Source organism: Bradyrhizobium sp. BRP56 (genome assembly GCF_020194035.1).
GTDB classification, from domain to species: Bacteria; Pseudomonadota; Alphaproteobacteria; order Rhizobiales; family Xanthobacteraceae; genus Bradyrhizobium; species Bradyrhizobium australafricanum.
In genome coordinates, this window is the sequence record NZ_JADYVV010000077.1 from 1 (window position 1) to 45,118 (window position 45,118).

At 58.7% G+C, this 45,118-nt stretch carries 33 protein-coding genes and 4 pseudogenes; 21 read left to right on the forward strand and 16 right to left on the reverse strand.

The features are described from left to right. From I6F38_RS36475 to nodD1, 5 genes are all read right to left on the reverse strand, one after another. Positions 1-769, reverse strand: a 769-nt coding sequence (locus I6F38_RS36475; protein ID WP_225163809.1) for a transposase, incomplete at its 3' end; no start/stop codon positions are given. Positions 770-839: 70 nt separating this feature from the next. Then, the gene (gene tnpB / locus I6F38_RS36480) at positions 840-1,187 is read right to left on the reverse strand and encodes an IS66 family insertion sequence element accessory protein TnpB (protein WP_028344503.1); all 348 of its coding nucleotides are present in this window, start codon (positions 1,185-1,187) and stop codon (positions 840-842) included. Further along, positions 1,184-1,579, reverse strand: a complete 396-nt coding sequence (locus I6F38_RS36485) for a transposase (protein ID WP_016845824.1) — start codon at positions 1,577-1,579, stop codon at positions 1,184-1,186. Before I6F38_RS36485 ends, tnpB begins: the two co-directional genes overlap by 4 nt. Positions 1,580-1,841: 262 nt before the next feature. Beyond that, positions 1,842-2,837, reverse strand: a complete 996-nt coding sequence (gene nodD2, locus I6F38_RS36490; RefSeq protein WP_225163810.1) for a transcriptional regulator NodD2 — start codon at positions 2,835-2,837, stop codon at positions 1,842-1,844. A gap of 640 nt (positions 2,838-3,477) precedes the next feature. Continuing rightward, on the reverse strand, positions 3,478-4,422 hold the full coding sequence (gene nodD1, locus I6F38_RS36495; RefSeq protein WP_016848464.1) for a transcriptional regulator NodD1: 945 nt from the start codon (positions 4,420-4,422) through the stop codon (positions 3,478-3,480). A gap of 850 nt (positions 4,423-5,272) precedes the next feature. On the opposite strand from nodD1, the gene I6F38_RS36500 reads away from it, so the two are divergent. From I6F38_RS36500 to I6F38_RS36560, 13 genes and pseudogenes are all read left to right on the forward strand, one after another. Continuing rightward, entirely contained in the window at positions 5,273-5,905 is a 633-nt protein-coding gene (locus I6F38_RS36500) for a NodA family N-acyltransferase (protein WP_026192374.1), read from the forward strand. After that, positions 5,902-6,561, forward strand: coding sequence for a chitooligosaccharide deacetylase NodB (gene nodB, locus I6F38_RS36505; protein ID WP_016848466.1), 660 nt, complete (start codon positions 5,902-5,904; stop codon positions 6,559-6,561). The genes I6F38_RS36500 and nodB overlap by 4 nt, the downstream gene beginning before the upstream one ends. 17 nt (positions 6,562-6,578) lie before the next feature. Next, complete coding sequence (nodC, locus tag I6F38_RS36510; protein ID WP_225163811.1) at positions 6,579-7,952, forward strand: chitooligosaccharide synthase NodC; 1,374 nt, start codon at positions 6,579-6,581, stop codon at positions 7,950-7,952. 1 nt (position 7,953) lies between these two features. Continuing rightward, positions 7,954-8,594: pseudogene (gene nodS, locus I6F38_RS36515) on the forward strand (nodulation methyltransferase NodS). Positions 8,595-8,608: 14 nt separating this feature from the next. Next, positions 8,609-10,318 carry a nodulation protein NodU gene (gene nodU, locus I6F38_RS36520; RefSeq protein WP_225163812.1) on the forward strand — a complete coding sequence of 570 codons (1,710 nt, stop codon included), beginning with the start codon at positions 8,609-8,611 and terminating at the stop codon, positions 10,316-10,318. A gap of 1 nt (position 10,319) precedes the next feature. Then, positions 10,320-11,240, forward strand: coding sequence for a nodulation factor ABC transporter ATP-binding protein NodI (nodI, locus tag I6F38_RS36525; protein WP_225163813.1), 921 nt, complete (start codon positions 10,320-10,322; stop codon positions 11,238-11,240). A 3-nt stretch (positions 11,241-11,243) separates the two neighbouring features. Beyond that, positions 11,244-12,035 (forward strand): ABC transporter permease, encoded by a 792-nt coding sequence (locus I6F38_RS36530; RefSeq protein ID WP_016842047.1) that lies wholly within the window; start codon positions 11,244-11,246, stop codon positions 12,033-12,035. A gap of 276 nt (positions 12,036-12,311) precedes the next feature. Next, positions 12,312-14,339, forward strand: coding sequence for a carbamoyltransferase (locus I6F38_RS36535; RefSeq protein WP_225163814.1), 2,028 nt, complete (start codon positions 12,312-12,314; stop codon positions 14,337-14,339). Between the two features lie 170 nt (positions 14,340-14,509). Then, positions 14,510-15,622 carry a nodulation protein NodZ gene (locus I6F38_RS36540; RefSeq protein WP_276573532.1) on the forward strand — a complete coding sequence of 371 codons (1,113 nt, stop codon included), beginning with the start codon at positions 14,510-14,512 and terminating at the stop codon, positions 15,620-15,622. Beyond that, positions 15,619-15,825, forward strand: a complete 207-nt coding sequence (locus I6F38_RS36545; protein WP_225163816.1) for a hypothetical protein — start codon at positions 15,619-15,621, stop codon at positions 15,823-15,825. The genes I6F38_RS36540 and I6F38_RS36545 overlap by 4 nt, the downstream gene beginning before the upstream one ends. Positions 15,826-16,439: 614 nt before the next feature. Then, entirely contained in the window at positions 16,440-17,276 is an 837-nt protein-coding gene (locus I6F38_RS36550; protein WP_225163817.1) for an SDR family oxidoreductase, read from the forward strand. Between the two features lie 185 nt (positions 17,277-17,461). After that, positions 17,462-19,285 (forward strand): nif-specific transcriptional activator NifA, encoded by a 1,824-nt coding sequence (gene nifA / locus I6F38_RS36555; protein ID WP_225163818.1) that lies wholly within the window; start codon positions 17,462-17,464, stop codon positions 19,283-19,285. A gap of 450 nt (positions 19,286-19,735) precedes the next feature. Continuing rightward, positions 19,736-19,909 carry a TetR family transcriptional regulator gene (locus I6F38_RS36560; RefSeq protein ID WP_225163819.1) on the forward strand — a complete coding sequence of 58 codons (174 nt, stop codon included), beginning with the start codon at positions 19,736-19,738 and terminating at the stop codon, positions 19,907-19,909. A gap of 278 nt (positions 19,910-20,187) precedes the next feature. Here I6F38_RS36560 and I6F38_RS36565 read toward each other — a convergent pair whose 3' ends face one another. Beyond that, the gene (locus tag I6F38_RS36565) at positions 20,188-20,559 is read right to left on the reverse strand and encodes a helix-turn-helix transcriptional regulator (RefSeq protein WP_225163820.1); all 372 of its coding nucleotides are present in this window, start codon (positions 20,557-20,559) and stop codon (positions 20,188-20,190) included. A 2,338-nt stretch (positions 20,560-22,897) separates the two neighbouring features. On the opposite strand from I6F38_RS36565, the pseudogene I6F38_RS36570 reads away from it, so the two are divergent. Then, positions 22,898-23,033, forward strand: a pseudogene (locus tag I6F38_RS36570) (IS6 family transposase); the annotation flags it as partial. A gap of 423 nt (positions 23,034-23,456) precedes the next feature. Here I6F38_RS36570 and I6F38_RS36575 read toward each other — a convergent pair. Continuing rightward, positions 23,457-25,367, reverse strand: coding sequence for an NEL-type E3 ubiquitin ligase domain-containing protein (locus tag I6F38_RS36575; RefSeq protein ID WP_018270203.1), 1,911 nt, complete (start codon positions 25,365-25,367; stop codon positions 23,457-23,459). Positions 25,368-25,653: 286 nt separating this feature from the next. Continuing rightward, positions 25,654-27,099 carry an IS4 family transposase gene (locus I6F38_RS36580; protein ID WP_038373858.1) on the reverse strand — a complete coding sequence of 482 codons (1,446 nt, stop codon included), beginning with the start codon at positions 27,097-27,099 and terminating at the stop codon, positions 25,654-25,656. 1,054 nt (positions 27,100-28,153) lie between these two features. Between I6F38_RS36580 and I6F38_RS36585 the strand changes: the two genes are divergently transcribed. Next, on the forward strand, positions 28,154-28,315 hold the full coding sequence (locus I6F38_RS36585) for a hypothetical protein (protein ID WP_016842032.1): 162 nt from the start codon (positions 28,154-28,156) through the stop codon (positions 28,313-28,315). Between the two features lie 149 nt (positions 28,316-28,464). Next, entirely contained in the window at positions 28,465-28,710 is a 246-nt protein-coding gene (locus I6F38_RS36590; RefSeq protein WP_225163821.1) for a hypothetical protein, read from the forward strand. A gap of 48 nt (positions 28,711-28,758) precedes the next feature. Here the strand turns inward: I6F38_RS36590 and I6F38_RS44110 are convergent, their stop codons facing one another. From I6F38_RS44110 to I6F38_RS36600, 3 genes and pseudogenes are all read right to left on the reverse strand, one after another. Then, complete coding sequence (locus I6F38_RS44110; protein WP_256438835.1) at positions 28,759-28,887, reverse strand: hypothetical protein; 129 nt, start codon at positions 28,885-28,887, stop codon at positions 28,759-28,761. Positions 28,888-29,152: 265 nt separating this feature from the next. Further along, positions 29,153-29,257: pseudogene (locus tag I6F38_RS36595) on the reverse strand (IS481 family transposase); the annotation flags it as partial. Further along, positions 29,242-29,631 carry a hypothetical protein gene (locus I6F38_RS36600; protein WP_225163822.1) on the reverse strand — a complete coding sequence of 130 codons (390 nt, stop codon included), beginning with the start codon at positions 29,629-29,631 and terminating at the stop codon, positions 29,242-29,244. The gene I6F38_RS36600 and the pseudogene I6F38_RS36595, both read right to left, overlap by 16 nt. A 254-nt stretch (positions 29,632-29,885) precedes the next feature. Here I6F38_RS36600 and I6F38_RS36605 point away from each other — a divergent pair, with 254 nt between their 5' ends. The 3 genes from I6F38_RS36605 to I6F38_RS36615 all read left to right on the forward strand — a co-directional run bounded on the left by I6F38_RS36605 (position 29,886) and on the right by I6F38_RS36615 (position 31,922). Then, positions 29,886-30,164 (forward strand): type II toxin-antitoxin system ParD family antitoxin, encoded by a 279-nt coding sequence (locus I6F38_RS36605; RefSeq protein WP_075968511.1) that lies wholly within the window; start codon positions 29,886-29,888, stop codon positions 30,162-30,164. Continuing rightward, positions 30,154-30,330 (forward strand): type II toxin-antitoxin system RelE/ParE family toxin, encoded by a 177-nt coding sequence (locus tag I6F38_RS36610; protein WP_016842027.1) that lies wholly within the window; start codon positions 30,154-30,156, stop codon positions 30,328-30,330. The genes I6F38_RS36605 and I6F38_RS36610 overlap by 11 nt, the downstream gene beginning before the upstream one ends. 749 nt (positions 30,331-31,079) lie before the next feature. Next, the gene (locus tag I6F38_RS36615) at positions 31,080-31,922 is read left to right on the forward strand and encodes an electron transfer flavoprotein subunit beta/FixA family protein (RefSeq protein WP_026192380.1); all 843 of its coding nucleotides are present in this window, start codon (positions 31,080-31,082) and stop codon (positions 31,920-31,922) included. Between the two features lie 245 nt (positions 31,923-32,167). On the opposite strand, the gene I6F38_RS36620 is transcribed toward I6F38_RS36615, so the two are convergent. Continuing rightward, positions 32,168-33,484 carry a DUF3422 domain-containing protein gene (locus I6F38_RS36620; protein ID WP_225163823.1) on the reverse strand — a complete coding sequence of 439 codons (1,317 nt, stop codon included), beginning with the start codon at positions 33,482-33,484 and terminating at the stop codon, positions 32,168-32,170. Positions 33,485-35,242: 1,758 nt separating this feature from the next. Continuing rightward, on the reverse strand, positions 35,243-36,595 hold the full coding sequence (locus I6F38_RS36625) for an MFS transporter (protein WP_225163824.1): 1,353 nt from the start codon (positions 36,593-36,595) through the stop codon (positions 35,243-35,245). Between the two features lie 1,138 nt (positions 36,596-37,733). Here I6F38_RS36625 and I6F38_RS36630 point away from each other — a divergent pair. Beyond that, on the forward strand, positions 37,734-38,861 hold the full coding sequence (locus I6F38_RS36630) for a GFA family protein (RefSeq protein ID WP_225163825.1): 1,128 nt from the start codon (positions 37,734-37,736) through the stop codon (positions 38,859-38,861). A gap of 23 nt (positions 38,862-38,884) precedes the next feature. Continuing rightward, positions 38,885-39,562 (forward strand): 2OG-Fe(II) oxygenase, encoded by a 678-nt coding sequence (locus I6F38_RS36635; protein WP_016842020.1) that lies wholly within the window; start codon positions 38,885-38,887, stop codon positions 39,560-39,562. Positions 39,563-39,799: 237 nt separating this feature from the next. Here I6F38_RS36635 and I6F38_RS36640 read toward each other — a convergent pair whose 3' ends face one another. From I6F38_RS36640 to I6F38_RS36650, 3 genes and pseudogenes are all read right to left on the reverse strand, one after another. Continuing rightward, positions 39,800-41,101 carry a peptide ligase PGM1-related protein gene (locus I6F38_RS36640; RefSeq protein ID WP_225163826.1) on the reverse strand — a complete coding sequence of 434 codons (1,302 nt, stop codon included), beginning with the start codon at positions 41,099-41,101 and terminating at the stop codon, positions 39,800-39,802. Between the two features lie 184 nt (positions 41,102-41,285). Next, positions 41,286-42,821, reverse strand: coding sequence for a long-chain fatty acid--CoA ligase (locus I6F38_RS36645; RefSeq protein WP_225163827.1), 1,536 nt, complete (start codon positions 42,819-42,821; stop codon positions 41,286-41,288). A gap of 1,387 nt (positions 42,822-44,208) precedes the next feature. Further along, positions 44,209-44,991 (reverse strand): annotated as a pseudogene (locus I6F38_RS36650) (M20/M25/M40 family metallo-hydrolase); the annotation flags it as partial. Positions 44,992-45,118: the final 127 nt, after the last annotated feature.

Consider the following 45,118-nt stretch of genomic DNA (forward strand, 5'->3'; position numbering starts at 1 on the left):
TATCGTCCGCGTGGATGCGTTCCGCGCTCATGATATGGATCCGGATCGCCTCAATAATGGGATCGAGCGCCACCACGCAGGCGCCGACCCGATCCGCCAGGGTCGAGACATCTATCTCGATCCCTTCGCGGGCATAGGTCTTGCTCTGCCGGTTCAACGGCTGATGCAGCAGGAACTTGTTGACCAGCACCATCGCCAGCAGGTTCGGCCCGGCAAAGCCTCGCGGGATCGGATGGGAGGGCGCCGGCGCCTCTGTGATCGCCTCGCAATCTCGGCAGGAGAACTTTTCGCGGACATGCTCGATAATCTTCCAGCGCCGCGGCTCGCATTCCAGGGTCTTCGAGACCACCTCGCCGAGCTTATGCAGCCGCTCGCTGCCGCACTTACCACATGCGCAAGGCGCGGGTTCGACGACGCGCTCGACCGGCAGATTGTCCGGCAACGGGCGTCGCGGCGGCCGTGGATTTTGCGCGCGCTTCTCCTTGGCGGCCCCTGGCGCGGCGAGTTCGGCCTTGGTTTCCTGTTCGGCCTGCGTCTCTTCGAGATCCTCGATGGCAAGCTCGAGCTGTTCGACCAGCAGCTTGCCGCGTTCGGAGGATTGCCCGAACTGTTCGCGCCGTGCCTTGGCCAGCATCAGCTTCAGCCGCTCGATTTCCAGTCGACCGACGGTCACTTCGCTCTTCGCCAGCGCCAGTTGTTCGCGCTGCGCAAGGATCATTGCGTGCGCAGCGGCAAGGTCGGCGGGAAGCGGATCGGAAGGCGTTGTCACGAGGGCAACTCAATCATATTCGCCGCCAAAATTCGCGACCGATCTCCCTCGTGAGTCAATAAGCCACAGCTTAACCGGAAGCCTGCGGTCGCCAGGTTGCCTGCGGCATCCGCCAGTCAATTCCGGACAGGAGATAGGATAGTTGCGCAACGCTGATCGTCACAACGCCGTCCGCCAGCGATGGCCACAAAAAGCGGCCGCGCTCCAACCGCTTCGTGAACAGACATGCGCCCTGGCCATCATGCCAAATGATCTTGATCAGGTCGCCGCGGCGGCCCCTAAAAACGTAAAGATCACCAGCGTGCGGATCCCGCTTCAAGCTCTCCTGAACCAGACGCGCAAGGCTCGGGAAGCCTCGGCGCATATCGGTATGGCCGGTCGCAAGCCACACCCGCACATTACCCGGTATGGCGATCATCGGCGCTCAAGCACCTCGAGGACCCGCGCCAGCGCCTCCGGGTCGACGTGCGCATCCACCCGGATGCGTCGCCGGTTGCCAAGATCGATCTCGATCAATCCAGTACGCGCGGACGCTACGGAGCGCACCCGGCCGTCACCCGCAGGCAAAAGCTTCGGAGCTTCCTCCACCTCCGTAGCGACGATCTGCACCGGCGCAAAAGATGGTACAACCTGCTCTGATGTCCGTGCTTGTCGACGCCAGGTAAACACCAAGCTGGCTGCGACTCCATTGCGGCGCGCAACCTCAGTCACCTTCGCGCCCGGCACCAACGTCTCCTCGACAATCCGCGCCTTGTCGTCCTGCGACCAGCGCCGCCGCCGCTCCAGCCCGCCCAAAACCTCGACCCGCATCGCCTGATGACCTTAAAGCTTCGCGAATTACCTCGCGTCACGCAAGACGGCGCCCGTCGGATGCGTACTCTGAAACAACTCAATAGGTGACTTGAACTGCCACCTGACGTCGGGCGGCATGCCAATTTGCAAATCCCGCGGCAACGTCATGATAGCCGTCGGCAGCGAAGACGCTGGACGTGAGTTAGAGCAGGAGAAGTCTAAAGTGTGGCTGTAGAGACATGCAGCGGGATATAGGAGGCGTGCACGTCCTTGAGAGGAGTCACGATAGTCGCGAGGCAACGCTCGTCAGGCGTCCTTCAGTGTCCGCTTGCTCCGAAGCGTAGCTCATGGAGCAATCATCACTCGCAGAGGTCATGCGAGCCGCCTCCTGCAACAATATCTCTCGCATCCAGATGCTTTCCGGATCGCTGTTCTGAAGGACAGGCCATTGGACCGCTTCGGTAAATGTTGGGAACGGCCGCGGAAGCTCGGCGATCCGAAGGGGCATCGTTGTTTCGAAATGCTTAACGAGCCTTAAAGGCATGGTTCCTATCCGGCTCGTGCCCATCAGCATGGGCGGGATCATGCCGTAGCTGTGCACGAGGATGTCGATGCGTCGGTTCAGGCCGCGATCAAGTAGAAACGACTCCTCGATGGGAGGCATGCGCGCAACTCCGAGCTTAACCGCAACATGGCCCATCGTCATGTATCGATCAAATGTAAGCCGTCGCCGTAGCTCGCCGTTCGTGCCGCAGCCTACACACACGAGCCTTTCCTCGAACAGGGCTATCCGCGGGTGCGCGCTGGACATGAATGGTTCCGGGAGGATAATGAAATCAAGCTCGCCGCGCCGGAGAAGTTCATCGTGCTCATCGGCGAGCGCTACCAGTTCGAAGCTGACGGCAGGAGCTTCGCGCGCGACACGCTCGGCGACATGTCGGAAGAATACGATCGTTATAAAATCGCAAAGGCCGATCCTGAACCGCCGATTCGATTGCGCCGGGTCGAATGCGTCGCGCGCGATAATGGAGAGCTCGATGTGCATCAGAGCCTCACGAACGGGTGCCGCCAGCCCCTCCGCGCGTGACGTCGGGACAAGTTTCCGGCCTCTCATCGCAAACAGCTCATCACGGAAATAGGAACGCAGCCGGGCAACGGCTGCGCTCATGGCCGGCTGACTGAGGTTAATCTTGCGTGCAGCTGCGGTAAGGCTGCGCTCAGTCATTAGGGCGTCAAGGGCGACGAGAAGATTCAGATCAAGGCCGTTGAAACGCATATCTCATTATCCGACGCGCTCGTCTTTTACAGTGCATACCATGAGCGACAACGGCTGCATCTGAAGCGGTGTCATTGGCTCGCGCGAATCAACTCAGTTCCTCTCGTGCGATTGCGAAGAAGCTCGCGGAGCATCGCAGAATGGCACGCAGTGCACTCGGGGACGACGACCTGCGGCTCGAGCCGTCGGGAGCGCCAACCTGATCGATCTCGTCGATTCCCGGCACTCTCGCAACTCGACTTAGTCGAGCCGCCATTGGCAAACCAGCCTTAGTGCCTATCCTGCTATAGCCAGGAGTTCACGCGATGTGACCCGTTGACGTCCGCCTGCGCAGCATTGGTCAGGAGGCAAATTACAACCTGACGCAGTGTCAGGTTCAAGCGATTTAATTCGCTTCGCCAAATACCATCGTACTCGAAAGCTCGCGTCCTTCCGCGATGGCGTCGGACCTCGCGTGCAGTACAGGCGCACTACACGGTTTGCGGGATCGTTAGGCGCACGGGCCGGCAATCGTTCACAATCCCGGGCCGGCTCGCGCGTGCGTTTTGCAGCATGGCCGTCCGGGAAGCTAAAATGACAAGGCAGACACGTCGAATGATGAGTGGGATATTTGCATCTGCCGGAGCAGCTTGTGGTGGACCTAGCAGCGCCTGCGCGTTGGTAGTTTCCGATCTGCAGATCCCATGTTGGACGCCTCCTCCAACAATATCCGCCGCATCCAAATGCTCGCCGGATCGGTATTGTGGAACGCAGGCCACTGCACGGCCTCGGTAAAAGTGGGCAGTGGGAGTGGTGGCTCGACGATCCGCAGGGGCATCCACTTTTCGAAGTGTCTGGCTAGGCGTAAGGGCATTGTTCCTATGCGGCCCGTGTCGAACAATATGGGCGGAATCAGGCTAAAGCCCTGCACAACGACCTCGATGCGCCTTTTCAAGCCGTGCTCGAGCAAGAACCACTCCTCGAGGTTGGGCCTCAGCGCCCGTCCGAACTTGGCGGTGACGTGCCCCATTGAATTGTATTTCTCGAATGTAAGTGGTCGCAATAGCTGCTTGTTCGTGCGGCATCCCACGCATACGAGGGTCTCATCGAATAGCGTCGCCTTAGGATGCGCGCTCGACATGAACAATTCCGGCAAAATGAGAAAATCCACTTCGCCGCGGCGAAGCAGCTCACCGGGTTCATCGGAAAATGGCAGCAATTCGAAGCGCACCGCAGGCGCCTCCTGTGCGATACGATCAACAATTCTCCGAAAAAACACGATTGTCATGAAATCGGAGAGAATGACCCTGAAGCGTCGGCTCGACAGGGTCGGGTCGAACGCATCCCGAGAAATGATCGAGAGTTGGATGTGCAGCAGGGCCTCGCGAACCGGACCCGCAAGCGCCTCCGCGCCGGGTGTCGGGACGAGCTCGCGACCTCTCATCGTAAACAATTCATCGCGAAAGTAGCTGCGCAGCCGCGCGATCGCAGCGCTCATGGCGGGCTGACTCAGGTTAATTTGGCGCGCCGCCGCTGTGAGGTTGCGCTCCGTCATTAGAGCATCGAGCGCAACGAGAAGGTTTAGATCAAGTCCCTTGAACCGCATGTCGTGAGTCTATCCATCGTGTGGATGTGTTCTATCGAAACAATCGATTTTACCAAACTGCGGATTGTTGGATAGCAAACATCAGTTTGGAAAATGAATTAGGTATGCCACGATGGCTATTGGTCGTACGCGGGCTCCGAAAAGAAATCCTGGACGTGCGAGGATCTGCCGAATCCGTGTGCGAAGTGGCTATCTCTGCCGCACGCGCGTTGCGCCTGTTATAGGTGCGACTCTCACGCGATGCGACGCTAGGCAGGCCTCGATAAACCTTCGTATGCGCGTTCCATCCCTTTCCATATCGGCGGTTTACCCGCGTACACTTGAGGGCGTGCTCAGCCTCACCTTAGTGTCGCGACCAAGCAGCCTGCGCAGATCGCAGATGCCGAATACTTCCGGCGACTGGCCAAATGGCGCGCCTGTCCATCGCAATACAAGGCGAGTCGAAGATGCATAAGACCGAAGTTGATCTAGTGCCCGCCGCGTGTGTCCTCGATGAGCTTTCACGCAAGGATGGGCAGCCCTCAGAGAGGGTAATGCCGATCGCGATCTTGGGCGCGACGGAACTCTCCCAGGATGCAGATGGAGTCTGCACAACCCGATCGCCTCATTGGGATGTCCGGGCATATGTCGACCATGGCATTGCTGGAACGACACGTGCGAGCCGCGCCATCGTCTCGCCGCCAACGATGGCGCCACTCCGATTCAGTCAACTCTCGGGCGACCTGGCGAGAATAGTCGAGCGCGGATGCCGCATGCCAACACATTCCAGATTGATCAGCGGTTCGGCGAATAGCGAGTGTCTTACGTGACTATATCCGCTCTCATCCCTACTGGCGCAGGGAAGTCCGCCATGAATATTGCCGTGTCGCCGTCTGCGGAAGAGCCTTCCGCGCGCACTCAGGTCCAGTGGAGCCTTCGCTGGGAAAGCGAGCTGCAGCTCGCCGATCATGCCGAGCTCGCCGATTTCTTTCGTAAGAGCTATGGGCCGACTGGTGCATTCAATGCACAGCCATTCGAGGGTATTCGAAGTTGGGCCGGCGCAAGACCTGAAATGCGCGTAATCGGTTACGACGCGCACGGCGTCGCTGCTCATATTGGCTTACTGCGCCGCTTCATCAAGATTGGCGGCGTTGATCTTCTCGTGGCCGAACTGGGATTGTATGCCGTCCGTCCAGATCTTGAGGGGCTTGGAATTAGCCACTCAATGCGCGTGATGTATCCTGCGCTGCAGGAGCTTGGGGTGCCGTTCGGCTTTGGTACGGTCCGGCCCGCACTTGAGAAGCATCTGACCAGACTGGTCGGAAGGCGAGGGTTGGCAACCCTCATGCCAGGCATTCGCGTCCGCTCCACCCAGGCAGATGTCTACCCCAATTTGTCGCCGATCCGCATCGAAGACGTGCTCGTGGTGGTGTTCCCAGTTGGACGCTCAATGGGCGAGTGGCCGGCGGGAACAATTATCGATCGGAACGGGCCCGAGCTGTGAATGAACTCATCCCCCTATCTGCGGTGCGGTGCAACTACGGCGACGTTAGCGGAAGTCGTTCGGTCTACTTGACCTTCGATGATGGGCCCAATCCATTTTGCACGCCGCTCGTCCTCGATGTCCTGACGCAACATCGGGTGCCCGCGACTTTCTTCGTTATCGGCACGTACGCGGCCGACCAACCTGAACTCATTCGACGAATGATCGCCGAGGGGCACGAGGTTGCGAACCACACGATGACGCATCCCGATCTGTCCAGATGCGAAGCAGCGGAGATACATGATGAGGTGCTAACGGCGAGCAGGGCAATCCGATTGGCATGCCCACAAGCGTTGCCCCGGCACATGCGGGCACCCTACGGCATATGGACCGAAGACGTGCTTGCTACGTCGGCCAAGGCTGGCCTCGCTGCTGTGCACTGGTCGGTCGATCCGAGAGATTGGTCGCGTCCTGGGGTTGATAGCATCGTGAAGTCAGTGCTGGCGGCTGTTCGCCCGGGAGCAATTGTGCTCCTGCACGACGGATATCCGCCCGGCGAGGAGGCGTCGTGCATCGACAGCACCTCGCGTGAACAGACGGTGAGGGCGCTGGCATATCTGATTCCGGCACTGCAACTGCGCGGGTTCGAAATCCATCCGCTTCCTCAACTTCACTGAACAAAAACTGGCACCCCATGGATCTGCTCGCTACAACCAGCGCTGTCGCCGTTTCGTCTTATGCGCTGCTCTCGACCATCTACAAGAGCGCGCAGGCGCTTTACGCTCAGCCGACCAATCCCTCATCGCTGCAGAACGATCTCGAGCAAGCCGGGGTGGTTCTGCCCAGCGTGGATGTAATCGTGCCCTGTTTCAATGAGGACCCAAACACACTCTCCGAATGCCTCGCGTCGATTGCAAGTCAAGACTACGCCGGAAAACTGAGAGTCATTGTGGTCGACGATGGATCCGCAAATCGCGATCTGTTGGGACCCGTACACAAAATCTATGCGAGCGATCCGAGGTTTCGCATCATCTTGATGGCCAAGAACGTCGGAAAGCGCAAGGCGCAGATTGCTGCGATACGCAGCTCTTCCGGCGATCTGGTCCTGAACGTCGACTCGGATACGATCCTTGCCGTCGACGTGGTCACGAAGCTTGTATCGAAGATGCAGGACCCCGACGTCGGCGCGGCCATGGGGCAGTTGATAGCGAGCAATCGCAACGAGACCTGGCTGACCAAGCTGATCGATATGGAATACTGGTTGGCTTGCAACGAAGAGCGCGCGGCGCAGGCACGCTTCGGCGCCGTGATGTGCTGCTGCGGGCCGTGTGCCATGTATCGTCGCTCTGCGCTCGCCTTGCTGCTTGATCAATACGAAACGCAATTTTTTCGTGGAAAGCCAAGTGATTTCGGCGAGGATCGTCATCTAACGATCCTCATGCTCAAGGCGGGGTTTCGAACCGAGTATGTCCCCGACGCGATCGCAGCAACAGTGGTGCCGGACAGCCTTGGACCATATCTGCGACAGCAACTACGCTGGGCGCGCAGTACCTTTCGAGACACATTTCTTGCGTTGCGCTTGCTGCCCGAGTTGGATCGCTATCTGACGCTCGACGTTGTCGGACAAAATCTCGGCCCCTTGCTTCTCGCCCTCTCATCACTGGCTGCGCTCGCGCAGTTCGTCATCGGCGGGTCAGTGGCCTGGTGGACGGTGCTGACGATTGCGGCCATGACGATGGTCCGGTGCAGTGTGGCAGCGTTCCGTGCTCGCGATATGCGGTTTCTCGGCTTCTCGCTTCACACACCCATCAATATCTTTCTCTTGCTGCCGATGAAAGCCTACGCGCTTTGTACATTGAGCAATAGCGATTGGCTGTCGCGTAAAGTCATGGTGACAAGCGACGGAGAGAATAAAGCTGTCATTCCGCATGCGGCCACCGGAATAAGCTCCGCGAGAAGTGGTGTGAGCTCTGCCGCAATTTGTAAGCCCGGGCTTTCGCACCGTGCATCGAGCGTGGCGGCGACCGAGAGTGTTTGCGGTCCCGAGCGATCGAGCGCCTACAAATAGGTTGGATGCCCCCGTGACATCGGACAAGAACTATCAGCTATTGGAGCGCGAATTGGCTGTCGATGATCCATGGCGGCTCGACAGCAATTCGTTCGAGCGGGAGCGATACGCGCAGATGCTGCGGATGTCGCGTTGCAACGGTGATGTTGTGCATGCCCTCGAGGTCGGATGTGCAGCCGGTGCGTTCACCGAAATGCTGGCGCCGCACTGCCAAAGCCTCACCGTGGTCGATGTCATGCCTCAGGCGATCGAGCGTGCGCGCCAGCGGACCAAGAGGTGGTCACATATCACATGGATAACATGCGACATTCAGCAGTTCTCGACGGCTGAGCAGTTCGATCTAATCGTCGTGGCCGAGGTTCTTTACTACCTCAAGGACATCGCCGAGATGCACACAGCCATCCTCAATCTGGTCGGTATGCTTGCACCAAATGGCGCTCTGGTGTTCGGGTCCGCGCGTGATGCTCCGTGTCGACGCTGGGGCACGCTGCCGGTGCGGAAACAGTGATTTCTCTCTTCAATAAGAACCTATCCGAGATCGAGCGTCTTCATTGCCATACTGAGTCGGTCAATGAAGACTGTTTGCTCGTGCTGTTCCGGAAGCCGATTAACTCGTCAGAACAACCAAATTACGGTCATTAGGGCCAGGGGGTCGTATGCGCATCTGTGGCATCAAGTTAACACATGATGGGGCAATCGCTGTCGTCGAGGACGGACAGCTTGTCTTTTGCACCGAACAAGAGAAGCGCGGCAACAATCCACGGTATCAATCTGTCGATAACCTCGATGCAGTCGTGCTCGCGTTGGCTGAGCATGGCCTGGATCCACGAGATATTGATCAGTTCGTCATTGACGGCTGGGATGGAGAGATCGAGTCGCAGTTCCAGGTTCTCAGTGGGGCGGTTCCAATCGCGTTGAAGGGGGCGCCATATGTCGAGCGCCATGCCGAGGGCCTTCTAGATTCCGTCGATGGCTATGGCCTGATCCTTGGCGGCAAGGTGTTTCCCTATAAGAGTTACCCGCACGTCACCGGCCACGTCGCCTCGGCATACAGCACCAGCCCGTTTGCCAGCGCCGGAAAACCCGCGTTCTGTCTGGTATGGGATGGCTGCATCTTTCCACGTCTCTACTATGTCGAACCTCGAGGCGCCCGACTCATTGCCAGTCTGTTTCCAATGATCGGTCATTGCTATGCTGCCGCGGGCCTTCATTTTGGCCCTTACAGGCAGCCGAATCGCACCAATTGGGACTTGGGCATCGCCGGCAAGCTGATGGCTTATATTGCGCTTGGCTCTGTCGACGAAACCATCGTGGCTGTGTTTCAGGAGCTTTACGAAAAGCGCTTCGCTGCGGATACGGAGCAGGCCCGTCGCTACCGCGCCGACATCAACAATGCTGAGGCATCGCTTGCCGCTGTACACGACTTTTTTGAGGCGAGCGCGCTGCGCTTGACGGACAAGCGAGCCGAAGACGTCCTTGCGTCGTTTCATGTGTTCCTGGAACGTCTACTTGTCCGGGAAATTGCGATGGTTTTGCTGCGACACTCGTCGCTTCCGGGCGCGAGAAACCTATGTGTAGCCGGGGGGTGCGGGCTCAATATCAAGTGGAACAGTGCGCTTCGGGCGACGGGACTGTTCGATGAGGTCTGGGTGCCGCCGTTTCCAAATGACAGCGGCTCGGCAATTGGCGCCGCTTGCAGCGCGATGGCGGCACAAAAGGGGTTCGGGCCACTAGAATGGTCAGTCTATAGCGGTCCGGCGCTGCAGGCCAGCGAAAGTCCGTCAGAATGGGAGCCTGCACCATGCACTCTCCGCGAGCTTGCGGCCATTCTTGCTGACAACAAACCCGTAATCTTCCTATCGGGACGCGCCGAGCTTGGGCCACGGGCGTTGGGTGGCAGAAGCATTCTTGCAGCAGCGACCTTGCCGGCAATGAAAGATCACCTCAACGACATCAAGCGCCGCGAGCATTTCCGGCCAGTAGCGCCGATTTGCCTGGAGGATCGGGCGCCGGAGATCTTCAGTCCCGGGACGCCAGATCCTTATATGCTGTTCGATCACCAGACCCGGGAGGAGTGGCGCGATAAGGTCCCCGCTATCGTCCATCTGGACGGCTCCGCGCGGTTGCAGACAGTCGCCCGCAACTCTCCACACAAAATCGCCGAGCTGCTCGTCGAGTTCGAACAGCTCACCGGCATTCCGCTGCTCTGCAATACGAGTGCCAACCTCCATGGACGAGGATTCTTCCCGGACGTGGCCGCCGCCTGCCAGTGGGGGCGCGTAGAGCATGTGTGGTGCGACGGCCTGCTCTGGACCAAAACCGTCGTAAGCAAGCCAACTTCGGCTGAACGACTTTTGTCAGCCTAAGATGAACATGTCCACCGCAGCAATCGACCTTGCCGGCGTCAGAAAATCATTTGGCGACAAAATCATCGTCGATGAGCTGTCGTTCTCGGTTGCGCGCGGAGAATGCTTTGGTCTGCTCGGGCCAAATGGAGCCGGCAAGAGCACGATTGCGCGTATGCTGCTCGGGATGATCTCGCCGGATGCGGGCAAGATTACAATCCTCAACGAGCCTGTGCCTGCGCGCGCGCGTGTAGCACGTATGCGCGTTGGCGTTGTGCCGCAGTTCGATAACCTCGAGCTCGAATTCACCGTACGCGAAAACCTGCTGGTATTTGGCCGTTATTTCGGCTTGAGTGCTCGCAAGGTTGAGACGATCGTACCCTCGTTGCTCGAGTTTGCACGGCTGGAAAGCAAGGCGAACGTCCGCGTCGCGCATCTGTCGGGCGGCATGAAGCGTCGGCTGACACTGGCGCGGGCCCTGATCAATGATCCGCATCTGCTGGTGATGGACGAGCCCACGACCGGCCTCGATCCGCACGCGCGGCACCTGATATGGGAGCGTCTGCGCGTTCTGCTTGCGCGTGGCAAGACAATCCTGCTCACCACCCACTTCATGGAAGAAGCCGAACGCCTATGCGATCGGCTTTGCGTGCTCGAGAGTGGACGCAAGATAGCCGAAGGAAAGCCGAACGCCTTGATCGACGAGCATATCGGATGCGACGTGATCGAGATCTATGGCGGTGATCCACATGAGCTCGGTGAATGGCTCAAGCCTTATACTCGGAATATCGAAGTGAGTGGAGAGACGCTGTTTTGCTATGCGCCGTATCCGGAGCAGGTACGTGTTCAACTGCGCGGCCGAGCGGGCCTTCGCATTCTGCAGCGGCCGCCGAATCTCGAAGACGTGTTCTTGCGGCTGACCGGACGCGAGATGGAGAAGTGAGGGATGGGTGAAAGCTATGCGGCGCTAATGCCCGCTAATGCGTACAACTGGATTGCAGTATGGCGTCGAAACTTCCTGGCATGGAGGAAAGTCGCGCTTGCATCGGTTCTCGGCAACCTCGCAGATCCCATAACCAACCTGTTTGGCCTTGGCTTTGGGCTCGGGCTAATCGTGGGTCGTGTTGAAGGGACCTCCTACATCTCGTTCCTGGCAGCAGGCATGGTCGCGACCAGCGCCATGACGTCCGCGACCTTTGAAACCATGTATGCAACCTTTGCTCGGATGGATGCCAAGCGTACCTGGGAAGCAATCCTGTCCACACAACTCACGCTTGGCGACGTCGTTCTGGGCGAATTGGTGTGGGCAGCCAGTAAGTCCGTTCTGGCCGGAACCGCAATCGGAATTGTCGCTGCGACGCTGGGTTATGCGTCCTGGGCGTCCATTTTGTATGCGATGCCGACGGTGGCCTTGACCGGCCTTGTCTTTGCAAGTTTGGCGATGGTCGTCATATCTCTTGCGCCGAGCTACGACTACTTCGTGTTTTACCAGACGCTAATCCTGACACCCATGGTGTTTCTGTGTGGCGCAGTCTTTCCGATGAGCCAACTGCCGAGCTCCTTTCAGCACATCGCCGGCTTGTTGCCGCTGGCGCATTCGGTCGATCTCATCCGCCCGGCGATGCTGGACCGTGCGGCCAGCGGCGGGGCTGCCTTCCATGTCGGTGCGCTCTGCATGTACGCGGTATTACCTTTCTTTGTGTCGACGGTATTGTTTCGGCGCCGTCTGCTGCGTTGACGGAATTCGCGATGCGCTGTCTTGGTTGAGGTAGCGTGAGCTGCGACAGGGGCAGTCGCAATGGCTTTATAACAAGCCGGGCGCACGGCGCCGGATCGGTCGGACGGTGCGGGAACGCCCAGCACCCAAATAGGCTGAGCCGGCTCGGCGCCGGGCCGGACTTCGCAAAGCATTGGTTGTGCTTCCTGGCCCGCGTGGCCGAGGGAGCGTGACAGTACAGACGAACTAGTTGGGGAGGGCGGTTCGCCTTCCTGTCATGACCAAATGGAGAGCGAGATGTTGTGTCTCGGAGTGAGTGGCGGTCTGGACAGAATCTATCAAAACTCGGCCGAGCTGCCCAATACATTTCTGCACGATGGCGCTGCAGTGCTCGTGCGGGATGGCCGCGTGCTTGCTGCTGTCGAAGAAGAGCGCCTCAATCGAGTCAAGCACTCCAACAAGTTGCCAAGCAACTCGATCCGATACTGCCTTTCAGCTGCAGGAGTGGAGCTTGGCGAGATCGACCGCATCGCGTTCTACGCGACTGAATCCTACTGCAATACCATGCTGGAGCGGCTATTTCTTTCTCAGGCCGTGCCGTTAGACGCCAAACTGTTGCTACGTCAGCTGCTGGCGCGGGAGTTCCGCACCGAAGTCGATGCGTCGCGCGTGTTCTTCGTAAATCACCATGAAGCGCATGCCGCGAGCGCATTTGCCATGTCTGGATTCGAGCAAAGCCTGATCTTTACGGTCGACGGCGGCGGAGACTTTCTCTCAGGTCTGCTGGCAGTAGGGTCTGGCACCGAAATGTCGCAACTCGCAAGCTTTCCAGAACATAACTCTCTGGGGCTGTTCTATCTCGAGGCGATCCGTTATCTCGGCTACGGGTTGTTCGACGAGCACAAAGTGATGGGGCTTGCCCCTTATGGGGACCCTGCGCCCTATCGCGAGCTCTTCGCGCAGTTCTATGAATTGTTGGACAATGGCGGTTATCGGGTCCATCTGGATCGAATCGGCCCGGCCTTGATCCGCAGCATCCAGGTCCGGCGAAAGGGAATGGCATTCACACAGCAGCATCGAGACGTCAGCGCTTCGCTGCAGGAAGCGCTGGAGCGGATCATCTTTCATATCCTGCGGCATCATCGCGAAGCGACGGGCATGAAGCGCTTGTGCCTGGCGGGAGGCGTAGCCCACAATTGCACGATGAACGGTAAGCTGCTCTATTCCGGCCTTTTCGACGACATCTTCGTCCAGCCCGCGGCGCATGACGCCGGTTGCGCACTCGGCGCTGCATTGATGATGTCAAACGAGCTGGGCCGGCCCGCGCCGCGCGAGCGATTGTCGGACGTCTATTGGGGACCCGATCTCGGGACCGAGCAAGCCATAGAACACGAGCTCAATGCATGGTCCAGCCACCTCGATTTTCAACGTAGTGATGACATCGCAGCGAGTGCAGCGGACTGGATGGCAAATGGCGCTGTCATCGGCTGGGTTCAGGGCCGTTCTGAGTTCGGGCCACGTGCGCTTGGCAACCGCAGCATTCTCGCCGACCCGCGGCCAGCGGAAAACAAGAACCGGATAAACGCGATGGTCAAAAAGCGCGAGGGCTATCGTCCGTTTGCGCCGTCGGTGCTGGAGGAGGATGCAAGCGAGTTCTTTGAGCTCCCAGGCGGCAAGCGGGAGTTTCCCTTCATGAACTTCGTGGTTCGTGTGCGGCCGGCCAACCATAGCGTGCTTGGTGCGGTCACGCACGTTGATGGAACTGCTCGGCTGCAAACGGTCTCGCGCAACACAAATCCTGCCTATTGGGATGTCATTAATGCATTCAAGAAGCGAACCGGCATCCCGGTTCTTCTAAACACGTCCTTTAACAACAATGCCGAGCCGATCGTCGATTCCGTTTCAGACGCCATCGTCACCTTCTTGACGACCGACCTGGACGGACTTGTAGTTGGGCCATTCCTCGTCGAGAAGCGGCCGGCAACACTGCCGGATTGGTGTACACTGGGCGTTTCATTGCCTCCGTATGCATCCCTTCATCGTATTCGCTCTTACACAGCGGAAGATCGTCAGGAAACGGTTTCCGAGATCCGTATGGGACATTCGGGGCGCGAGAGCATGCGTATCTCGCATGAGCTCTTCGACCTGCTGATGCGGATCGAGGGGGAGGCCTCGCTCGGCTGGCTTCTCGACACAACTATGTTGGACCAGCCCCGGCGCGAAGATCTCGTCAAGGAACTTCGGCTCTTGTGGGAACAGCGGGGCGTTCGGCTGCATCCGCCACGCGCCGCTTGCGTCCGCATTAAAGCGCTGGGCGAAGCATAACCGGCGATCATATGTAAGACCAAGACTGCGCCTCCATGTACAGGAGGCTAGGCCGAGGTGGAATAGGGCACCAATAGGCATCCAGTTGAAATCGGGTATATCAGCGCAACAACTCTAGTGGAAGAAAAGAGGGAGGCGTTGAGAGAACCCACTACGAGGATAGCGCTGCTATGAAGTTCTACCGACGCAACGCGCGAGCAGCACAAGCGCCGACCATAACATCGGCCAAGACCATATGTGAGGTGTCTCCAATGACGTCTCTTGTTCAACCAGGAGTCCGGAAGGAGGCAATGCAGATGCCTGGCGGTTCGAAAAATGATCAGTTCGTTGTTTCCCGACGACGTACGGGCTTGGGCGACTGCCTGTGGTCGCTGGCTGCAGCGTGGCGTTTTGCCGAGCGGACCGGACGGAAGCTGGTCATCGATTGGCGGGGGTCCTGTTATCTCGATCAACCATTCACCAACGCCTTTCCCGTCTTCTTCGAACCGGTTCAAGATATTGCCGGCGTACAGGTGATCTGCGACGACCGGATCAACCAGCACTCATTTCCTGGACCATTTTTCCCGGCATGGTGGAATAGTCCAGCTATTGATTGCGCCTATCGCCCGGATGAGCAGATTTTCCGGGAACGCGATGAACTCGATCAGCTGTTCCAAAGCGGGCAAGATAGCGATGCAAATACAGTTGTGTGTGACGCCTGCCTGATGTGGCGCTGCGATGAGGAGGCTGAACGAGAGATCTTTCGGAGCATCAAGCCGCGATCCGAAGTGCAGGCACGGATTGATGCCATCTTCCGTGAGCACCTTGCGTCGTTCAGCGTGATCGGCATTCATGTTCGGCACGGCAACGGAGAGGATGTTATGGGGCATGCGCCCTACTGGGCTGATCCCGAGCGGGCTTTGCAACAGGTCTGTAACGCCATCGACAAGGCCAAGGCGTTACCGCATGCAAAACCGGTCAGGGCGTTCCTGTGCACAGACAGCGCGCACGTCCTTGAGAGGGTGTCAGCTATGTTTCCTGATGTTTTCACCATCCCAAAGCGCTTCCAGGCAGCTCAGGCCGGGCCGTTGCACAGCGCGGCGCTCGGAGCTGAGGGCGGCTTTTCCGCTCTCATCGAGATGTATCTTCTTGCGCGATGCGATACCGTGATCCGTTTCCCCCCGACGAGCGCTTTCACGCGCTATGCGCGCCTCTTTGCGCCGCGCGTTATAGAATTCGATTTGAACGATCCGAGCCGATTGATCTTGATTGAAGAAGCATCAAAAGAACTCGTGGCTTCATGAAAGTCGTAACCCGTCTCATCGATCTGATCGCCGCTTTTTGCATCGAGCAGCACTGCCACTACGTTTCCGGACGACAATTGATCGCCCAAACCGACGCTCCAACGGACCCTTGCCCTGGAGAACAGCAAGTTGCGGCGGCCGAATGCCGTCCGCTGAAGCTCGATCTTGACAAGAGCGGCGTTACCGTACCGCCACCACGCTGACCAGATGGACATCGTCCTCGGCCTTGCCTCACGACGACCCGCAAGTGAAAGCTTCTCGGCGGTTCGTCGCGGATCAAGTTTTCGAAGGAGGTTACGTTGGGCCGGTGAGTTCCGTTGCCGCGGCCGCCACTCACTCGCGCGGACGGACCCTTCGGGTTCGAGCATTGAGTTGGACATTCAGTGCGCCCGCTCGTGATCGCGCAACCAATCAGCGCAGCGATGTGCTGCGATGAGCTCGGTATCAGTTGCGAGAAAACCTAACGTATGAAGTTGGTGCGTCAGGTTTTGTTTCGTGCCGACACGGTTACTGGGTGTCTCCACCATCGTGACCGATCGTTGCCTCGACGAGGAGCGTTCCTTATCCGCTCGCTGCTTCGGATCTCGATCACGAGAGCGCAGTGTGGTGTCTGGTCGTAGCAGTGACCGAGTGTGCTCCAGGCATTGTGTGGGTGATGCACCATCGATGTTGCAAAGCACACGCACCATGTCGCGAATCCGCCAAGCTTTTGGCGTGCGCGACATTAGGACGCAAAACCGGAGCGTCTTTGCGTGCATCGGAGTGGCCCAAATCCTGCTACGCGTTCTCCGGCGACGCTACAGGAGAGGAGGCGGGCGTGGGTCTCGATCTGCCAAATGACGATCTGATCGCAGGTCCGCTGCCCGAGGCACATTTGGGCTGTCCCTTTCGCGCCGATGAAGCCCGCCTCCATCAGGGAGAGCAGAAGGCGATGTTGCTGACTGGGGCATCGCGCGGAATCGGGCATGCCACTGCCAAGCTGTTTTCGGAGGCAGGTTGGCGCATCATTTCTTGCGCGCGCCAGCCATTCGATGGCGCGCGGTGCCCGTGGGACTCCGGGCGCGAGGATCATGTCCAGGTCGACCTTAGCGATTATCAAATGCTGCCGCGCTTGATCGCGCAGGTCAAGGAACGCTTGGCGGGCGCACCCTTGCACGCATTAGTGAACAACGCCGGCATCTCGCCGAAGACGTCTGATGGTGACCGGCTGACCTCGTTGACGACGTCAACTGAAACCTGGATGAGAGTGTTCCATCTGAATCTCGTGGCCCCGATCCTGCTGGCGAGGGGTTTATTTGACGAGCTAAGGGCCGCGTCAGGATCGATTGTCAACGTGACGTCGATCGCTGGTTCGCGGGTGCACCCGTTTGCCGGCAGCGCCTACGCGACGTCGAAGGCTGCGCTTGCGAGTCTCACACGCGAAATGGCCCACGATTATGCGCCCTATGGCGTTCGTGTGAACGCGATCGCGCCAGGCGAGATCAGAACGGACATGTTGTCGCCCGACACGGAAGCGCGTCTCGTGCCAAACATCCCGTTGCGCAGAGTGGGAACACCCGACGAAGTGGCCAAGGTCATCTTCTTCCTATGCTCGGATGCCGCAAGCTATGTTACGGGGGCCGAGGTGCCGATCAATGGTGGGCAACATCTGTGAATCGACCAAGCCTGGCAACGCGGCTGACTTAAGCCTCAGCGCTGGGGCTCGTGTTCTACGCTGACGTCGCGCATCTATTCTGAAAAAAGATGAAATCAAGCCACCGTAAGGTTACCGTCGTGCCATGAAAAGGTGTTACGCTTCCATGTCATCTCGTTAATTCGTAACGCTAGATCGAGCATGACATGCAAAACGAAGCTCGCAAATCCGAACAAGATGCTAGGGAGGATGATCAAAATAACGGAGACCGCCTCATGCTGCATATCGCTTCCGCACGCGAGATACCTGCCTCTCATCCAGAGACGGAGCGCGAGCTCTCGGGCGAGCCGCTGCGCGAGAGCGCGCTGACCGGCATCTTCGAAATATCGAAAATACTCACCGCTCCCTGCCGGCTCGAGGTCACGCTGGCCAACGTCGTAGGCCTTCTGCAATCGTTTGTGCAGATGCGACACGGTATCGTCTCACTGTTCGACGATGACGGGATGCCGGACATTACCGTGGGTGCTGGCTGGAGCGAAGGCAGCGACGACCGCTTCCGGATGCGGCTGCCACGCAAGGCAATCGACCAGATCGTTGCGACCGACAGGCCTCTTGTCGCCGAGAACGTGGCAGCGGAGCCGGCGTTCAGCGCAGCTGACCTTGAGGTGCTCGGTGCCTCGGATAACATGCCGGTGTCGTTCATCGGAGTTCCGATCCGCATCGATCCGAAAGTCGTGGGTACACTGACGCTCGACCGTGTCTGTGACGAAAGGTCGAGTCTCCGGCTCGATTATGATGCGCGGCTGCTCACCATGATCGCCAACCTGGTGGGACAGACAGTAAGGCTTCATCGCTTGTTCGCCTGCGATCGCGAGCGGCTGATGGTGGAGAAGGACCGTCTGCAAAAGCAATTATTCGAGTTTAGGCAGCCTGTACGAGAGCGTAAGAAGGTACCTGTTCATGGGATCATCGGCGACAGTCCGGCGCTGCGCGGCTTGCTCGAAAAGATCGCGGTCGTGGCCAAATCGAACAGCACGGTTCTGCTGCGCGGCGAATCCGGTACCGGAAAGGAACTTGTAGCCAAGGCTATTCACGAATCATCGTCCCGCGCCAAGCGGCCCTTCATTAAGCTGAATTGCGCGGCACTACCTGAGACAGTGCTGGAATCCGAATTGTTCGGTCATGAGAAAGGTGCCTTTACTGGCGCCTTCAGCTCGCGCAAGGGGCGCTTCGAGCTTGCTGACAAAGGCACACTGTTCCTTGACGAGATCGGCGAGATTTCCGCCCCGTTCCAGGCGAAGTTGCTGCGTGTCCTGCAGGAGCAGGAGTTCGAGCGGGTCGGCAGCAACCAGACCATAAAGGTCGATGTTCGAGTCATAGCCGCAACCAACAAGAACCTTGAAGAGGCTGTGGCAAGGAGCGAGTTTCGCGCAGACCTCTACTATCGCATCAGCGTTGTTCCCTTGCTGCTGCCGCCGCTGCGCGAAAGACGCAGCGATATTCCGCTGCTTGCCGGTGAGTTCCTGAGGAATTTCAATAGCGTGAACGGCCGTACGCTGACCTTGGAGGCGAGCGCGATCGATGTGCTGATGAACTGCGGCTTTCCGGGCAACGTCCGCGAGCTCGAAAACTGCATCGAGCGCACAGCGACCCTGTCGTCCGGGCCATCGATCGTGAGAAATGATTTTGCATGTTGCCACGGCCAGTGCCTTTCCGCGATGCTGTGGAAAAGTACGTCCGAGGAGGCGACAGTCAAAACGGCACCGGTCGTCCCAGTGCCCGCCAAGCCGATCAGTTTGCCGTCTGAAGCGACCGCGCCGGCCCCACTTGTCGGCAGCGAACTGGCCTCAATGGCACCCCCTGGCACAGTCCTCGTAAGTGGCGCGAAGATGGCCGATCGCGAGCGGGTCATTGCAGCCATGGAAAAATCTGGTTGGGTACAGGCAAAAGCTGCACGCTTGCTCGGACTAACGCCTCGCCAGATTGGCTACGCGCTGAGGAAGTACGGAATCGAGATCAAGCGGTTCTGAACGCGTGGACCATGAGAGGACAATGGGTTTTTGCGGGCGCATCCAATGCCACCAAAATCTGAAAAAGGGCGGCCCGCCTCGGCGGCAGATTGACCACGCATGCGAGGAACCGCCCGTCTGCCGCCCTGGCAAGGCGACTTCGCTTGGAGCGCAGCGAGAACTGGACTGAGCGGCGCGGTGGTGAACCCGCCGGCATGTTACGGGCTGAAACCATTTTGCCGCCCCTGACGGACGCCGTGCGTCGCCGACCAGCGGCAGACAACAGCTCCGACCTCGAACAAGTTCACCGCTCTTCCCGTCAGTTTGTCGCTGGATCATGGCGCCTAAGCCACCTTCTCTTTCCCAGAAGACTAATTGAATGGACAAACTAGCCTAGGGTGGATGAATGGAGGAGCGAACATAAGGTGGGCGGCGCAAAAGGCGGTGCGTATGGGACGGCCGCCGACTGACTTGGCCGCCGAAGTGGACCTGCGGATCTCGACCGCGGCACGCGAGTTGTTCCTGGCTCGTGAACTCGCCGGCGTCAGCGTCGGGGAGTTCGCGTGCCGTGCTAGCAAGGCAACGGTCTATACCCGTTTCCCGACCAAAGAGGCGCTGTTTCCCGCGATCACCCTGGGTCCATAGCAAGCCGCGCGGCTTCGCCTTTCGCACGTAGGACGGCGCTCCTCACCATGAGGGAGATGTCAATGGCGGAGTTGGCGAGCTCGAAGATCAGATTGTCGCTCGATCCGTCAACTAGAATCGTGTCGACACCGGGGACGCGGTGCCGTGATCGAGGAGAGTAACCCTGAGATTACCGGATGAAAGTGAGGCGTGTACAAGTCAATCGACCGCTCTCGCCGCGGGAGTGGGTCCTGAGACGAGGTCGCGTCCATGTGCCGCCATCTGACGTCGAGTGCCGGTCAATCCTCGTCGGCGGCGATCGACTCCATCAGCGACACCAGCTGACGCTGGACGGTCTGATCCTTGATCTTACTGTAGGCGCGCAGCAACCGCAGACTGAAGGCGCTGTCCAGGAACAGGAGGCTCTCAACCTCGCGCGTCTTGTTGTCACCGCCGTAAAAGAAGGTGACGGGGACGTCGAGCGTAGTGGCGATCTGCTGAAGACGGGCAGCGCCGACACGGTTGACGCCCTTCTCGTACTTCTGGACCTGCTGGAAGCTGACGCCGAGCTTATCGCCGAGTTCGGCCTGCGAAATCTTCTGCTCCACACGCCGCAGGCGGATCCGCTTGCCCAACTCAATGTCAGGCTTGCCGGCACTGCGCTGCTGCATCTTCTTTGCTGCTGATCTATTCATTCTGGCGACCCGTCCTTACGATCGAGAGGTCCCCTGCCTTCTAGGTCAGGGATCCGTCACTCCGACAGTTACCCTTGGCAGAATATCGACCGAACCACAACTAGCGCGAGTTCAATTGTCATGGATTTTGTGAGCATGCTTACCGCCGGCGCAGCTTCATTCCCGTATTTCTACCGGAGCTCCAACATGATTGCGTACCGTGTTCATCGCGCAAGGGCGCCCAAATTCTCGATAAATTTGCAGCTCACAAGGTGTTCTTGCGAAAGGCAACGACGATTGCCTCTTCCTCAATCGAGCGGACGGTCTTGCAACCCGTCGGTGCATCGTGCACGACGCCGCCTTTACGCTGCTTGGTGATGGTCTTCTGATTAGGACCGTGCTGGCTAATTCTTTAATTCTTTGAGCGAGCTTTCGATCGCTGTATCGCCGCTCGTGGCGCGCGTGGCCGTGCGCTGTCATAGAGTGTTTGGCCACAGGTCCTCCCGCATGATGGATCAGACGTCGTTCGCCCTGTTTTCCCTCGCTTCGAGGCATCTGAGAGCCCGTTGGTATTCGAACTCGCACCACGCAAGCTCGAATGGTTCCATCAGTATCTCTATCCACGTCTCGGCAAATGCTGTCATTCCGACGAAAAATAGAATTTGCGACCTCCCGATTCGCTATCAGTTGACGAAGCCGGCGAAGACGAATGAGATGTCGCTGTGGCCAGCCGCACATGCAGCTAAGAGGATCGTGATCAGCGGCTCAATTGAACCTTGGTAAAAATTGGGCACCTCAAGGGGGTCACGTAACGATACGAAAGTTTATGGCGGTCGTTCGCCTGGCTCGCACACTTCATCCAACGGCTGCCCGAGCAGCAAAATAATCCACTGCGCCATCTTCCGCAGCTAGTAGCACGCATCCATTGCAAATAACCGCGTCCGCGACGCTACGCCAGTACACCAGCGCACGTCGTCGAGTTAGCGGTGGCAGAAAGCTGACCGAGTTGCCGTGGGCGATGCAGTCAATGAGGATGTCGGCTAGACGCTCCAAACGCTTATCCACTTCGTCGGGCGCCGATGCGCCGTACCTGAATAGCGTCCGTCATCTGATTTCGGACAGAGCGAGCCGATTGCCCCGGGCTGGCTCGGACGGTGGGTTAATTGCCAACACCACGGAAATAGCGAGTTTCCATCGGAGCGACATGCTCTTGAATGGCCATAAGTGATCACGTGCCGTGTCGCCTAACCCAACCGAAGCTGGCAAATCACCATAGAAGATTACTCCGCCAAGGCTGCAATGCTTAGCTGCCCGCTCGAAGCGCCCGGACAAGGCACGCTCCGTATTACGAACCGAATTTTGCGCATAGCTCCGCAGCACGAAACAAATTTAACGCGGAGATGAGATTCTTGTCGCGTGGGAACAGCCTCCGAGCGGACTTGATCCGCGCGTCGTGGTCCAGTCCAGATATCGTCTGGCTCTCAAGAATAAGTGCCTCGGAGAATCTGCGAAGAGCAGGGTGATACTGGTCAAGGGCGGCCTCGCTGCGTCTATCGGCACGAGTCATCATTTTAAAGAAACTTTCGTCGTCCTCTGAGGGGGGGGCTGGGCGGAATCGCACTGCGAGTAGCTGGCTCGCAGCAAACGCGAAGATTGCTCAACGGCGCCTCATCGTTCGATTAGTAGAATTCGTTGACGTGAGCGATAGGATTGCTGATTTGCTTAGATCAAACGGTTGACGCCGAAAGCGGAGAACATGCCCGTAATCGGCGAAGTTCGGGTGGTACTGCTTTAATGTGCACCTTTGATTCCGAGCCATAGCATTACCGGTCGCGTCATCAATGCGGCGCTGGTCTTCTTCAGACTGATGAGGACAGGTACGGGTACTGGCTGGGAGCGCCGTCGCCAAGGACGGCTCAAACGTCTATTGCCTCGCCGGCCCCTCTCGCTGCTCTTCCGAAGTGGCATGCTGCAGCTGCGACCAAACTGTTACATTGGATGGGGTCACGATTGTGCGGGTCCACCCAGCCTCACGTCCAAGATCACCTGAGCAGACATCCTACCAGAGCAAGCTTTCGAGAAGCTGACGAAGCCGCAGCGTAGCTGCTCGCGCTCGGGCGAGGCGAAGTTGGCTCCGATCTCTTCCGTCACGCTTACGTCATCGGCTTCCCTCGGGCATGGTGTCGGGCCGAGAGCGCGAAGTGACTTTGGATCGTCGACATTCAGAAGGTGAGCCGCGCGCCGCCCTATCGGATGGTCAGCAGTGGCAGCCTTCCGGCCCGGTAGCTCTGCGGCGAGCGCCCTGGTTTATCGTCGCCATTACTTCCTACCGGAAATGATCGGATATAGCGTTTGGTTGTATTTCCGGTTTCCCTTGAGCTTGCGCATTGTCGACGAATGCAGGGGGCGCTGGGCGTCGAGTGAGCTATGAAATCTTGCGCCGATGGGAACGGAGATTCGGCAAGGCGTTCTGCGCTGCCACCAGCGCGCTCCGCTCGCGGTCACAAGCGGGATCCGGATGGAGTCTGATCCGGTGGCGGAGAGCGACATCGGCTACGACGCGAGCGAATCATGAAGCGGCATTGGCCGCGCTGTCGAAGTATCCTGCGCGTGATCAAGTTCAACCCAGGCTATGCCAGTCGTGACCTGACACAGCCTTGCACGGACGAACGTGGTCTGTTCGTCGTAATCCAGGCGAGCAATGACCTTGAACTCTGGCATCGCTTGCAAGTTTAGAATCGCGGGTTTCCCAGGTACGGCCGGCGACCGAACGACACGCCGAGGTGGTCGGAGGTGGTCATCAGACGGCAACTGCATCATCCATGCGACCTGAACAATCGCTCGTCCCGTAACGACCAAACGAGACTGCAGGATCGGAGCGGCTATCGCATCGATCAGAGCTCGAGGCCCTGCTCCCGGAGAACCTTATGCATCAGCTCGCCCTTGATCTCGCAGGCGATTTCGCTGAGGATCTGGGCTCCGACCACCCGCCGGGCATCGACATCATCCGTCAGGCCAGGCTCCGCGAGTCGTTCGTTCAAGCGCGTCGGAAACTCATCTTCCATTGCATCGGCAAGCCGGTCCCGCATCGCGGCATGATCATCGGGGGCGATCCGCTTCACCACCGTATCCCAAGGCTCCCAGCGCGTTGCCAGAAAATCCGCGAAACCCGCCGCTTCCTGTTCCCGCACCGACGTCTCAGCCCGGGCAACGTCGTCCGCCGTGACGTCAGAGAGATTCAAGAAGCGCATATCAGGGGCGATGTGGCGCAATTCCAGCCGATCCCGTAGCTGGGTCTGATAGGCAAGATAGACCTCGATCTCGTCGATATTGGCGTCCGGGTCGGCACGACGGAGCGAGCGGACCGTCTCGCGTGCGATATCGTCAAGCGCCTCCAAACGAAACATGACACGGCCGTGTTGGAGCAGTTGGTCGAGCTGACTGTCATAAAGCCCATCCTTGACATCAGCGTTCAGGCGTGCGGTCTGCATACCGTTCCAAGTCAAAGTGACGCGGTCCTCGCAGGACGCAGTCGCTCCACTGGCCAGCTCGAAATACTGCTCGCGCAGCCGCGGCCTCATCGCGGCCTGTAGCAGATTCTCGGCCACCTGGTCGCGGAACGCCTGATGACCATAGTTCACGGTGCCCGCGAGCCTTTCGAGAAAGAGTGCGAAGTCCTGCGCACCCGGCTCTTCGGCGAAGCCCTGCCAGGCGGCCACTGCGCCGGGCTCGTCCGCGAGCCAATCCGCAACAACCTCGTGCAGGAGTGGCGGCTGATGTTCCACCGGTTGTAGGGGCATCGACAGCAAGACCTGCGGGCCGGCATAATCCGGGCCGCGCGTGGCTGACGCCAAATCGGCCAGCACTGGGCCCGGTATCGGATTAGATCGCACATCGATGCTGGACGCGCTGCCGAGCTGCGTCAGCACGGTCGCGGGCAGGCCGGTGAGCTGATTGTTGCTGGCGCCGAGCATTTCAAGGCCGACCGGGAGTGTCTCTGGCAGATTGGTCAGCTGATTTTCGCTGACGTCCAGGTATCGAAGTCTGGCCGGAACGCCAGGCAAGCTTGTCAGCTGGTTGTCGCCTGCGTCCAGGTACCGCAGCCTTGCTGGAAGATCGGGCAGACTGGTCAGCTGATTTTCGCTGACGTCCAGGCGGCGGAGCCTGGCTGGAAGATCGGGCAGGCTGGTCAGCTGGTTATTGCTGGCAGACAACTCCTCGATCGTTGCCGGAAGGGCGGGCAGATCGGTCAGCTGGTTGCTATCGACAGTCAAGCTGCGGAGCCTAAATGGCAGCTCTGCCGGCAGGCTGGAAAGCTCGTTGGCCATGAGGTGGAGGTGCCGGAGCCTGCTCGGAAGGGCGGGCAGACTGGTCAGCCGGTTGTCAGAGGCGTAGAGGTCCCGGAGTCCGCCCGGAAGCCGGGCCGGCAGGCTGCTCAACTGGTTGCCGATGACATTGAGGGTCCGGAGCCTGGGCAAGAGTGAGGCTGGCAAGGCGGTCAGGGACAATGACGACAAATTCAGCTCGTCTCCGACATCACCTTCGTCCCGCCATGCCCTCGTCCGGTTGACCCCCTCTTGCCGATTCTCGTCTTCGCCCTGCCCCTCTTCCGCTGCCCAGGTCGCCAGGACGCGGTCCTGCGACGAGACGAGGTCGGCGGCGGCCGCTCCTGTCGCCCACCGCGTCAGGGCTGACGCCCACTGGGTCAGGCACGAAGGGGACTGCCCGGCGGCCCTAGACGTTGGCTCGGTGCTTTCGGATTCGAAAGGTATGCCGGCGCGAGGCTGGGCCCGTTCTGTATTCATCGAACTCCATGGCATGTCTTGTCTCAGCCGACTAGGCGGCTCAAGCTTTTTGCGCCACCTGAACAGCTAGCTCACATGAAGGCCGGCCATGCGAGCCACCTCGGAAACAGTCGCTCCCGGCTCGAGCGATGCTGCAACTAGCTTTCCTTCTCATCTCGCGACCACCGAGGCTCGACCGATGTGATCACCTCTGCCCGCGAAATCGTCATAGCCCTTCTCCCAGGATGCCCCCTAGGACCTGCAGCGCTTGCCTCCGTCAAACAAGGCGGCCGTCAACGGCTTTCAATTACCCACATTGTCGACGAGTTCTGATTGAGAGGCCGAAGACGATGTCATGGAGGCGTGTTAGTCCTCGCCAGACAACCATGTTTCCTGGCGGCGGATCGTGGTTGCGAGCGAGGTAGCCGCCGAGCATGGCGATCTGGAGCAAATAGGTGGCGAGGGTCTTGCGCAAGATGCGCGGCTTGGCCCGCGCCGCGTCGATGGCATCAAGCGTCGCAATTTCGGTTGTGGTGAGAACTGTCTCCGGCGCAACCTCGGGCTTTGCTCGTGCGGACATGGTGAGGAAGAAGATACGCCAGCTGACCATCGCGATGAGGGCGAGGAACTTGGCCAGCCGCTCGGCGGTCTCAAGCCTCGCCTCTTCGGCGCGGCAGCCAGACTTCATTACCTTATGAAACACCTCTGCTTTCCAGCGCAAGGCGTACCATTCGAGCTTCTCGATGGCGATGGCGAAATCTCCGACCGGCAGATTGGTCACCAGCTTCCAGTCGATCGGCGGACGGCCCGCCGGCGGGTCGATCTCAAGGGCTTGGATGTAGGTGAGAAGCTGAGGACTGTATCGCTTCTGCTTGCCGACGGGCGGCAAGGTTTGGATGGTGGCGAACTTCACGTGCACGCACGCCGTCTCATCCTGTCCGATCGCGACGTAATGGCGTCCCGCCCAAGGCGCCGCCGAGAGCTGGGTGAAGACCCGATGAGCTCTATCCCGTGGCTCCGCGCCGGCGGGCGCGGCGGCCAAGCGATTGGTCTGCACTCGCACCAGAAAGCGCGTGCCGAGATCCTGCGCCAAGCAAAAAAGCTCGTAGATATCGCTCTCGCGGTCGGCCACATGCACGCAGCGCTCCGGCGTGCCCACGAGCGCCATCGACTGGCGCAGGTTCTCCAGCCAGCGATAGCTTTCCTTCGTCTCGATCGGCACGCGCGTGGGGTTCACGTGCCGCTTGAGCGTCCAGGTCCCCTTGAACTTCGTGCGTGTCCAGAACTTCGCTGCCGTCAGCCCAAGCGGCGTGCCGCCGAGGGTTACAGCCAAGCTCGAATGCATCAGCACCCCACACAAGGTCACCACGTTCGGCTGACCCGCCTTATAGCGTCCGGCGTTGATGGTCTTGGTGAAGCCGATCTTACCCGGCTGCGCACGGCTGTAGATGAACTCGGTTGTATCCTGCAAAATGAGGATTGGTCCGTCGTTCGCCGCGCAGCGCCTGGCGGTCGCGGCAAAATGGCCGGCCAGCATCCCATGCTCGGTCACGCGCGGATTGTCGAAGAAGCGATAGGCGGCCTTCGTCGCCGCCCAGTCGCCGCACGCGGCCGGGACCGGTTGGCCGGGTGCCGCCGACATCTGATCAAGCAGGCGGCCAAATCGGCGCGCCAATCGCTTGTCCGGCAGCCCTGCCGCAACGACTTCGTCGTCATGCCAGCCTGCAGCACCAGCTCCCGTGTCTCTGCTCATCTGTGACGCCTCCGCGAATCGGCGTCACAAACAGAATCACAGAAGATTCAACCGGTGCAAATCCTACGCGCGAGATGTGGGTAATTGAAAGCGTCAACGGAGGCGTACGCTAGGAAGCTCAGCTGTCGATAAGCTGACGAGCGTCAGGTTATCCGCCATGTTCAAAGACTAGCGCGCGCCAATCGGGAGCAACTTCAAATACGGTCTGAGCAGTGGGCAAGGGGCAGGTTGCGGCGGATCGACCCGGGCCCCCAACACAATTTGTCGACCCAGAGTCGTGGGACTCAAAGCTGGGTGCGAGATTTGCCGACGCCGTTTTGGCATGAAGGGGATCAAGCAGGTCTGCCTCCCCCCGATAGCTGGAATATGGCGAATTCTCCCCGCGACCAACCTATCCGCCAGTGGAAAGCCATCCACCATCATTTGTGGAAAGCCTCGGGGATATCGATCTTCGGTGCATCACAGTACATGCGCAAGTGGTCACCGCGTCGGCGTTGTCTGCCGTATCCATCGCCTTACTCCTTTCTTGCGCGGCCTTCCGTTGGTCCGCAGTCGCCGTCCATATGCATTCACTATGCTTCCATCTGCGATTCCACTCGAACGTGCCGCGGACTAGAACCGCTCAAACAGTTAATTGTGGGCGACGGCATGCTGGAAAGCAGAGCTTCATCCGAATGCTTATGACGGGCTCAGCGGTATCTGGCCGTGGCAAACGAGTGACCCCGAGGTTCTGCAGCGACACCCGTCAGCTGATCGGCATGTAGGCCTGCTAACGGCAGAACGCTTCCCCGGGAACGGTCCTGGGTGCTCCCGCTCGAAAAAGCTTTTGGCGCTGGAGAACACGGACGGGCGTCACCCTTGCCCAAACATCTCGAGCCGAACTGATCGAGCAAGGACGCAGCTTCGTGGAAATATCGTGCCTCCTCGATGCCGCCAGCGAGGAGACTCTCCGGCTTTACCAGATCGGTGTTGACGATACCGCGGCCGAAGAAGCCTTTGAGGACGCCATGAATCAGCTGCGAATGGTTACAATCGCGCCACGACCATCGAGGCGATGCGGGCGACGGCCTCAGCGGTCCTCCATTTCGAATGGGACGCAAACGTCGAGTTCACTGAAGAGGCCATCGAAGGAGCGGCCTTCGGCGTGCTTGTCGCCGGCCTGCTCGACAGCCCGCTTCCGGATCGTCTGCCCGACTGGGCCGCGGCCAGGATCTGAATCAACGAAAATTGGCCCGCCGGCCCTAAACTGGTTCGGCGGTCCGACCTCGGCATCAACTGCCCGTGAAATGTGAGGCGGTTCACACTCGATCATCGCGAGTTGGCCTAATGCACGAGCGGGTGGCAGCTCGGTGTCGGAGAATCGTGATGCCGTTTTTCAGCAGCCAAAGCTTGGCGTCGGCAGCCGCCGCTTCAGTACTCAGTATTCTCATCGTGGGAGCGGTTGCCTTTTCGGCTGTTGGTTATGTGGAATGGTCATCGGGCGTTAATCTGACCCATTTCATGGGCCGGACTGCCGCGGATGCCTCAACGCCAGTTCTACTGCTCAAGGGGCGAACAGGTTGCGAGCAGGGCAATAGGCCGCTGCCGACGCTTTCTCTACCGCTCGAATGACGCCGACCTAAAGCGACCGCGCCCAATCCTCCCAAGCCCCGTAGGGCCTCATCGCCTGGTGGCGACGTGCAACGGCGAATTTGTGCCCGGCTCGGGCGCTCCCGTGGTTGCCCATACCGCAATGCCGATGGCCAGCGCGAGCAGCACGGTCTTTACAGCAATCTTGTCGTCAGACATCTCGAGACGCCTCTCGCGCGTCAGCGCGGTAAATCTCAAAAATTACGCCGCCGGGCCCGAAATGGTTTGTCCCGGCGGCGCCCTGTCATTCCCAGCGCTAGGGCCCTGAAATTCCCAACGTCATTTCTTTAGCAGGTACGCCGAGGGACGACTGTTGCCTAACTCACACAAGGTCCAAAAGAGGAGCCGACGCTCAGGGTCGGCGCGCCAGCTCCTCCGAAACGTGACCGTGCTGTCTCCCCAACGGTCCCGTCCCTTAGGCCTCGAAAGGCTGCTTGGCAGGCTTGGCACCGACGACCTCGGGCGGGCGGCTGATTCCATGGCGCTGCAGGCGACGGTGCAAGGATGACCGCGTCAGATGGGGGATAACCGTAGCCACCAGTGCTCACCGAACGACCGCTGAATGCTGGTCAAACCCAGGGCATCCAGATCGAAAGCGGCTTTCTCGACGTCCTTTGGATCGACTTGCGGTAGGAGCTTGCACAGATCGTTAATGGTAAGGCTTCGCCCTGCCATGCCATCGCCACTCGCGCGTGCGAGAGCCACGGCCAAATCGAAGCGAGGACCGACCAGCGTTGTAGTTGGCGCCAACATTTGCGCATGTCGGTCCGGCCGTTCGGAATGCTCGTTGGTGCGTTCTGAGATTGCACCTTCCCAATGAGGGCGGGCTTTCTGAGCCTGGCTAGGGATCAATTCGCCAGCCAGTTTGACCACCACGTCGCCAAGTGGGACTTCGCCGGCCACGGCCTAAAGCTTCGCACATTGTCGTCCTGATGGTTTTTCTCCTGATCGGCTTGCGATCCTCTTGATCGTAGTTCATGGCTCAATCACATGAAGTTGGTCGACGCTAGCAAAACCGCCTCAGATAGACTGAGCCAAGAGATTTCGTCACCTACCCACCGTTTGCCTCCGTCCCTCCACAACCTCACGTTGCTGGCGGATCAAAGCGCGGTATTTAGAGCATAAAGTAATATATTATGAGGCGAGGAGGCGTGCCTATGGCCACGAGTTATACCGTCGGCAAACACTACGAGAGCTTTATCAAGGATCTCGTCGATAGCGGACGCTATGCAGCCGCTAGCGAGGTAATGCGGGAGGGACTGCGCCTTGTTGAAGAACGCGAGGAGCGTCGCAAGGCGAAGCTTGAGGCATTGCGTACCGCTATCCAGGAAGGCTTGGAAAGCGGTCCGGCAGAACCGTTTGAGCCCGGCGAACTGGTTGAACAAATTAAGGCCCGCGGACGCGAACGGCTGAAAGCCGGGAAGCATGGCGGGTAATCTCACCAGGCGGCCCCAGGCCGAGACCGACCTGGAGGAGATCTGGCTCTTGATCGCATCGGACAACACTGCGGCTGCGGATCGCTTGCTCGATCGTATCGGCAATGCCTTTCAGATGCTTGCCAAGAATCCACGGCGGGCCGCCAGCGGCCCGAGCTGGGGATGAAAATTCGGAGCTTTACTGTCGGCAACTGCGTACTGTTCTACGAAGCATTTTCCAACGGTGTCGAGATCGGGTGCTGCATGGTGCTCGCGATATCACGCCGGAGGATTTCGACCGAGGACTTTGCTTTGTCAGCCATCCACAATCGCATTTACGATTTTACGATGGAATCTCGGCAGGCACTCAAGAGCGACTGAGGGCTGATCCAAGCTTGGGCTGATGGTCTTTCCCGGGAGCGGCTCCCGCCAACATCAAAGGCTGTGGGGGCGCCTGAATCAGCAGATCGAGGCTCATGGGGAGCAGTTAGGCAGGTGGCTCCCGTTGGCGCGATCGGGATCTGCATAAGCAACCTCATCGTTCGTTTGGCTGTGCTCGGTCCTTAGGATCTCCTGTGCTGCCTTGAACCCCTCAAGAGCTGCAGGAATGCCGCAATATGCCGTCGCGCGAAGCAGGCCGCCTTGATCTCGTCGATACTGGCGCCGTTCCGGAGCGCGACCGGACCTGCAGCTTGAATTGCGCAGGAGTCGCGATGTGGGCCTTGCAAGCTCACGGCTCCGCGCCGTGGTCGGACGGAACGGAATGGCGCTGTCGCAGTTCCGACGGGTGTCGATATTCGTTCGTCCAGAACACCGGGCCGGAGGGGCGATCTACCCATCTAAACCTCTGTGGCAGCTAACAGATTCCAAAATCGGGCGCTGTGGTACAACACTTGCTGTTCTCTTCGCAGCTACCGCAACCTTTGGAGCAACTCAGTGCACATTGTCGTCTGCATTAAACAGGTTCCGGACTCTGCGCAGATCCGCGTGCACCCCGTGACCAATACGATCATGCGTCAGGGTGTGCCGACGATCATTAACCCATATGACCTCTTCGCGCTCGAGGCCGCTCTCGAGCTGCGCGAGCGGTTCGGCGGCGAAATAACCGTGCTGACGATGGGGCCGCAATCGGCGGAAGATTCCTTGCGGAAAGCGCTGACCTTCGGCGCCGATCGCGCCGTACTGCTCACCGATCGCTGCTTTGCCGGCTCCGACACCTTGGCCACAACGTATGCACTGGCAACCGCCATCCGAAAAATTGGCAAGGAATATGGTCCGCCAGACCTCATCTTTACCGGCAAGCAGACCATCGACGGCGATACCGCGCAGGTTGGTCCCGGCGTCGCAAAACGGCTGGGTGTGCTGCAGCTGACCTACGTCGCCAAGGTCAAAACCCTCGACCTCGCTGCCCGTACAATTGAAGCGGAGCGACGCTCCGAAGGTGGTGTCCAGGTGCTGCACACGAGGCTGCCTTGTCTCATCACCATGCTGGAGGGGACCTGCCAGATTCGGCGCGGCGCGATGGCCGATGCCTTGCGTGCTGCGCGTGCACCAATCGTGAAATGGAGCGCGCACGATGCCGGCGTCGAGGACGTCTCCAAATGCGGCCTTAAGGGCTCGCCGACCGTCGTCAAGCGAGTCTTCGCTCCCTCTGCACGGGCTGAGAAAGCGGCGCTGGTTGAGGCTGCCGAGCAACCAGCGCAGGCGCTGATTGATGCTATTTTTAAGCATCAACCGAAGCTCGAAACTGATCTTGCGGCGCTAGCCCGCGATGCTTGACCTGGGAGTCTTGGCGACGATAAGCGTTACGGTCCTGAACGCGTCAAGGTTTGCCTCTCATCCGGTCACATCGACATTGCACGGAGACGTGTAGAGCCTGGCGCCGACCGATCAGCGGAGCTGAAGCGCAATCCTCCCGTCGGCGATCACCTCTATCTGGGCCGCCGACGACTTGGTGAAAACTGTTGCCACGTGGGTCGGGCATGTCTGCCGTCAAGCTCTGTTGTCAATCAGCTAAATGATGCTTACCTGTCCGTTACGGACGGCCCGTCGCGATGCTTGAGGTGTCGCTTTCGTGCATTGTAACTAACCAGCCAGATCACCCCGACTGCGACCGGCACGCACGCCGCGGTTAGATAAGAGGGTTCTACATGGAGACCAACATCGTGCGCTCCCTTGGCAAGGTAGCCAAACAAACTGACCACGTAATATCCTATCGCCGCGACCGACAATCCCTCCACCGTGCACTGCAGCCGAAGCTGTTGTCCGGTGCGTTCATTGATAGCGTGCAATAGGTCGCGGTTCTGCTGTTCGATTTCAACGTCGACACGGGTTCGCAACAGATCGGCGGCGCGCGCCAACTTGACCGACAGAGTTACCTCACGATCCTTTGTCGTCTCGCAAGTTCGCATCGCAGGCGCCATCCGGCGCGCCAGGAACGACGACCATGTGGGATAGTCCGTGATCTCACTGCCTTCGATGATGGACAGTCGGGATTGAACTAGCTCGTAATAAGCTCTGCTGGCGCCGAAGCGAAACAGGCTTCCGGTCGCGCCTCGCTCGAAAGAGGCGGCCAACGCGGTCAGTTCGGCAAGGAGATGGTTGTTGAGCTTCAATCCCTCCGCGCCTTGCATTTCTTCGAGCAGCTCGCCGAGACGTCTGTCAATGCGATCGACAAATGGACCAAGCTCAAGAGCGGCCGACAGACCAAGCAGCGCCAACGGACGATAGGTCTCAACTTCAAGCAGCCGCTGCACCAGTGCACCAAGATTGTGCGGCGTCAGCCCGAGGTCGCAGACAAGAATTTTGGTGAAACCGTTTTCGTCGACTCGAAAATCCGAGGCCATAACACTTGCTCCGCCCTTTATGCGGGCCATGGCGAGGCTGCTCTTGTCAAAAAGTTGTTCGGCGCGCCTCAATGGGGAGGCGTGCTGCTCGACATCCAGCTTGATTGCGACCAGCAATTGCCCTTCCTGCCGCAAGTCGCGCATCAAAGAGTGAACCGCACTTTGGGAGTCGCCGCTCTGTCGAGCGAACGGGCCATTCGCTATCCAGGTAAAGGTTGCGAATTCGGCATGCTGCTCCCAGCGAAGCACAACGGGCCCGATGTCGATTTGGTGATGTTTCGCTGAGAGCTGCGGAGCTGGAAGGTCACGCTCTCGACAAAACGTGACGAAGGCGCGGCGATCGCTTGCGGCCGCATCGCCCTGCGAAAGAAATGCGAAGTGTGTCACCTTAAATGGAGGAATAAGCTGCATAAACGGGCGCGCATGCACTTCATTGAGCACGGCATCGCGTTGCGAATGTAGCTTGAAACTTCGAAGATCCAGTTTGTCGGGCACGTCTAAGCACCTCGTGTCAGAATTGGCGCGCATTCATCTGTCAGCACGCGAGTGGCATTGGTTTCGACTCTAAGGGTCTGTTCGCGCGATAGAGTGGTGGCGCGGGTTGATCCGAAGCCGCTCAAAGTTGCGAAACCAGCGCCAAACGTGTTGGTTGCCACCGGACGCGCACGAACATCGCTCGACATCGATGTGCTGGCGCACATAACGCGTGATGCGCAGGCCAGAACGAAATCAAGAGCGGCGGGGCCAACGCACGCAAGAGCTACACGCTTTCGTCTCCACGAGGTTGCTAATCGTCGTCGCCGGCTCTACACCGGCTGCTGTATCGTCGATTGACGGCAAAGGCGCAAACGTAACTCTCATCTTCGGTGCTCTCTTGTCTCACATTTGCACGCGATGCAGGATATGGGCCAGCACGGAAGTAGCGGAAAGGTTGTGTTTCTCGCGTAATGTGATTGTCGAAACTGCCAGCGGAGGATCTCCGGCAAGGAAAGCGCTTGCATTCGGACAGCCATCCTCACAAGGGACTTTGGAACTGTATGGCCATCAGAGGGAATCCCGGTCTCATTGCGACCGGGTAGCTTGCGCTCTTTGAGCCCGTCCTTCGTAACAACCGCGACATCAGAAGATGCTGATTTCGGAATGCTGACATGGCTGTCGTACTTGATTGAGCAGCGTCATCGAAGACTGCCGATTAGCGGTTGCGGCCTTCGGTACAGAGATATTCCCCTGCGGTGACGACTATCGCATATGGCGGAGCAGAAGCGGGATCCGACACAGGGCGGTCCTGCAGGCCGGTCAACTCCAGCCTAGAGAATTGATGGCGGTGAACGTCGCGCGTTCCATGCGTCCGATTACAAGACGCATTGCCTTGTTCAGCGGCAGCAAAGGCGGTCGAGAACTGAGCGGCCCGACGTCGCTCCTGGACATGGCAAAATCCGTGAGTCGACCTGCAGTCCGCTGACCGATGTGCCGGAGCGCATCGTGTCCGAGCAAACCACGAGGCTGCGGCGGCGCAAACTGCCCGCCTGAATAGTGCAAGATGGTGCACCATCGGACCGCACAGGTCGCCGGATAGTACGGCGTCATAAGGCTGCATCTCGATGACGTCAGCGGCGATGCCGCTTGAAGACCATCAAGCGATCGCGTCAGGCTCGCGTCAATCGGCATCCCGCCGCCATAAGCGCTCCCATGCTCACCGGCTATTCTGCCGCGTTACCAGCGCGCGCGTGCGCCGCAACGACATCAGTAACACCCTCGAGGGGGCGCCCGATCGGTCCGGGCCGACGACGGCGCGACGTCGAGGACGATATCGATCCGAGCACACGGTGCCGGGGTTCTATACCACGATACAGCTCGGACTGTCGCGCGGGCACGGATTCCGGACGGCGACAACGTCCATCACGGCCTGCTGCTGCTACCCAACCTGCTGCACATCCGCGATGATGGAACCGTCCGCTGTCCACAAGGCGGTCTCCAGACCTGGACTTTCCAACGTTCACAGCCGACATCCAGCGCCCGCCGAGGCCTGGTGTCAATGTTGGATGGTGATTTGCCGTGTACGCGGATCACCGAGGACGTGACACTCTAACGGCTTACTTTTAAAGTGTCAGATATGCAGTCATCGCTCGTGTCTGGCTTCCGACAATGTCGGACATGCGATACGGCTCCTAGCCCCGCGTCGATACGCTGAGCGAACTCTGGCTCTGCGCATCGATCGAGGCCGTATGACACGTCAGTGGTTAGGATCACGTGCTAGCGAGATGCTGTTTGCACGCCCAAAGCGCTCTCGGGCGATTTCCGAAGCGAAGGCTTCTCAGCTCTCGATGGCTTGGGGGTTCCCCTATAGATGGTGAGTACCGCGATGATACCGAGAGCAGCTGCAAACATCAGCCAGAATCCGGGTGAAGCCTTGTCATTAGTTCGCTCAATGAGCCAAGTAGAGGCGAGTGGCGTAAACGTACCAAACAGGGCCGCCGCGAAAGCGAAGGCCAGGGAGAAGCAGGTTGTGCGCACATGCGCAGGCACGATCTCGACGAGAGCACCCAGCATAGTCCCGCTGTAGGTGCCAAAGTAGAACGAGAACATCATCGCCACCGCAAGCAGCTTGCCGAAACTGGGGGCGCTTACCAACCAACTCAAAGCCGGATAGGCGGTCATCAACGCAAGGCCGGCAATGGCCAGCAGGACTGGCTTGCGGCCGATACGGTCGGAAACGGTACCGCCAATTGGATTCCAGATGAAGTTGGTCACCGCGACCAGGAGGGTCACCAAGAGCGCATCCTGGGTGGACAGCTTCAAGACGGTCTTGCCGAACGTCGGTGCGTAGACGGTGACGAAATAGAAAGTCGTCGTGGTCAGGATCGCCATCATCATCCCGAGAACGACCGTGCGCCAATGGACGAGCGCCGAGGCAAAGACCTCGCGCGCCGTGGGATGCTTCTTCATCGCCAAAAATTCTGGGGTCTCCTCCAGCGTCCGACGAAGGAAAAAGATAAGAGGAATGATAAGGCAACCGAGAAAAAACGGAATGCGCCAACCCCAGGAGGCGACGGCTTCGAGCGGCATCGATTCATTCAGTAGGTAGCCCACGATCGCTGCGACAAAAATCGCGACCTGCTGGCTGGACGATTGAAAAGAGGTATAGAAACCGCGATTGCCTGGGGTCGCGATCTCCGCCAAATAGACCGAAACGCCGCCAACCTCGACGCCGGCGGAGAATCCCTGCAACAGTCGTCCTGCTAGAACAATGATGGGGGCGGCAATGCCGATTGTCGCATAACTGGGACAGAAGGCGATAATCACGGTGCCGACCGCCATGATCGATAACGTGATGATCAGGCCTTGGCGACGGCCGATCCTGTCGATATAGGCTCCCAGTACGATCGCCCCCACGGGACGCATTAAGGCACCCAACCAGAACACGCCAAAGGTGTTGAGCAATGAGGCGGTTTCGTTGTCCGAGGGGAAGAAAGCTTTCCCAATGGCGCTGGCGTAAAAGCCAAATAAGAAAAAGTCGAACTGCTCGAGAAAATTGCCGCTGGTTGCACGAAGAATGGCGTTGATCCGCGATTTGACTGTCGCTTGCTGAACGAGCGTTTGTGACACAGCGAGTTTCCTTCCCGTCTGAAATGGCCGGTTGCGGAAAACCTCACGCCAGCCCAATTGCAATCAGGCCGTGATTTTCTCTTAGAGAGATTACCGACCAACCGGAAGGCGCCTGATCTTTTCGGCTTATTTTCGGCGACGCTCCATTGGTGCACAAATTTTGAATTCGTTCCTGGAGACGCAAGCGCTCCCGACATCAATCGCCAGAAGTCCCGCCTGCTCGAGACGAAATCAAGGCATGAGGTTCCGCTCGGTCACCTACGAGGTAGCTGTGCGCGCAATCTTTGGCGTTTCACTAGCTCTGTGTCCACCGCGGATGGTATCGGCTGATTCGGTAACGCGCCTTCACTGTTCGGCTTCTAACTGCGCGTAAATTCCCGCCAGATTCAAAACACTACCATTGAGTTGCCGGTTCGTACTCAGACATTGACCCGCGTAGTGCAAGGTTGGCATAGCAATTGCTACAAGCGTGCAGGAACACAGGATATTGGACGAGTGCACGCAGAACGGGCGAATGGCAGCGGCGGTCCCTTTGCCTTGAGACAATCGTTCTCGGCCGGCAGCCGCAATGTCACGTAGATTGTAGCTGCAGGCCTCGAAGAGCCCGCTGGATGTGGTTCGTCTCGGCAATGCCAAATCAAGTCCGCAGGGGATGCGATGAGCAGGCAGTGAATAGCAACCGTGGATGCTTGATCCGTCCACGACAGGTCGCAGGTGAAAGCGTCGAGCTGGCCGGATGTGCCGCCTGCGCATGTCAGGCGAGGCTTCCTTGGCCTGGCGGACGCCGATATTCAGCATGAGTCAGCAAATGATGGATGGCGCGTTTGGTCATTCGCGGGATTGGATTGCTCGTGGAGGGAAATCCAACGCGAGAGGGTGGTGGCTTCAATCTACCGACATGTTCCTATCGACGCGCTCATGTACAGGACTGATCCCTGATGGCCCTGCCTGGGACCGCAAAGATGGTTGGGAGCAGTTCGCCTGTATGACGAACGCGACCGCAAACCCGTCGGACCAAGTTGGTGGCCTTTGAAAGTGCTCCTCAAACATCATTCTCTCCACGGTTAGGATTCAAATGAGGCCTTCTCAAGCGTCGCAAGTTCAACTGGATCGACCTTCGCAGATAGTCTGCGAGTACTTGACTGAGCAAGCGCGAAATCTGTTTGGCCTGCATCCGTTCGCTGCGGAGATGTCTAAACGCCAAGTTGCGAGCTTGCTGCCGGAATACTTGGCGATGTCACAGGCGTTCCCTTACCTGCAGGCAGGCTCGCAAAAGGATCTCATATTTGATGCGATGCGTCGCAACCGAGACCTTCCCAGGGATGTTGAACTAACCAGCGTGGTCGCAAATTTCATCTGTTGGGATGAGACGGGCGGTTATGGCCGGGTTCTCCGAGGCGGCAAGACGGCGCTACCCGATATTCTGGCGACTGAAAATTTCCACTCAAACCTGCTGAGAAAGGATGCATCGCGACTACTCGGTAGAACAATACAGCCGAATTATAGCGCCACAACGAAGCGGTACCTGCATTCCCTCTATGCCGGATTGTCAGCGAAAGATCCGGTCGTGCGCTGCGCCTACATGGTCGCTTTTGAGCTGCATGCTGCGGAAATGATCCAGTCACTGTGGACCACTCTGGTCAAAACCTTTGATGCGCGGTCTGACGATCTGGAGTACTTCCGCACTCATGTCGGCGGCGTGGATCCCGCCGAGAAGTACCACGGAGAAATGACAACCCGGCTCATTCGCGAACTTGTGCCTGCTGACGGCAATCGTCGTTTTTTGGATGAATTCGATCGAGCCTATCGGCTCAGCTTACAGTGGTGCCGCGATCTGCTGCAAACTGTCTCAATTGAGGAAGATGGCCTTGCGGAGATCGAACATCACGGCGGTTGTCATTGTGGTGCCGTCAAGTTCTACGTCCGAGCGCCGCGAGAGCTCTCCGCAGTTCGATGCAACTGCTCCATCTGCCAAATGTCCGGGTTTCTGCACCTGCTTGTATCCGGCGATAAGCTCAGAATTGAGTGTGGCGAAGAGTTTCTCAATACATATCAATTTAACAAGAATATCGCTCGTCACACGTTTTGCCGGATTTGCGGCGTAAAGCCATTCTATCGACCGCGATCGGACCCCACGGGTTTCAGCGTAAACATTCGGTGCTTGGATAAGAGAACGATCGAAAACATAACAATAGAAGAGTTCGATGGCGAGCATTGGGAGGAAGCGTTCCGCCCGACGCGCGAGGATTGGGAAGCCACCCGTTAAGATCAAACTTGGAGTGAAGTCGCATGGCGCGCGCAATGAACGATAGATCTCGTCTGCTTTCAGAAGAGGCTCTCACCAAATACCGTATAGAGCTATTGGTGAAGGGTACGGTCGTAATCGCCCCTCAGACATTGTTCACCCAAGATGATTTGGCGAGGATCGATCAGCTCCAGATGGAGATTCCCGAAGAAGAGGTGCGGGTGGGAGATGCCGGCGACTCGCACAATGTCTTCGTGAAGCGGGTGAGGGTAGATCCGCCGGGCCGCCCTCCGACCAATGTGCATGGCAAAGCTCCGGGGCAGATCATCGAATTGCTTGAGAGGAAAGACCGCAGCTTTGCGCTGAAGAAGATCTTGGGGGCATCGTCAGATTACGTGATTCGCCGATGCCAAATGCATCGATTGCCTCCCGGTTCGTTCGTTGGCATCCACTTAGACGCTGAGAGCGACCCTGACTTCGAGTACTCCGTGATTGTGCAACTCGCGAGGGATTTTGAGGGGGGTGAGTTCGTGGTCTATCCGAACGCGTACGAACAGCAGGTATTTCGACCGCCGTTTGGGGCCGTGGTTGTCACCACATGTAGGATCCGACATGAGGTGAAGCCTGTGCACGCTGGCGAGCGCCGATCGCTGGTGTACTTCTGTTCAAAACGCGGCGGCGCGAATCGCCGGATCATCGAAAACACTGCTGACGGCCTGTGAGGACCGTTAGCGGAAACGGCTTTCGAACGGGTTGAGGACGCGGGCCAGCTTCTGGCAGACGCTGCCTAATTCGGAAGAGCGTGCCTTGAATCTTGTGGTGTATCCTAGGTTCACGGTGGGTCTACTTCGAGCGAAAAAGGCAACCACTCCCCTGACGTTCCCAGCAGCGGGTGTCAAGCACAGGTTTCGGATACGGGGGGCTTCGAATGAATGGAGGAGTTTAAGAGGTCTGTGATTTCAGTTGGCCATTGCCAATAACCGGTGCTGCAGATCGCGGGCAGTTGACCTATCGCGCGCGATCACCAGGCACTCCACGGTGCCTGCCTCTTGATCGACTGCAAGCGGGATCACGCCCTCCTTGCGTGTGCCATCGAATAGAAATCCATACCTGACGAAGCGATCAAGCGCGGCCTGGAGAGAACATAATGGAACGTTTCTCACGGAAGAAATGACGTGGCGACTGGAATAATCGATGCCCAGCAGCCGGACGGCAATACTATGCAACACTGACCCTCCGCCCCACCGGCCGTTCGCTTCGTTAAAGAAAAGCCGGCCGTCGCTCGCGAAAATGCCATCAATGTTGATCATTCCGCGATACCCCAAGGTTCGCGCCAGCTCGACAAATCGGTAGGCGTGCGCCTGTGCAGCCAACCATTGCTCATTCGTCAGGTCGCTTGGAAGCTCGAGCCCTGTCCAGATAAGCGCTCGTTCGGATCGGTCTTCGCTGCGACGTAGACGGATGCTTCCACTGTTGATGAAAACGATGGAACCATCCTCCTCTATCTCGTACTCAAGATAGAACGGAGCGCGAGCCAAGTGGTACGATTCAATGACCAATGTCTTGCAGGATGCTGTGATCATCTCAGACCAAAGTGCTTGAGGATCAAACGATGGCCAAGCAACCGTTCGGGTATCTCTCGCCCCAGGAAGTGCTCCACTTTCGTTGCCGGTCAGGATAACATTGCCGACTCCGCCCGCTCCATTATCCAACTTGACGATCACGTTGCCGGTCTCTGACCTTAAGGAGGTGACCGCCCTGAATAGTTCGTTTGGGGTCGTGGTCGCGCATCCACTGGGCAGTGGGAGCGCGACACTTGTCGCCAATTGACGGAAGTGGCTCTTGCGGTTCAAGAGATCCGGCCCTCGCTGCAAAGCGAATTCGTCCCCGCTCTGCGGGATGCCAAGCAGCTCCGCCAAGCGCGCTACGCCTTCACTAGAGTAGCAGGCAGATATTCTCCAAGTTGATTTCTGGCAAATATGGCTGTTGAGTCGCTCGACGAAAGCATTGGATAGCAGGGTGCAATCGTTGAGAATCAGCGATTCACGGGCGTCGTCAGGCACAAGCGTCGAGAGGCTCGAGGCATCGAAATTGAGCGTCGCGCCGATGAAGGATAGCAGGTCTGCCGGGATTGCTACCGGAGAGACTATTAGGTCACCCTCCTGTGCAAACCAGGCAGACCGGCATGCGGAGTTGGCGGAAAGGGACAGTTGAGTTGCTGTTAGATCGCGACCGGACATTTGAGCTGTCCCGGCATTCATGATTAAGATCCGAGGCAACGACAATCTCCCAGACGCCTGGCGTGATTAAGCATTGACCGCCATGCCAGCAACGATGAGTTCGCCGCGACGCATCGTATGGAGGTACCGAGCGGAAGGCGGTGTTGCGCTGCTTCGATATCTCCTGTGGTGTAGTCGGGAACTACGGCCAACCAATCCGCGGTTCTCAATTGCTGTCTCCTTGCGGGCTTGACTGCGTATCGAACTCCTTCAGCATGAAATGCTGGACCTTGCCCAACGCCGTTTTTGGCAGTTCGTGCGTAAATATGATTTCGCGCGGTACCTTAAAACGGGCGAGCTGCGATTGAACATGCGTCAGCAGCGCTTCGGCTGCGATCCGGGACCCGGGTCGCCTGACCACATAGGCGATCGGGACTTCATCCCAGCGTGGGTCCCGTCGACCGACGACGGCGCATTCGGCGACATCCGGATGGCCCATGAGCACACGTTCCACTTCCGCCGGATAGATATTCTCTCCGCCGGAGATAATCAGGTTCTTCTTGCGGTCACGGACCCAAAAATATCCGTCGGCATCGCAGCGGCCGATGTCACCAGTGCGATACCAACCATCACTAAAGGCCTCACGCGTTGCCTGTTGATCGCCCCAATATCCGCAGAAGACGTTGGGTCCACGTATTACGATCTCGCCTGGGGTCCCGGGCGGCAACTTGGTGCCCACATCATCGATGATGGCTGCTTCGCAGCAAAGGCCAGGCAGGCCGCTTGCGCCGTCAGGTGCGAGATCTGCGCCGAGCTTGGTATAGACCGCGATGGGAGAGGTCTCGGTCGCACCATAAACCTGTAAGACTGGCACTCCGCGCCTCGCAAAGCGCTCGACAAGGCGCTGAGGTACCATCGTCGATCCGGTACAGATTGCTTTGAGCGCGGATAAATCCGCGCTTGCCCATCGCGGATGGTCCGTGAGCGCTTGCATCATGGCAGGGACCAGGGCTGCAAGTGTGGGTCGGTCATGCTCGAATGCATCAAACGTTGCCTCTGGCGAAAAGCGGCTTTGGATAGTTACCGTCGCGCCATGATGCAAACCGGGCGTCGTTTGGATATTGAGGCCGCCGACGTGGAAGAGCGGCAAAACAGTCAGGGCGTGATCAGTCGAGGTTAGGTCATGCATGTGCTGACTCATAACCCCGTTCCACAGCAACGCGTCCTGACGCAGCACAGCGCCTTTAGGTCGCCCTGTCGTGCCAGAAGTATAGACGATCAGAACCGGGCAGGACAGATCCGCATCTGGAGTGGGTTCGTCACCACAGCATTCGTCCAGAACGTCGTCCAACTTGCTTCCGCCGGGCGGCGCGAAGTCCAGGCCGACGAGGCAGGTATCGGGAAGTTGCCGCGTCAGAGCCGGCAAGACGGCGTTAAATGCCTGTTCAAGCACGAGCACTTTTGCTCCGGAGTCGGAAAGAATGAAAAGTTGCTCGGCGACCGCAAGGCGCCAATTCAATGGAACGAGGATTGCGCCGAGCCGCGCGCAGGCATAGAGCAATGTCAGATAATCAGGCCGGTTGAGGCTGAGGATCGCGATCCGGTCACCCCTCTTGATGCCGAGTTGGCGCTTGAGGGCGTAAGAGACACGCCCGATCCGTCGATTGAAGCCCGAGTAGCTCAGAGCGTGTCCCTCGAAACGGATCGCGGCTTTGTCGGGGGCATACGCAGCGTTGCGCTCAATCAATGTGCAGAGATCCAAACTCATCCTCCGTGAGCTTCGCAAGAGACGCTGGTTCCGATGTAGTTCAGCCGGAGTTCGGATCTACTTCGCCAGACCTCGATTGAGTGCTTCGGGTACCCACTACCCAGGTTACGATCCCGCGGCCCGAGCAGGACGGAGCGGTTCTTGATGGCTGTCATGGGGAGCGAACGATCGACACTGTTCGAGGTATCAGGCACTTGATCCACTTGCTCTGTTTTGCTCGGAAGCAGTCGTGTGCATCTGCCCGTAGTGATAGGTGCACCATGACGACTGTTTCTTGCCTGGTCTTTGACATACAGGCTCGCCGCACATATATGCCGACCTTGGATCTCCATCTTTGAAGCCGACAATGGCTCGGCATTGGCCTTCAATGTGGTCGATCAGCAGGACCTTCCTGACGCCGTCCGGCTCTTTCAACTTGCTGCTCCGCGATATCGCGCCATCTCTTCCGATGCCGCGCCAGTCACGCCGAGCGACACTTGCAGCTCAAGTTTCTTGAAAAGATACGCAGTCGCATGGGCCGTCGCACACTTGCGCGAGGATAAGCTTCCACCAGCATCGGGAAAGTGGTGTGAATCGAACCAAATGCTGGCTCTTCGAGCTGAGTTCGGTGCGGTCGTCTTGCCGTTCGGTTGCAAATGCGGGAAGCGGCGGCGCCCTGCGAGGGCTCGGGATCGAGGTGTACGCCGATCCCTTCCGGCATCACCGTCTCGCTGGCGCCTCGCTTTGGGGCAGCCGCACAGTATTGGTTCTGGAATGCCGGGGCGTTCACAACTACCTGCGAGCCGCGGTACTGCGATCAAGACTCGCTGCATAGCATCTCGACCGATTTGCTGGCGGGAATGAGGATCATGACCAACACTCAGCGTATGTTCTGACGAGGTGAGACATTCGTAATCCTTCACGATTCCGACGGCAGACGAGACACGCGGCGATTTAGGGATCGTACAACTTAACGTTACGTGCGATTCAAGCTCTTTTGGGCAACCCGCGGAGCATGCCAAAGCTCTCAGGTTTGCCGGTAAGGCGCTGCCAAGCGGTGTCGTGTCGACCGCAATTCTGCGCCAGGGTCTGCGTCAGAAAGTCGCTTGAGACGAGGTTCGCAAGCGACGAGGCTGTTGTCGAAAAGCCCGCGCTTTCGCGATCGGGCATCCGTCGTCTTCGCAGCCATAGTGGATGTAACGTCCGCTGTGCCTTATTGAATGCTTCACTGCGCATCTGTCGGGCGCTGACGCGGCAAGCCCAGGGCGAGATCCGACGATTGTGTTCGATAAGTCGGTCTGATGGTAGCTGACCCTTTGCGCCGTTCGAGCGAGCCGCGCGAATGTGCGAGGGTGCCGTCATCTGGTGCACGTCGCGGTCGCGGGCTCCGCTGGAGCGAAGATCATTGCAGCGTCTGATAGAGGCGATAGAGGAGCCGGGCGCGCGGCTCGATCGACGAAATGTAGAGTTGCTCATAATGCGTATGGGCGCCCTTGCCGTCTACGCCGAGACCGTCGAGGGTTGCGGTATGCGGCGCGGTGAAATTGCCGTCAGAGCCGCCACCACTGAATACATCGAGCAGCTTGAAGCCGAGCTCGGCAGCAAGGCTTCTGGCGTGTTCGTAAAGTGCGGCGCCGGCGTTGCGCTTTTCGTACGGTGGCCGGTTCAATCCGCCGATAACCTTCACGGTGACACCATGGGTACGTGAGGTGACGCCGAGAATCTTCGGAACCAACTCGTCGGCGTCAGCCATGGTCGGCACCCGCATATCGACTTCCGCATAGGCTTCCTCGGCGATCACGTTGGACTTGGTGCCGCCACGGACGACGCCGACATTGACGGTGACGCCACGCTTAAGATCGTTCATCGCCTCCAGTGTCTGGATCACATTGCCAAGTTCCCGGATCGCGCTGCAGCCATCTTCGGGGCGCGCACCGGCGTGGGCCGGCGTGCCCTTGACGAAGACCTCAAAGCGCGCAACGCCTTTGCGTCCGGTGACGATCTTGCCGCCCTCGCGCGCGGGTTCGGTCACCAGCACATACTTGGCCTTGCGGCCCTCGGCCTCGATCAATGCCCGCGAGGTCGGGCTACCGATTTCTTCGTCCGATACGTAAAGCTGGGTGACGCCGAGCGGAGGGCGGACATCATCGGCGCAAACCTGCCGGAACGCGTGATACGCGAGATAGTCGTCCGTGAAGAAGGACTAAGCCACTGATCGGGAATCTCGATTTGGGCTAAGGGGCATTTCCAGATTGCAAGGTTTTGATGCTTTGGGCGTCAGAACCTTGCGATTTGGTTTTCGTGGATTCCCT

Excerpts from the sequence above, each read along its gene's own strand:
- I6F38_RS36635 (WP_016842020.1), top strand. The coding sequence starts at position 38,885 with ATGGCGCGCGCAATGAACGATAGATCTCGTCTGCTTTCAGAAGAGGCT.
- nodC (WP_225163811.1), top strand. The coding sequence starts at position 6,579 with ATGGATCTGCTCGCTACAACCAGCGCTGTCGCCGTTTCGTCTTATGCG.
- I6F38_RS36585 (WP_016842032.1), top strand. The coding sequence starts at position 28,154 with ATGCGGGCGACGGCCTCAGCGGTCCTCCATTTCGAATGGGACGCAAAC.
- I6F38_RS36565 (WP_225163820.1), bottom strand. The coding sequence starts at position 20,559 with ATGCAGCAGCGCAGTGCCGGCAAGCCTGACATTGAGTTGGGCAAGCGG.
- I6F38_RS36545 (WP_225163816.1), top strand. The coding sequence starts at position 15,619 with ATGAAAGTCGTAACCCGTCTCATCGATCTGATCGCCGCTTTTTGCATC.
- I6F38_RS36530 (WP_016842047.1), top strand. The coding sequence starts at position 11,244 with ATGGGTGAAAGCTATGCGGCGCTAATGCCCGCTAATGCGTACAACTGG.
- I6F38_RS36535 (WP_225163814.1), top strand. The coding sequence starts at position 12,312 with ATGTTGTGTCTCGGAGTGAGTGGCGGTCTGGACAGAATCTATCAAAAC.
- I6F38_RS36590 (WP_225163821.1), top strand. The coding sequence starts at position 28,465 with ATGCCGTTTTTCAGCAGCCAAAGCTTGGCGTCGGCAGCCGCCGCTTCA.
- tnpB (WP_028344503.1), bottom strand. The coding sequence starts at position 1,187 with ATGATCGCCATACCGGGTAATGTGCGGGTGTGGCTTGCGACCGGCCAT.
- I6F38_RS44110 (WP_256438835.1), bottom strand. The coding sequence starts at position 28,887 with ATGTCTGACGACAAGATTGCTGTAAAGACCGTGCTGCTCGCGCTGGCC.
- I6F38_RS36605 (WP_075968511.1), top strand. The coding sequence starts at position 29,886 with ATGGCCACGAGTTATACCGTCGGCAAACACTACGAGAGCTTTATCAAG.
- nifA (WP_225163818.1), top strand. The coding sequence starts at position 17,462 with ATGCAAAACGAAGCTCGCAAATCCGAACAAGATGCTAGGGAGGATGAT.
- nodU (WP_225163812.1), top strand. The coding sequence starts at position 8,609 with ATGCGCATCTGTGGCATCAAGTTAACACATGATGGGGCAATCGCTGTC.
- I6F38_RS36540 (WP_276573532.1), top strand. The coding sequence starts at position 14,510 with ATGAAGTTCTACCGACGCAACGCGCGAGCAGCACAAGCGCCGACCATA.
- I6F38_RS36580 (WP_038373858.1), bottom strand. The coding sequence starts at position 27,099 with ATGAGCAGAGACACGGGAGCTGGTGCTGCAGGCTGGCATGACGACGAA.
- I6F38_RS36575 (WP_018270203.1), bottom strand. The coding sequence starts at position 25,367 with ATGAATACAGAACGGGCCCAGCCTCGCGCCGGCATACCTTTCGAATCC.
- I6F38_RS36640 (WP_225163826.1), bottom strand. The coding sequence starts at position 41,101 with ATGAATGCCGGGACAGCTCAAATGTCCGGTCGCGATCTAACAGCAACT.
- I6F38_RS36485 (WP_016845824.1), bottom strand. The coding sequence starts at position 1,579 with ATGCGGGTCGAGGTTTTGGGCGGGCTGGAGCGGCGGCGGCGCTGGTCG.
- nodD1 (WP_016848464.1), bottom strand. The coding sequence starts at position 4,422 with ATGCGGTTCAAGGGACTTGATCTAAACCTTCTCGTTGCGCTCGATGCT.
- nodD2 (WP_225163810.1), bottom strand. The coding sequence starts at position 2,837 with ATGCGTTTCAACGGCCTTGATCTGAATCTTCTCGTCGCCCTTGACGCC.
- I6F38_RS36500 (WP_026192374.1), top strand. The coding sequence starts at position 5,273 with ATGAATATTGCCGTGTCGCCGTCTGCGGAAGAGCCTTCCGCGCGCACT.
- I6F38_RS36610 (WP_016842027.1), top strand. The coding sequence starts at position 30,154 with ATGGCGGGTAATCTCACCAGGCGGCCCCAGGCCGAGACCGACCTGGAG.
- nodI (WP_225163813.1), top strand. The coding sequence starts at position 10,320 with ATGAACATGTCCACCGCAGCAATCGACCTTGCCGGCGTCAGAAAATCA.